The 55724-nt window shown below is 62.5% G+C and carries 54 protein-coding genes (1 of these 54 running past the window's edge); 30 read left to right on the forward strand and 24 right to left on the reverse strand.

Annotated elements, in window-relative coordinates; genetic code table 11:
• Positions 1–10: 10 nt before the first annotated feature.
• Together ACF8MI_RS08390 and aguA are read right to left on the reverse strand one after the other, a co-directional pair.
• Complete coding sequence (locus ACF8MI_RS08390) at positions 11–208, reverse strand: hypothetical protein (protein ID WP_060501227.1); 198 nt, start codon at positions 206–208, stop codon at positions 11–13.
• 183 nt (positions 209–391) lie between these two features.
• The gene (gene aguA, locus ACF8MI_RS08395; RefSeq protein WP_060501229.1) at positions 392–1498 is read right to left on the reverse strand and encodes an agmatine deiminase; all 1107 of its coding nucleotides are present in this window, start codon (positions 1496–1498) and stop codon (positions 392–394) included.
• 278 nt (positions 1499–1776) lie between these two features.
• On the opposite strand from aguA, the gene rfbC reads away from it, so the two are divergent.
• The 4 genes from rfbC to ACF8MI_RS08415 are packed head-to-tail and all read left to right on the forward strand — an operon-like array spanning position 1777 to position 6037.
• Complete coding sequence (rfbC, locus tag ACF8MI_RS08400; protein WP_060501231.1) at positions 1777–2322, forward strand: dTDP-4-dehydrorhamnose 3,5-epimerase; 546 nt, start codon at positions 1777–1779, stop codon at positions 2320–2322.
• Between the two features lie 42 nt (positions 2323–2364).
• Positions 2365–4179, forward strand: coding sequence for an ATP-binding protein (locus ACF8MI_RS08405; protein ID WP_060501232.1), 1815 nt, complete (start codon positions 2365–2367; stop codon positions 4177–4179).
• Positions 4176–5582 carry a sigma-54 dependent transcriptional regulator gene (locus ACF8MI_RS08410; RefSeq protein WP_200928950.1) on the forward strand — a complete coding sequence of 469 codons (1407 nt, stop codon included), beginning with the start codon at positions 4176–4178 and terminating at the stop codon, positions 5580–5582. The genes ACF8MI_RS08405 and ACF8MI_RS08410 overlap by 4 nt, the downstream gene beginning before the upstream one ends.
• On the forward strand, positions 5582–6037 hold the full coding sequence (locus ACF8MI_RS08415; protein ID WP_060501235.1) for a YiiD C-terminal domain-containing protein: 456 nt from the start codon (positions 5582–5584) through the stop codon (positions 6035–6037). Before ACF8MI_RS08410 ends, ACF8MI_RS08415 begins: the two co-directional genes overlap by 1 nt.
• On the opposite strand, the gene cysQ is transcribed toward ACF8MI_RS08415, so the two are convergent.
• Complete coding sequence (cysQ, locus tag ACF8MI_RS08420; RefSeq protein ID WP_104833622.1) at positions 6026–6853, reverse strand: 3'(2'),5'-bisphosphate nucleotidase CysQ; 828 nt, start codon at positions 6851–6853, stop codon at positions 6026–6028. The genes ACF8MI_RS08415 and cysQ overlap by 12 nt on opposite strands.
• Positions 6850–7416, reverse strand: coding sequence for an ADP compounds hydrolase NudE (gene nudE / locus ACF8MI_RS08425; protein ID WP_060501240.1), 567 nt, complete (start codon positions 7414–7416; stop codon positions 6850–6852). The genes cysQ and nudE overlap by 4 nt, the downstream gene beginning before the upstream one ends.
• Positions 7417–7480: 64 nt before the next feature.
• Here nudE and yrfG point away from each other — a divergent pair, with 64 nt between their 5' ends.
• Positions 7481–8143 (forward strand): GMP/IMP nucleotidase, encoded by a 663-nt coding sequence (yrfG, locus tag ACF8MI_RS08430; protein ID WP_200928949.1) that lies wholly within the window; start codon positions 7481–7483, stop codon positions 8141–8143.
• 50 nt (positions 8144–8193) lie between these two features.
• Here yrfG and lysM read toward each other — a convergent pair whose 3' ends face one another.
• On the reverse strand, positions 8194–8634 hold the full coding sequence (lysM, locus tag ACF8MI_RS08435; protein WP_060501244.1) for a peptidoglycan-binding protein LysM: 441 nt from the start codon (positions 8632–8634) through the stop codon (positions 8194–8196).
• A 177-nt stretch (positions 8635–8811) separates the two neighbouring features.
• Between lysM and fdhD the strand changes: the two genes are divergently transcribed.
• The 3 genes from fdhD (at position 8812) to ACF8MI_RS08450 (ending at position 12669) form a co-directional block, all read left to right on the forward strand.
• Positions 8812–9642, forward strand: coding sequence for a formate dehydrogenase accessory sulfurtransferase FdhD (gene fdhD / locus ACF8MI_RS08440; RefSeq protein WP_156867780.1), 831 nt, complete (start codon positions 8812–8814; stop codon positions 9640–9642).
• A gap of 5 nt (positions 9643–9647) precedes the next feature.
• A complete protein-coding gene (locus tag ACF8MI_RS08445) occupies positions 9648–11993 on the forward strand; it encodes an FdhF/YdeP family oxidoreductase (protein ID WP_200928948.1) in 2346 nt (781 codons plus the stop codon).
• Positions 11994–12189: 196 nt separating this feature from the next.
• Positions 12190–12669, forward strand: a complete 480-nt coding sequence (locus tag ACF8MI_RS08450) for a glycine zipper domain-containing protein (RefSeq protein WP_060501250.1) — start codon at positions 12190–12192, stop codon at positions 12667–12669.
• A 55-nt stretch (positions 12670–12724) separates the two neighbouring features.
• On the opposite strand, the gene ACF8MI_RS08455 is transcribed toward ACF8MI_RS08450, so the two are convergent.
• From ACF8MI_RS08455 to hslO, 3 genes are all read right to left on the reverse strand, one after another.
• Positions 12725–13165 (reverse strand): thioesterase family protein, encoded by a 441-nt coding sequence (locus ACF8MI_RS08455; protein WP_060501251.1) that lies wholly within the window; start codon positions 13163–13165, stop codon positions 12725–12727.
• A 232-nt stretch (positions 13166–13397) separates the two neighbouring features.
• On the reverse strand, positions 13398–14939 hold the full coding sequence (locus tag ACF8MI_RS08460) for a phosphoenolpyruvate carboxykinase (protein ID WP_060501253.1): 1542 nt from the start codon (positions 14937–14939) through the stop codon (positions 13398–13400).
• A gap of 179 nt (positions 14940–15118) precedes the next feature.
• Positions 15119–16018, reverse strand: a complete 900-nt coding sequence (gene hslO, locus ACF8MI_RS08465) for an Hsp33 family molecular chaperone HslO (protein WP_060501256.1) — start codon at positions 16016–16018, stop codon at positions 15119–15121.
• Between the two features lie 120 nt (positions 16019–16138).
• Between hslO and ACF8MI_RS08470 the strand changes: the two genes are divergently transcribed.
• Positions 16139–16933, forward strand: coding sequence for a phosphatase PAP2 family protein (locus tag ACF8MI_RS08470; protein ID WP_019096895.1), 795 nt, complete (start codon positions 16139–16141; stop codon positions 16931–16933).
• Between the two features lie 27 nt (positions 16934–16960).
• On the opposite strand, the gene ACF8MI_RS08475 is transcribed toward ACF8MI_RS08470, so the two are convergent.
• Complete coding sequence (locus tag ACF8MI_RS08475) at positions 16961–17362, reverse strand: RNA-binding S4 domain-containing protein (RefSeq protein WP_060501258.1); 402 nt, start codon at positions 17360–17362, stop codon at positions 16961–16963.
• Between the two features lie 174 nt (positions 17363–17536).
• Here ACF8MI_RS08475 and ACF8MI_RS08480 point away from each other — a divergent pair, with 174 nt between their 5' ends.
• Positions 17537–17953, forward strand: coding sequence for an ATP-dependent zinc protease (locus tag ACF8MI_RS08480; RefSeq protein WP_232905545.1), 417 nt, complete (start codon positions 17537–17539; stop codon positions 17951–17953).
• The gene (gene rimK / locus ACF8MI_RS08485; protein ID WP_060501259.1) at positions 17950–18855 is read left to right on the forward strand and encodes a 30S ribosomal protein S6--L-glutamate ligase; all 906 of its coding nucleotides are present in this window, start codon (positions 17950–17952) and stop codon (positions 18853–18855) included. Before ACF8MI_RS08480 ends, rimK begins: the two co-directional genes overlap by 4 nt.
• Before the next feature lie 30 nt (positions 18856–18885).
• On the opposite strand, the gene ACF8MI_RS08490 is transcribed toward rimK, so the two are convergent.
• Both ACF8MI_RS08490 and ompR read right to left on the reverse strand, forming a co-directional pair.
• Positions 18886–20199, reverse strand: coding sequence for an ATP-binding protein (locus ACF8MI_RS08490; protein ID WP_200928947.1), 1314 nt, complete (start codon positions 20197–20199; stop codon positions 18886–18888).
• Positions 20200–20212: 13 nt separating this feature from the next.
• Positions 20213–20953: a two-component system response regulator OmpR gene (ompR, locus tag ACF8MI_RS08495; protein ID WP_016484407.1), complete on the reverse strand. Its 741-nt coding sequence runs from the start codon at positions 20951–20953 to the stop codon at positions 20213–20215.
• A 217-nt stretch (positions 20954–21170) separates the two neighbouring features.
• On the opposite strand from ompR, the gene ACF8MI_RS08500 reads away from it, so the two are divergent.
• The 4 genes from ACF8MI_RS08500 (at position 21171) to ACF8MI_RS08515 (ending at position 26241) form a co-directional block, all read left to right on the forward strand.
• On the forward strand, positions 21171–23495 hold the full coding sequence (locus ACF8MI_RS08500; protein ID WP_200928946.1) for a Tex family protein: 2325 nt from the start codon (positions 21171–21173) through the stop codon (positions 23493–23495).
• Entirely contained in the window at positions 23495–23878 is a 384-nt protein-coding gene (locus tag ACF8MI_RS08505) for a PaaI family thioesterase (protein WP_003257433.1), read from the forward strand. Before ACF8MI_RS08500 ends, ACF8MI_RS08505 begins: the two co-directional genes overlap by 1 nt.
• 153 nt (positions 23879–24031) lie before the next feature.
• Positions 24032–25609 (forward strand): glutamate--cysteine ligase, encoded by a 1578-nt coding sequence (gshA, locus tag ACF8MI_RS08510; protein ID WP_156867783.1) that lies wholly within the window; start codon positions 24032–24034, stop codon positions 25607–25609.
• Positions 25609–26241 (forward strand): TetR/AcrR family transcriptional regulator, encoded by a 633-nt coding sequence (locus tag ACF8MI_RS08515; RefSeq protein WP_060501269.1) that lies wholly within the window; start codon positions 25609–25611, stop codon positions 26239–26241. The genes gshA and ACF8MI_RS08515 overlap by 1 nt, the downstream gene beginning before the upstream one ends.
• 43 nt (positions 26242–26284) lie before the next feature.
• Here ACF8MI_RS08515 and ACF8MI_RS08520 read toward each other — a convergent pair whose 3' ends face one another.
• The 8 genes from ACF8MI_RS08520 to ACF8MI_RS08555 form a co-directional block, all read right to left on the reverse strand.
• Positions 26285–26500 (reverse strand): molybdopterin-binding protein, encoded by a 216-nt coding sequence (locus ACF8MI_RS08520; RefSeq protein WP_008095172.1) that lies wholly within the window; start codon positions 26498–26500, stop codon positions 26285–26287.
• Between the two features lie 44 nt (positions 26501–26544).
• Positions 26545–27357: an aliphatic sulfonates ABC transporter ATP-binding protein gene (gene ssuB / locus ACF8MI_RS08525; protein WP_019096900.1), complete on the reverse strand. Its 813-nt coding sequence runs from the start codon at positions 27355–27357 to the stop codon at positions 26545–26547.
• Positions 27354–28151 (reverse strand): aliphatic sulfonate ABC transporter permease SsuC, encoded by a 798-nt coding sequence (gene ssuC / locus ACF8MI_RS08530; RefSeq protein WP_200928945.1) that lies wholly within the window; start codon positions 28149–28151, stop codon positions 27354–27356. The genes ssuB and ssuC overlap by 4 nt, the downstream gene beginning before the upstream one ends.
• Positions 28152–28161: 10 nt before the next feature.
• Positions 28162–29310 carry an FMNH2-dependent alkanesulfonate monooxygenase gene (gene ssuD / locus ACF8MI_RS08535; protein ID WP_156867786.1) on the reverse strand — a complete coding sequence of 383 codons (1149 nt, stop codon included), beginning with the start codon at positions 29308–29310 and terminating at the stop codon, positions 28162–28164.
• Positions 29311–29370: 60 nt separating this feature from the next.
• Positions 29371–30336 (reverse strand): sulfonate ABC transporter substrate-binding protein, encoded by a 966-nt coding sequence (locus ACF8MI_RS08540; protein WP_060501275.1) that lies wholly within the window; start codon positions 30334–30336, stop codon positions 29371–29373.
• Positions 30337–30420: 84 nt separating this feature from the next.
• Positions 30421–31014 (reverse strand): NADPH-dependent FMN reductase, encoded by a 594-nt coding sequence (ssuE, locus tag ACF8MI_RS08545; RefSeq protein ID WP_200928944.1) that lies wholly within the window; start codon positions 31012–31014, stop codon positions 30421–30423.
• A 436-nt stretch (positions 31015–31450) separates the two neighbouring features.
• Positions 31451–32089, reverse strand: coding sequence for a peroxiredoxin (locus ACF8MI_RS08550; RefSeq protein ID WP_019096904.1), 639 nt, complete (start codon positions 32087–32089; stop codon positions 31451–31453).
• A gap of 165 nt (positions 32090–32254) precedes the next feature.
• The gene (locus ACF8MI_RS08555; RefSeq protein WP_060499427.1) at positions 32255–33589 is read right to left on the reverse strand and encodes an OprD family porin; all 1335 of its coding nucleotides are present in this window, start codon (positions 33587–33589) and stop codon (positions 32255–32257) included.
• 498 nt (positions 33590–34087) lie between these two features.
• Between ACF8MI_RS08555 and tauA the strand changes: the two genes are divergently transcribed.
• Genes tauA through tauD form a run of 4 tightly spaced genes read left to right on the forward strand, consistent with a single transcriptional unit; the run spans position 34088 to position 37579 of the window.
• Positions 34088–35059 (forward strand): taurine ABC transporter substrate-binding protein, encoded by a 972-nt coding sequence (gene tauA / locus ACF8MI_RS08560; protein WP_060499428.1) that lies wholly within the window; start codon positions 34088–34090, stop codon positions 35057–35059.
• Between the two features lie 13 nt (positions 35060–35072).
• Positions 35073–35861, forward strand: a complete 789-nt coding sequence (gene tauB, locus ACF8MI_RS08565) for a taurine ABC transporter ATP-binding subunit (RefSeq protein ID WP_060499429.1) — start codon at positions 35073–35075, stop codon at positions 35859–35861.
• Positions 35858–36697, forward strand: a complete 840-nt coding sequence (gene tauC / locus ACF8MI_RS08570) for a taurine ABC transporter permease TauC (RefSeq protein ID WP_200928943.1) — start codon at positions 35858–35860, stop codon at positions 36695–36697. Before tauB ends, tauC begins: the two co-directional genes overlap by 4 nt.
• 48 nt (positions 36698–36745) lie before the next feature.
• A complete protein-coding gene (gene tauD / locus ACF8MI_RS08575; protein ID WP_060499431.1) occupies positions 36746–37579 on the forward strand; it encodes a taurine dioxygenase in 834 nt (277 codons plus the stop codon).
• 117 nt (positions 37580–37696) lie between these two features.
• On the opposite strand, the gene betT is transcribed toward tauD, so the two are convergent.
• Both betT and epsC read right to left on the reverse strand, forming a co-directional pair.
• On the reverse strand, positions 37697–39658 hold the full coding sequence (gene betT, locus ACF8MI_RS08580) for a choline transporter BetT (RefSeq protein ID WP_200929446.1): 1962 nt from the start codon (positions 39656–39658) through the stop codon (positions 37697–37699).
• Positions 39659–39896: 238 nt separating this feature from the next.
• On the reverse strand, positions 39897–40829 hold the full coding sequence (gene epsC, locus ACF8MI_RS08585; RefSeq protein ID WP_016714447.1) for a serine O-acetyltransferase EpsC: 933 nt from the start codon (positions 40827–40829) through the stop codon (positions 39897–39899).
• Between the two features lie 308 nt (positions 40830–41137).
• Between epsC and tcyJ the strand changes: the two genes are divergently transcribed.
• From tcyJ to ACF8MI_RS08630, 9 genes are all read left to right on the forward strand, one after another.
• Positions 41138–41932 carry a cystine ABC transporter substrate-binding protein gene (tcyJ, locus tag ACF8MI_RS08590; protein ID WP_016714446.1) on the forward strand — a complete coding sequence of 265 codons (795 nt, stop codon included), beginning with the start codon at positions 41138–41140 and terminating at the stop codon, positions 41930–41932.
• Positions 41929–42597, forward strand: coding sequence for a cystine ABC transporter permease (tcyL, locus tag ACF8MI_RS08595; RefSeq protein ID WP_016714445.1), 669 nt, complete (start codon positions 41929–41931; stop codon positions 42595–42597). The genes tcyJ and tcyL overlap by 4 nt, the downstream gene beginning before the upstream one ends.
• A 2-nt stretch (positions 42598–42599) precedes the next feature.
• Entirely contained in the window at positions 42600–43358 is a 759-nt protein-coding gene (gene tcyN, locus ACF8MI_RS08600; RefSeq protein ID WP_060499433.1) for an L-cystine ABC transporter ATP-binding protein TcyN, read from the forward strand.
• Between the two features lie 325 nt (positions 43359–43683).
• On the forward strand, positions 43684–44925 hold the full coding sequence (locus ACF8MI_RS08605; RefSeq protein ID WP_060499434.1) for an SfnB family sulfur acquisition oxidoreductase: 1242 nt from the start codon (positions 43684–43686) through the stop codon (positions 44923–44925).
• 141 nt (positions 44926–45066) lie between these two features.
• Positions 45067–46248, forward strand: coding sequence for an SfnB family sulfur acquisition oxidoreductase (locus ACF8MI_RS08610; protein WP_104833629.1), 1182 nt, complete (start codon positions 45067–45069; stop codon positions 46246–46248).
• Positions 46248–47639 (forward strand): LLM class flavin-dependent oxidoreductase, encoded by a 1392-nt coding sequence (locus ACF8MI_RS08615; protein WP_200928942.1) that lies wholly within the window; start codon positions 46248–46250, stop codon positions 47637–47639. The genes ACF8MI_RS08610 and ACF8MI_RS08615 overlap by 1 nt, the downstream gene beginning before the upstream one ends.
• On the forward strand, positions 47632–48432 hold the full coding sequence (locus ACF8MI_RS08620) for a MetQ/NlpA family ABC transporter substrate-binding protein (protein WP_060499437.1): 801 nt from the start codon (positions 47632–47634) through the stop codon (positions 48430–48432). Before ACF8MI_RS08615 ends, ACF8MI_RS08620 begins: the two co-directional genes overlap by 8 nt.
• Before the next feature lies 1 nt (position 48433).
• Positions 48434–49543 (forward strand): methionine ABC transporter ATP-binding protein, encoded by a 1110-nt coding sequence (locus tag ACF8MI_RS08625; RefSeq protein WP_186723150.1) that lies wholly within the window; start codon positions 48434–48436, stop codon positions 49541–49543.
• Positions 49533–50177 (forward strand): methionine ABC transporter permease, encoded by a 645-nt coding sequence (locus ACF8MI_RS08630; protein ID WP_186723151.1) that lies wholly within the window; start codon positions 49533–49535, stop codon positions 50175–50177. Before ACF8MI_RS08625 ends, ACF8MI_RS08630 begins: the two co-directional genes overlap by 11 nt.
• 31 nt (positions 50178–50208) lie before the next feature.
• Here the strand turns inward: ACF8MI_RS08630 and dibA are convergent, their stop codons facing one another.
• The gene (dibA, locus tag ACF8MI_RS08635; protein ID WP_186723152.1) at positions 50209–52104 is read right to left on the reverse strand and encodes a phosphodiesterase DibA; all 1896 of its coding nucleotides are present in this window, start codon (positions 52102–52104) and stop codon (positions 50209–50211) included.
• Between the two features lie 146 nt (positions 52105–52250).
• Between dibA and desA the strand changes: the two genes are divergently transcribed.
• Together desA and ACF8MI_RS08645 are read left to right on the forward strand one after the other, a co-directional pair.
• On the forward strand, positions 52251–53435 hold the full coding sequence (gene desA / locus ACF8MI_RS08640; RefSeq protein ID WP_019096488.1) for a delta-9 fatty acid desaturase DesA: 1185 nt from the start codon (positions 52251–52253) through the stop codon (positions 53433–53435).
• A 140-nt stretch (positions 53436–53575) separates the two neighbouring features.
• Positions 53576–54562: a sensor domain-containing diguanylate cyclase gene (locus ACF8MI_RS08645; protein ID WP_060499440.1), complete on the forward strand. Its 987-nt coding sequence runs from the start codon at positions 53576–53578 to the stop codon at positions 54560–54562.
• 120 nt (positions 54563–54682) lie between these two features.
• Here ACF8MI_RS08645 and ACF8MI_RS08650 read toward each other — a convergent pair whose 3' ends face one another.
• Both ACF8MI_RS08650 and ACF8MI_RS08655 read right to left on the reverse strand, forming a co-directional pair.
• Entirely contained in the window at positions 54683–55552 is an 870-nt protein-coding gene (locus ACF8MI_RS08650) for a PoNe immunity protein domain-containing protein (protein WP_060499441.1), read from the reverse strand.
• On the reverse strand, positions 55552–55724 hold the end of the coding sequence (locus tag ACF8MI_RS08655) for a hemagglutinin repeat-containing protein (protein ID WP_200928941.1). 8755 nt of this gene lie beyond the right edge of the window; the window shows 173 of its 8928 coding nt (coding positions 8756–8928); its start codon lies off the right edge, out of view — the gene reads right to left on this strand; it ends in the stop codon at positions 55552–55554. Before ACF8MI_RS08655 ends, ACF8MI_RS08650 begins: the two co-directional genes overlap by 1 nt.

Genomic DNA, 55724 nt, shown 5'->3' on the forward strand with positions numbered 1-55724 from the left:
ATCGATTCGATCAGTGCCACACCCCCATCAACGCCTGCATCTCTGCATCGCTGATCAGCCCCTGGGGGTAGCGCCCTGCAAGCAGCCGCTGTGGGTCGGTCGTCCTGACCTTGTTGCTTCCATGGTGCTTCAACCACTTCGCAACCAGCTTGAGCGATTGGTGATTCACTGCCGATGGGCGCAATGCCGACTCACTTGCTGCGTTCATTTCTACACGTACTCCCTGGCCCGTGAGCGGCAAATTTACGTAGGTATTGTTACAGATCCGAGAGCGCGGCCTGGCCGAGCTATCTATCTGAAAAACAATACAAAACGTATGCCACCCAGGCCTCCGGCCATCGCCCGAAAAAAAAGGCCCGTCACATGACGGGCCTCTTCATTCACCACGCGCTCAGCGCTTGACCGGCGCCGGCTGCTGCTGGGTCAGGCAGTGAATGTTGCCACCGCCCAGCAACAGTTCACGGCCAGGGATCATCACCACCTCGTGGTCGGGGAAGATCTTCGCCAGGATCGCTCTGGCTTCGGCATCTGCCGGGTCATCGAAGCTTGGCGCAATGATGCCGCCGTTGACGATCAGGAAGTTCACGTACGAACCGGCCAGGCGCACCGACGGGTCACGCTCCTGGCTACCGGCCACATGATCGACACCGGCACACTCTTCAGCCGTGGCGAACAGCGGGCCCGGAATCGGCATTTTATGCACGATGAACTCACGGCCCTTGGCGTCGCGGGTGTTCTTCAACACCTCCATGGCAGCGTGGCAGCGCACATAATTGGGGTCGTTGGAATCATCGGTCCAGGCCAGTAACACTTCGCCTGGGCGCACGTAACAGCAGAAGTTGTCGACGTGGCCGTCGGTTTCGTCGTTGTAGAGGCCATCCGGCAGCCACACCACAGTGTCGACCGCCAGCTGGTCGCGCAACACCGCTTCGATCTGCTCGCGGTTCAGGTGCGGGTTGCGGTTACGGTTGAGCAGGCATTCCTCGGTGGTGATCACGGTGCCTTCACCGTCCACGTGAATCGAGCCGCCCTCAAGCACGAAGCCTTCGGTGTGGTAGCGCTGGCAGCGCTCCATTTCCAGCACTTTGGCGGCCAGTTCCTCGTCGCGGTTCCAGGGTGCATACAGGCCGCCATCGAAGCCGCCCCAGGCATTGAAGCCCCAGTCCACACCACGCACTTCACCCTGGTCGTTGATGACGAAGGTCGGGCCGGTATCACGCACCCAGGCGTCATCGTTGCTGATTTCGACTACGCGAATGTTCGGCTGGTCGAGCTGGCGGCGGGCATTTTCGTACTGGCCGGCAGAGGCTGCGACGGTCACAGGCTCGAAGCGGGCAATGGCCTTGGCCAAGGTGACGTGGGCTGCCTGGGCAGGCTTACCGCCCAGGCGCCAGTTGTCGGGGCGCTCCGGCCAGACCATCCACACCTGGGTTTGCGGGGCCCACTCGGCGGGCATGTGGAAACCATCGGCACGGGGCGTGGTGTTGAGGGTTTTCATGGGTGACCTCTGTGATGGCCCTGAGCCGGACTGTGCTGGGGCGTTTGTGAATTTATAACCGATATATATCGACATTTAAAGCCCGTCAGTCGGGACTTTTCCGCTAAAACGACAAACTTGTACCGATAACAATCGAGCCTAATCTGCCCTTGTCTGGTGCCGATAACAGTCTGACGTCTACCATAGCCACACCTTATGCATCCTGTTACAGCTCCCTGCGGAAAATTCCAGCGGGGCCGACTAGGGTCAATACTTGGGCAACGGGCCAGCGAGCCACTATGAACATCATTCCTACTGCAATACCTGAAGTACTGATTATCGAGCCGAAGGTTTTCGGTGACAGCCGTGGTTTTTTCTTCGAAGCATTCAACGCGCGTGAGTTCGCACGGCAAACCGGCGTGAATGCCGAATTCGTCCAGGACAACCACTCACGCTCCATCAAGGGTGTACTGCGCGGGCTGCATTACCAGGTGAAAAACACCCAAGGCAAACTGGTGCGCGTGGTGCAGGGGGAAATCCGCGATATCGCCGTGGACGTACGCAAAAGCTCGCCAACGTTCGGCCAATGGGTCGCCGTGCATCTGTCGGCCGACAATCACCGTCAACTGTGGATTCCACCTGGCTTCGCCCATGGCTTTGCAGTCATGAGCGAGTCGGCCGAGTTTCTCTACAAGACCACCGACTACTACAACCCGGACGCCGACCGCTGCATCCGCTGGGACGACCCCCAACTGGCAATCAACTGGGGGCTGCAGCAACCCCCGGTGCTATCAGACAAGGACAAGCTAGGGCTGCCACTCTCAGAGTCGGAACTGCTGCCTTAACTAGCGCATAATTGCGCCAGACTTTTCTGGCGCATTTACGTGATGATTGCAAAACCCACGCCCCCACGCCGTCCCCGCTGGCGCAGCCTGGCCCTGTTGGCCCTTTGCCTGGCCCCGCTCCTGTGGCCTCTGCACCACCTGGCCGAGCGTTACTACCAGGATGAACTGGCCTCGCAGAACCGCCAGACCCTCGACCTGTACGTCGCCAACCTGCTCGGCACCCTGCACCGTTATGAAACCCTGCCACAAATCCTTGGCGACCTGCCGGCGCTGCGGGGTGTACTGGCCGACCCGTTCCGCCTGGAAGCAGTAACCAACGCCAACCGCCTGCTAAAAGACATCGTGCAGCAGACAGGCGCCGAGGTGATGTACCTGATGGACATCAGCGGCAACACCCTGGCCGCGTCCAACTGGGACAAGCACGACAGCTTCGTCGGCCGCAATTTCGCCTTCCGCCCCTACTTCAACGAAGCCATGGCCGGCCACCTGGGCCGCTTTTTCGGCCAGGGCACCACCTCGGCCAAGCGCGGCTACTTCTTTGCCGCCGCCGTGCGCGACCGTGAGCGTGTCGTTGGCGTGCTGGTGGTGAAGGTTGACCTCGACCACACCGAGACCCTCTGGGGCCGTACCCCCGAGCAGCTGTTGCTGACCGACCACAATGGCGTGGTCATCCTCACCTCGCGGCCTGACTGGCGCTTCCGCGCTACCCGTGTGCTGACCGAAGCCGAACGCCAGGCCATCATCGCCATCCAGCCCTACCCAACCCAGGCACCGCAACCCCTGATGCTCAACCCGGATGCCTGGATCACCCAGACCCGCGATATCAAGGAAACCGGTTGGCAAGTGAGCATTCTCGCCCCTCGCCTACTGGTCGACCGTTCGGTACAGACGGTAATGGCCATCGGCGCAGGCACCCTGCTGGTGGTGATGCTGTTGGCCGGGCTGGTGATGCAGCGGCGCCGCCACTACATCGACCGTATCGACTTCGAGGCCCGTGGCCGCCAGCAGCTGGAAAAGCGTGTGGCCGAACGTACGGCCGACCTCGAAGGCCTCAACTCCCGCCTCAAAAGCGCCGTGCTGGAGCGCGAGAACGCTCAGCAGGAAGCGGTACGTGCCCAGGACGAACTGGTGCAGGCCGGCAAGCTGTCGGTTCTCGGCACCATGTCGGCCAGCATCAGCCATGAGCTGAACCAGCCACTGGCGGCCATCCGCAGTTACGCGGAAAACGCCGAGATCCTGCTCGACCACCAACGCACCGAAGACGCCCGCGGCAACCTCAAGCTGATTGGCGAACTGACCGGGCGTATGGCCTCGATCATTGCCCACCTGCGCGCCTTCGCCCGCCGCGACCGGCACGCCCCGGAGAGCGTAGCCCTGCAACCGGCCCTGGACGATGCCCTGGCGCTGCTGGCCAAGCGCCGCCGGGCCATGGCCGTGGAGCTGATCCGCGACCTGCCCGAGGCCACCTTGTGGGTACAAGCCGGCGAGACCCGGCTGCGCCAGGTATTGGGCAACCTGCTGGCCAACGCCCTCGACGCCCTGACCGAAAAAGCCAACCCGCGCCGCTTGTGGCTAAGTGCCGAGCAACGTGATGACTGCGTCTACCTGTACATCCGCGACAACGGCCCCGGCTTCAGCCGCCAGGCCCTGGAGCACGCCAAGGAGCCATTCTTCACCACCAAGACCCGCACCCAGGGCCTGGGCCTGGGTCTGGCCATCTGCGAAAGCCTGATGCGTGCACTGGGCGGTGAACTGCTGCTGGCCAACCACCCGGAAGGGGGCGCGCTGCTGACCTTGCAGCTGCGCGTGGCCGCACCTGGCGCTACTTTGCCTAATTCGGAGGACCCCTCGGCATGACCACCGAGACACTGATCGACAGCCGAGCCCAGGTCATCCTGGTCGACGATGACCCGCACCTGCGCCAGGCACTGAGCCAGACCCTGGACCTGGCCGGCCTCAAGGTGGTCGCCCTGGCCAATGCCCAAGGCCTGGCCGACCGTATCGAGGCCGATTGGCCCGGCGTGGTGGTCAGCGACATTCGCATGCCCGGCATCGATGGCTTGCAACTGCTGGAGCAATTGCATGGCCGCGACAGTGAGCTACCGGTGCTGCTGATTACCGGCCACGGCGATGTGCCGCTGGCGGTGCAGGCAATGCGAGCCGGGGCTTATGACTTTCTGGAAAAACCCTTTGCCACAGATGCCCTGCTCGACAGCGTGCGCCGCGCCCTGGCCCTGCGCCGCCTGGTGCTGGACAACCGCAGCCTGCGCCTGGCGCTGAGCGACCGCCAGCAACTGGCCACCCGACTGGTAGGCCATTCACCGTCCATGCTGCGCCTGCGTGAACAGATCGGCGCCTTGGCCGGTACCCGCGCCGATGTGCTGATTCTGGGTGAAACCGGCGCCGGCAAGGAGGTAGTGGCCCGCGCCCTGCACGATCTGTCCAGCCGCCGCGAGGGGCCGTTCGTGGCAATCAATGCCGGCGCGCTGGCCGAGTCGGTGGTCGAGAGCGAACTGTTCGGCCATGAGCCCGGTGCGTTCACCGGCGCGCAGAAGCGCCGCATCGGCAAGTTCGAGTTTGCCAACGGCGGCACGCTGTTCCTCGACGAAATCGAGAGCATGAGCCTGGATGTGCAGGTAAAGCTGCTGCGCATGCTGCAAGAGCGGGTAGTCGAACGCCTGGGCGGCAACCAGTTGATCCCGCTGGACATCCGCATCATCGCCGCGACCAAGGAAGACCTGCGCCAGTCTGCCGACCAAGGCCGCTTCCGCGCTGACCTGTACTACCGCCTGAACGTGGCACCGCTGCGTATTCCACCGTTGCGCGAACGCGGCGACGACATTCTGGTGCTGTTCCAGCACTTCGCCGACGCTGCCAGCCAGCGTCATGGCCTGCCACCGCACACCCTGCAACCGGCCCAGCGCGCCGTGCTGCTGCGCCACGACTGGCCAGGCAATGTACGCGAGCTGCAGAACGCGGCCGAACGCTTCGCCCTTGGCCTGGAACTGGCCCTGGACGGTCAGGCGCCACCGGCAGCGGTACCTGCAGCGCCCGTGCTGATTGGCAACCTGAGCGAGCAGGTCGAGCAGTTCGAACGCTCGCTGATCGCTGCCGAACTGGCCCAGCCACACAGCTCCATGCGCAGCCTGGCCGAGGCGCTGGGCATCCCCCGCAAGACCCTGCACGACAAGCTGCGCAAGCACGGCTTGAGCTTTGACGGCGGCAGCGGCGGGCATGACGACCATGAGGACAACCGTTGATGAACACCGATAGCCAATACCTGCAATCCGTCCTGCACAGCGACATCCCCCTGACCCGCGAAATGGGGCTTGAAGTACTCGACTGGCAGCAGCACACCCTGCGCCTGCAATTGCCACTGGCGGCCAACGTCAACCACAAGAGCACCATGTTCGGCGGCAGTTTGTACTGCGCAGCAGTGCTGGTGGGTTGGGGCTGGCTGCACCTACGTCTGCGTGAGCTGGGGATCGATGACGGGCATATCGTGATCCAGGAGGGGCAGATCAGTTACCCGCTGCCGGTTACCGGTGCAGCGGTAGCGCGCTGCGCGGCGCCGGATGAGAAAACCTGGGAGCGGTTCGTGAATATGTACCAGCGTCGCGGGCGGGCGCGGTTGACGCTGGAGACCACGGTGAGCAATGTCGGGAGTGACGAGCCCGCAGTCAGGTTCAACGGGCAGTACGTGTTACATCGCTGAGGCAAGCTGAATCAGCGCCTGGCGCCAGCTGGCAGCGCTAGGCAAGGCCAGGAAGAAGGGGTTGAGCAGGGACTCACGCGCCGGGTAGCGAAACGGCTTACCGTCAAGGCCAATCACATCGCCCCCGGCCCCTTCCAGCACGCCTTGTGCCGCAGCAGTATCCCACTGCGAAGTCGGCGCCAGGCGTGGATAACAATCGGCACTACCCTCAGCCAACAGGCAAAACTTCAGCGAACTGCCAATATTGGTCAGCTCCAGCTCGCCCACCGCAGCCCCCAGCCCGGCCAACAGCGCCTCCTGCTCCGGGCTGGAGTGCCGACGGCTGGCAACCACGGTGAAACGCTCGCCCACAGCGGGTGCGTTACGCACCTGGATCGGCTGTGCTGCCTCACCGGCCTCCGCACGCCAAGCCCCAAACCCGCGCCCACCAAAGTAGCAGCGCCCATTGGTCGGCATCGACACCACGCCAAACACCACCTCGCCGTTTTCAACCAGGGCGATGTTGACCGTAAATTCCTCACTGCCCGCAATGAATTCCTTGGTGCCATCCAGCGGGTCGACCAGCCACCAGCGGCTCCAGCCCTGGCGCTCGGCCAGCGGAATATTGCAGTCTTCTTCGGACAACACCGGAATGTGCGGGGCCAGCGCCAACAGGCCATCGGCAATTACCCGGTGCGCTGCCAGATCGGCGGCGGTTACCGGCGAGTCATCAGCCTTGTTGGTAACCGCCACATCGGCACGCCAGAACGGCAGGATCGCCTCGCCCGCCGTCAGCGCCAGCTTGACCACTTCATGCATCAGTTGCAGGTCGTTCATAGCTCCAGCAGCCCCCGCTGGATCAGCAGGTCACGCGCCAGGTACAGCGCCGCCAAGGCGCGTCCTTCGGTGAACTGCGGGTGCATGGCCAATGCCGACAGCTCACGCAGGTTGACCTTGTCGACCCGCATCGGCTCCGGCTCGTCGCCTTCCAGGCGTTCTTCGTACAGGTCGCTGGCCAACACCACCTGGATCTTCTGGCTCATGTAGCCCGGCGACAGCGACAGCTCGGTCAGGTGCTCCAGCTGACGCGCGCCAAAACCGGCTTCTTCCTTGAGCTCCCGGTCGGCGGCCGCCAGCACGTCTTCGCCCGGTTCGATCAGGCCTTTGGGCAACGACAGCTCGTACTCATCGGTGCCACCGCAGTATTCCTCCACCAGCACAGCGTGCTCGGCGTCGAGCATGGCCACGATCATCACCGCACCATAGCCGTTACCCCGACCCACCAAACGCTCGTAGGTACGTTCGTTGCCATTGCTGAAGCGCAATTGCACGGCTTCGACGCGAAACAGGCGGCTGCTGGCGACGATTTCGCGGCTGAGGACGGTGGGTTTCTGGCGCATGGGGCGGCTCCTTGGCGTGAACGGGTTACTATACCGTGGCTTGCCGACTGAACGAGAGTTTCCCATGCCTGTTCTTCCCTGGTCTGCCATCGATACCGTCCTGCTGGACATGGACGGCACCCTGCTCGACCTGCACTACGACAACCGCTTCTGGCTGGAGCATCTGCCCCAACGCTATGCCGAGCTGCACGGGGTAAGCCGGACCATGGCGGAAATGGAGCTGCAGCCGCTGTTCGAACGCAATGCCGGCACGCTGAACTGGTATTGCCTGGACTTCTGGAGCCGCGAGTTGCGCCTGCCGATTCGCGAGCTGAAGCAGGAAATCGCCGACCTGATTGCCCTGCGGCCGGATGCCGATACTTTCCTGGCGGCGATTCGCCAAGCCGGCAAGCGGGTGGTGATGATTACCAATGCGCACCGCGACTCGCTGTCGCTGAAGCTGGAGCGGGTGGAGCTGGCGCCGTATTTCGAGCGGCTGATCAGCTCACACGATTATGGCTACCCGAAGGAAAGCCCACAGTTCTGGAATGCGTTGCAGGCGGATATCGGTTTTGATCCGGAGCGCAGCCTGTTTATCGATGACACGTTGGCGATTTTGCGCAGTGCGCGGCGGTTTGGTGTGGGGCATTTGTTGGCGGTTCGCCAACCGGACAGCAAGGCAGAGCCGCGGGATACCGAGGAGTTTGCCGCGGTCGAGGATTACCGGGAATTGTTGGTCGGCCTGTGAGGGCCTCTTCGCGGGCAAGCCCGCGAAGAGGCCCTCACAGGCTGTGAAGATCAGTCAGGAATACGCAGCACCTGCCCCGGATAGATCTTGTCCGGGTGCGACAGCATCGGCTTGTTGGCCTCGAAGATCTTGTTGTACTGGTTGGCATTACCGTACACCACCACAGAAATGGCCGACAGCGTGTCGCCCTTCTTCACCGTAACAAACCTGGCCGCCGCAACCACCGGCCCGGTCACGGTGATCTGGTCATCCACGCTGGCCACGCCATTGATGTTGCCGGCGGCGAGAATGATCTTCTCCTTCTCCTCCTGGCTGGCCACCTCACCCTTGAGAATAATCTTGTCACCCTCTACCGTGGCACTGATGTTCGGGTTACCCAGGCCGACACTTTCCACGTGTTTCTTCAACTGCTCTTCGGCATTGGCGTTACCGGGGGTCAGCAGGTCGATCAACTTCTCGCCGGCTTCCTTCACGAAACTGAACAGGCTCATTGCGTTCTCCTTGTTGACGAAACCTCGGACACACGAGTCTAGGCCAGCTTTTCCACTCCCGCCCCTGTGCGACCAATCGACGCGGTCTATCACGGCATAGACCCTAGCGATTAGACGCCGCCGGCCCGCAAGCCTAGGCTTGTGCTATCAGAAAGCCGCCGGTATTCAACGCCTCCGATGAACAGCAAACCTCCGGTCTGCACGGCCTCATCGCCCTTGTCCATGCCCGCCGCCAGCAACACCTATGATTACGTTCAGCTCAACGACGCTAAACGTGACAGCACGCCGCTGGCCGAAGAAGTAGCCCTGGCCATCGTCTACAACGGCCTCAACCAGGCAGTGATGCTGGTCAGCCCCACCGACCTGGAAGACTTCGCCGTAGGCTTCAGTTTAGGTAGCGGCATTGTCGAAGGCACGGCCGAAATCTACGACCTCAAGCTCTCCGGCAGCGGCTCGGCCATGTACGCCGACTTGGAAATATCCAGCCGCGCCTTCTGGAACCTGAAAAACCAGCGCCGCCAACTGGCCGGCACCAGTGGTTGTGGCCTCTGCGGGGTCGAAGCACTGGAGCAGGCCCTGCCGGACCTGGCCGTACTGCCCGGTGCACCCTTGCCCCCGGCCCAGTGGCTGGTCGGCCTGCGCGAGCGCATCGATGCCTTCCAGCCGCTGGGCCAGCATTGCGGCGCCGTACATGCTGCGCTGTTCATGGACCGTCATGGCGAATTGCTGCTCGGCCGCGAGGACATCGGCCGGCACAACGCCCTCGACAAGCTGATCGGCGCACTGCTGCGCCAAGGCATCGACAGCCAGGGCGGCCTGGCCATCGTCACCAGCCGCTGCAGCCTGGAGCTGATCCAGAAGGTGCTGCGTGCAGGCATCCAGACCCTGGTCAGCCTGTCGGCGCCCACCGGCCTTGCCCTGCAGTGGGCGCGCAAGCACAACCTCAACCTCATCCATTTGCCCAAGCACAGCGCACCGCGGGTCTACAGCCCAGCGGCGGAGTCGTAACAGCCGTGACCTCGTACCAGCACCTTCCGGAAAACGCCCCAGCCTCCCCCCCTCGCTACAAGCCCTACCCCGGCCCCGCCGGTGGCTGGGGCGCATTGCGCAGCGTGGCCAAGGCCTGGGTCGGCAGCGACAACGCGCTGAAGAACATTCGCGCCCTGCTCAAGACCAACCAGAACGGCGGCTTCGACTGCCCGGGCTGCGCCTGGGGCGACTCGCCGGAAAGCGGCATGGTCAAGTTCTGCGAGAACGGCGCCAAGGCGGTGAACTGGGAGGCGACCAAGCGCCGCGTGGATGCCGCCTTCTTTGCCCGTTACAGCGTCACCTCGCTGCTGCAGCAGAGCGACTACTGGCTGGAGTACCAAGGCCGGTTGACCGAGCCAATGGTCTACGACGCCCCCAGCGATCGCTACCAACCCATCAGCTGGGATGCTGCCTTCGCCCTGATCGCCCGCGAGCTGAACAAACTGGCCAACCCTGACCAGGCCGAGTTCTATACCTCGGGGCGCGCCAGCAACGAAGCGGCCTACCTGTACCAGCTTTTCGTCCGTGCTTACGGCACCAACAACTTCCCCGACTGCTCGAACATGTGCCACGAAGCCAGTGGCGTTGCCCTGGGGCAGAGCATCGGGGTCGGCAAGGGCACCGTCACCTTTGACGACTTCGAGCATGCCGATGCGATTTTCGTCTGGGGCCAGAACCCGGGCACCAACCACCCACGCATGCTCGACCCGCTGCGCGATGCGGTGAAACGTGGCGCCCAGGTGGTGTGCATCAACCCGCTCAAGGAACGTGGCCTGGAGCGCTTCCAGCACCCGCAAAACCCGCTGGAGATGCTCACCAACAGCGACCGGCCGACCAACACCGCTTTCTTCCGCCCGGCGCTGGGCGGCGACATGGCGATGCTGCGTGGCATGGCCAAGTTCGTCCTGCAGTGGGAACGCGAGGCCCAGGCCAAAGGCGAGCCGGCCGTGTTCGACCATGCCTTTATCGCCGAACATGGCCACGGCGTCGACGAGTACCTGGCAGTGGTGGATGCCACACCCTGGGAACACATCCAGGCACAATCCGGCCTGACACTGGCGGATATCGAACTGGCCGCGCGCATGTACTGCCGTGGCAAACGGGTGATCATGTGCTGGGCGATGGGCATCACCCAGCACCGCCACTCGGTGCCGACCATCCAGGAAATCGTCAACCTGCAGATGCTGCGCGGCAACATTGGCGTACCAGGCGCAGGCTTGTGTCCGGTACGCGGGCACAGCAACGTGCAGGGTGACCGCACCATGGGCATCAACGAACGCCCACCGGTCGCGCTGCTGGATGCCATCGAAAAACGCTTCGGCTTCCCCGTACCGCGGCACAACGGCAACAACACCGTCGAAGCGATCCACGCCATGCTGGAGGGCCGATCCAAGGTCTTCATCGGCCTGGGCGGCAACTTCGCCCAGGCCACGCCGGATACCGAACGTACCGCCCAGGCGCTGCGCAACTGCGAACTGACCGTGCACATCAGCACCAAGCTCAACCGCAGCCACCTGGTGCATGGCAAGCAGGCGCTGATCCTGCCGTGCCTGGGCCGCACCGACATCGACCTGCAAGCCGACGGGCCGCAGGCGGTAACGGTGGAAGACTCGTTCAGCATGGTCCATGCCTCCAACGGCCAACTGAAACCCCTGTCGACGCACATGCGCTCGGAACCGGCAGTGGTAGCCGGCATTGCCGCCGCCACCCTGGGCAAGCAACCGGTGGACTGGCACTGGCTGGTGGCCGACTACGACCGTATTCGCGACCTGATCGGCGATACCATCGCGGGCTTCAGTCATTTCAACCAGCGCCTGCAACACCCCGGCGGCTTCTACCTGGGTAACAGCGCCGCCAGCCGCGAATGGAAGACCGGTACCGGCCGCGCCAACTTCAAGGCCAACCTGTTGCCAGATACGTTGCTCGACGAACGCGTGCGCGCCAGCGGCCAACTGCCAGATCTGATCATGCAGTCGATGCGTTCGCACGATCAGTACAACACCACCATCTACGGCCTGGACGACCGCTATCGTGGTGTGCGCGGCCAGCGCGAGGCGCTGTTCGCCAACGAAGCCGACATCATCCGCCTGGGCTTCCAGCCGGGGCAGAAAGTGGACATCGTCTCGTTGTGGGGGGATGAGCATGTGCGCCGGGTGCAGGGCTTCACGCTGCTGGCCTTCGACATCCCGGCCGGGCAGGCGGCGGCGTACTACCCCGAGGTGAACCCGCTGGTGCCGCTGGAGAGCATTGGCGATGGCAGCCATACGCCAACCTCGAAGTTCATCGCCATCAAACTGGAGCGGGCGCAGGACGACAGGCGTATCCTGTAAAAACGAAAAAAGCCCTGTTCCGTAACGGTTCAGGGCTTTGTCATAAAGGTCTCAGACAGCCATAAATCGATAAAGTTTCACAGCAAATACAGTAACTTAGAGAATTGTGTACAACTCGTGTTACTCGTCGGATTTCGTTTGCCAGCCACGCCGCTTAGCCTCAAATTCGCCTCGTCATCCTTATGAAGCTCTCTTGATGAAGAAGTACTCCTCGATTCTGTTGTTGTCTTTTAGCTTGCTCAGCGGCGTGGCCATGGCAGGCGGCACCACCGAGGCCGGCATTGGCGGCGCATTGGGTGGGGTACTGGGCTCAGTGGTGGGCAACTCCATCGGTGGTAGCACCGGTGGCGCCATTGGTGCCGGTCTTGGCGGCGCAGCCGGCGGTGCCTTGGGCGCCGACAAGCGCCAGCGCGGTGAGGCCGCTATCGGCGGCGCACTGGGCGCCGCAGGCGGTAACGTGGTCGGTCGCTCGGTGGGCGGCACCACCGGTAGCTACATTGGCGCGGCAGCCGGCGGTGGTGCCGGTGGCGCACTGGGTAACTACATGGGCAACAAGGCCGACGAAGACGAGCGCCACGAGAACCGCCGCTACCGTCGCGACTATGACGACCGTCGTCACTACGACCGTGGCCACCACTACGGCCACCGCAAGCACAAGCGCCACTGGCGCGACTAATGCCTGAGGGCCTCGCCCCGGCAACAAAAGCCCCGTCCCTGCCAGCGGGGCTTTTTTATGCCTGTGGTTCCAGCACCAGGCCGGACAGGATCACCTGCAGCGCCTCTGGCAGCGTCACAGGCCGGCCACTGGCCCGTTCGATGAACACCTGCACCACCGTGCCTGCCGCGCACGCCTCTGGTTCGCCCGGGCGGAACAGCGCCAGACGGTACTCCACCGTACTGCCCGCCAGGCGCGTTACACCCAAGCCCACCTCCAGCACATCCGGGAAGCCCGGCAGCGCGTAGAAGTCCGCCGCCGAACTGACCACGAAGGCCGCCAGTTCACCGTCACGCAGGTCCAGCTCGGCCTGCTCTACAAGAAACGCTTGAATGGCCGTCTCGAAGAAACCGTGCACGGTGGCGCCAGCGATATGGCCGTTCAGGTCGTTGTCCTGAGGGCGGGTAAGGATGGGGTGGAAGTGAGAGAAGGCAGTGCGCTGAGGGGATTCGGTCATCTGTCTGGCTCTTGTCTTCGCAATGGATGCTGACAGTGAAACAGAATTTCCGCACTTTGGCTGCCTGTGCGGGCCTCTTCGCGGGTAAACCTGCTCCCACAGGATTACCACTGCATTCAAGATATGCGCTGTACCTGTGGGAGCGGGTTTACCCGCGAAGAGGCCCGCGCAGGCAGTAGAAAACAAAAAGGCCACCCCAAGGGGCGGCCTTCTTGTTGCGGCTGGTTTCAGCTTACAGCTGTGGACCAGCAGCCTTGATGGCGTCAGAAACTTCGAACTTCTTGAAGTTTTCGATGAACAGCTTGGCCAGGCCTTTGGCGGCCTCGTCGTAGGCCGCTTTGTCAGCCCAGTTGGTGCGCGGGTTGAGCAGCTCGGTTTCAACGCCCGGAACGGCCTTCGGCACGTCCAGGTTGATGATGTCCAGGTGCTCGGTTTCAGCACCGACCAGCGCGCCGCTCTGGATCGCAGCGATCACGGCACGGGTAGTCGGGATGCTGAAGCGCTTGCCAACGCCGTAGCCACCGCCGGTCCAGCCGGTGTTGACCAGGTAGACCTTGGAGTTGAAGCCGTTGATACGCTTGATCAGCAGCTCAGCATACTCGCCAGCCGGGCGCGGGAAGAACGGTGCGCCGAAGCAGGTGGAGAAGGTCGACTTGATGCCGCCGCCCGAGCCCATTTCGGTCGAACCGACCAGCGCGGTGTAGCCGGACAGGAAGTGGTAGGCCGCCTGCTCGTTGTTCAGGATCGAAACGGGTGGCAGAACACCGGTCAGGTCGCAGGTCAGGAAGATGACTGCGTTAGGCTCGCCGCCCAGGTTCGCTTCGGAACGCTTGGCAACGTGCTCCAGCGGGTAGGCCGCACGGCTGTTCTGGGTCAGGCTGACATCGGTGTAGTCGGCGTGCTTGTTGGCGTCGAGCACGACGTTTTCCAGCACCGCACCGTGCTTGATGGCTTTCCAGATGACCGGCTCGTTCTTCTCGGACAGGTCGATGCACTTGGCGTAGCAGCCGCCTTCCATGTTGAAGACAACGCCTTCGCCCCAGCCGTGCTCGTCGTCACCGATCAGGTAACGGCTTTCGTCGGCCGACAGGGTGGTCTTGCCGGTGCCGGACAGGCCGAAGAACAGGGTCACATCGCCTGCTTCGCCGATGTTGGCGGCGCAGTGCATTGGCAGTACGTCGGCAGCCGGCAGCAGGAAGTTCTGCACCGAGAACATGGCTTTTTTCATTTCGCCGGCGTAGCGCATGCCTGCGATCAGCACTTTCTTCTGGGCAAAGTTGATGATCACGCAACCATCGGAGTTGGTGCCGTCACGCTCAGGCTCGCACACGAAGTTGGCGACGTTGAGGACCTGCCACTCGCCACGGCCAGCCGGGTTGTACTGCTCCGGGTTGATGAACAGGCAACGACCGAACAGGTTCTGCCAGGCAGTCTGGGTGGTCATCTTCACCGGTAGGTAGTGCTCGGCGGCCGCCCCTACGTGAACGTAGGAAACGAAGTGATCCTGGGCGTTGTTGAACGCCTCGACGCGGTCCCACAGGGCATCGAACTTGTCGGCCGGGAACTTGCGGTTGATCGGGCCCCAGGAAATGGCGTCCTGGGTGGAAGGTTCTTCGACGATGAAACGGTCAGCCGGCGAACGGCCAGTACGGTGACCAGTCTCCACGACCAGTGCACCAGTATCGGCTAGTACGCCTTCACCGCGTTGCAGCGCTTCTTTTACCAGCTCATCGACGCTCAGGTCGGTGTACACGGTGTTGTTGGCTTGCGTCATGAGATACCCCATCCGGCCCGAGGCCGAGTGCTCCAAACGTTTTGTAGTTGTCTTGAAAAAACTACTACAGCGAAAAAAGTGGCCGGATTATGCCAGAAACGCCCAAAAAAAGTAGGCCCCTCCTGTCGTAACCGCGCTTTTGCGCAATTCGACAGGAGATTTCCCTGCAATTAAACGTTTCAGTGACGAGTTTCTGAGGCTACGTCCGTGCCGCCACCGGCAAACAGTTGCGCCACATCGCTGGCATCGAAGAAATAGCGCTCGTTGCAGAACTGGCAATCGATCTCCACCGTCCCGCCGCATTCTTCCACCAACGCCTTGGCGTCGTGCTCACCCAGACTGACCAGCGCATTACCGGAGCGCTCGCGCGAGCAGCTGCAATTGAACCGCAGTGGCTGGATATCGAACAGGCGCACGGCGTCTTCGTGGTACAGGCGGTGCAGCAGGGTTTCGTTGTCTTCAACCCACTCTTCAGGTTTGAGGGTCTTGGCCAGAGCCACCACGTGCTGCCAGCTTTCTTCACGCTCTTCGTCGTCCGGCTGACGATCACGCGGCAGTTGCTGCAGCAGCAGGCCACGAGCCTTGCCGGCTTCGGCATTGAGCCAGAAGCGGGTATTGAGCTGTTGCGACTGAACGAAGTAGTTGGTGAAGCACTCCGACAGGTTGGCACCATCGAGGTCCACGGTGCCCTGGTAGCGCTGACCCTTGACCGGATCGATGGTCAGGGTCAGGTGGCCGTCGGGCATCAACTGCGACAGGGTGGCGTCTGCCGGAATCTGGTCTGCCTCGTAACGGGCCATGCCGCGGATGTCGCGGTCACCGGAGCATTCCACCATCAGCAGCGGAATCGGCCCTGCGGAACGCGCCTGCAGAATCAGCAAGCCATCGAACTTCAATGCCCCCACCAGCAAGGCAGTGGCGGCCATCAGTTCGCCGAGCAGCGCCTTGACCGGTTGAGGGTACTCATGACGCGCCAGCACCGCAGCGTAGCTGTCGTCGAGAGACACCCACTCGCCGCGCACATCGCGCTCGTCGAAGATGAAACGTTGGGTGAAATCGGTATCAGGCAAATCGCTCATAGGTTTTGGCTATCTAAAAATGATGACAAAATGGTTACAAGGGTTATCGAAGAACCTGCGAGAACCCGTGACAGAGCGCTCAGAAGGCGCTCCGATTCCTGTTTGCAATAGAGGTATTTTATGGACAATCGACCACTGTTCCAAGCAAGGTGGTCCTTGGGGCCATTGGCAGCCTGCACGCTGCTACCCATCGCTCTACTGTGTTTCTGGTTATGGCCCATTGGCCAGATCTTGTGCCTGACTTTCGACGAGTGGCTGTTCCACAGCCTGAATGCGCCGCTGGCCGACAGCACCACCTGGCGCTACATCTGGACCGTCGGCAGCCTGCGCCCGTTCGACATCGTTGTCGGCCTGATCCTTCTGGCGGTGCTTATCCGGGGCGACTGGGTGTTCAAGGCCGCTCAAGTTCGTCAGGCCTTTTTCGGCTTTCTGGTCACGCTACTCCTCTTAGTGGTGATTCGCGCGCTGTTTTCCAAGTGGGTGGATGCAGCCGGGTGGCAACACAAGAGCCCGTCGATGATGTTTGACGACGTCGTCCACCTCAGTGACTACTACCCGAACCTGGAGGCGGCCTGGGAGCTGAAAGACCGCTCCAGCAAGAGTTTCCCGGGGGATCACGCCTCGGTGTTGCTGATCTGGGCGCTGTTCATGAGCGTGTTCAGCCGCCGGCTGGTGCAGTACCTGGTGATCTGGGGGCTGGCGGTGCTGTTCATGTTGCCGCGCCTGGTGGCCGGCGCTCACTGGGGGCAGGATGACTACATCGGCGGGTTGCTGATGGCGGTGCTGGCGCTGGGCTGGAGCTATTACACGCCGCTGGCGGCCAAGGGTAGCGCAGCGTTGATGCGCTGGACCGCGCCGTTGTTCAACATCGCGGCCAAGCTACCGTTGGTCAGGCGATTGGCGGTTATCCGCTAAATCGTTGGGGCCGCATAGCGGCCCCATTCAATCAAAGCTCCCATGCAGCTGGTGAATCTGCCGGCGCTGCTTCTTGGTCGGTCGGCCATCGGTGGTCACGCCCATGGCCCCCGCCTTGCGCAACTCGGCCGCCTGCTCGCGCCGGCGCACACTTTCTTCGGTTTCCTCGTATAACGTCTGCGCCTCCGGCGCCCCACGCCGCACCACCGACAACGCCTTCACCACCACGGTGCGCTCGTCAAACCCGGTGCGCAGCACAAATTCGTCCCCCACACGCGGCTCCTTGCCCGGCTTGCAACGCTCGCCCCGGCAATGCACCTTGCCACTCTCGATCGCCGCCTTGGCCAGCGCCCGCGTCTTGTAGAAACGCGCCGCCCACAGCCACTTGTCCAGGCGAACCTTGTCGTCGTCTTCGGCTTTTTGTGCCATCCCGTTACCTCGAACACTGTGTTTCATCGAACTGTACTACCGTAACCAGCGGATGCAAAAAATCCCCGCCATGCTTACAGTTCACACCTCATTCGCTGGGTGCGCTTCGTGAAGACATTTGACCATTTGACTGTGATCGGCCTGCGCGAGTGGGTCGCCCTGCCTGACCTCGGCGTGGCTGGGTTGCGCGCCAAGATCGACACCGGCGCCAGCACCTCCAGCCTGCACGCCACCGAGGTGGAGCCCTTCGAGCGCGACGGCAAGCCCTGGGTTCGCTTCACTGCGCACCTGGGCTCGGTGGTACAACTGCGCCACCGCCGTTGCGAAGCACCGCTGGTGACCATGAAAACCATCAAGAGCTCCAACGGCCAGGCCCAGACCCGTTATGTCATCCGCACGTCACTGGCCCTGGGCGATGGTGTCTGGGAAGTGGAGTTCACTCTGGCCTGCCGCAAGAGCATGCGCTACCGCCTGTTGCTGGGTTCCAAGGCCCTGATTCACGGCCAGTTGGTGGTCAACCCTGGCCTGAAATACGTACAAGACAAACCGGCCTTTCCGGCCACTCTTTCTCCTGCCACAGGTGCTGCATGAAGATCGCTGTGCTGTCGCGCAATCCGCGTCTGTATTCCACCCGCCGCCTGGTCGAAGCCGGTACCCAGCGCGGTCACGAAATGGTGGTGATCGATACCCTGCGGGCCTACATGAACATTGCCAGCCACAAGCCGCAGATCCACTACCGCGGCAAGCCGCTGGAAGGTTTCGACGCGGTCATCCCGCGTATCGGCGCCTCGGTCACCTTCTACGGCTGCGCAGTCCTGCGCCAGTTCGAGATGATGGGGGTGTATCCGCTCAACGAGTCGGTGGCCATTGCCCGCTCGCGCGACAAACTGCGCTCGTTGCAGCTGTTGTCACGACGCGGCATTGGCCTGCCGATCACCGGTTTCGCTCATTCGCCAGACGATATCCCCGACCTGATCCAGATGGTCAATGGTGCCCCGCTGGTAATCAAAGTGCTGGAGGGTACCCAAGGCATTGGTGTGGTGCTGTGTGAAACCACCCAGGCGGCCGAGTCGGTGATCGAGGCGTTCATGGGCCTAAAGCAGAACATCATGGTTCAGGAGTACATCAAGGAGGCCGGTGGCGCCGACATTCGCTGCTTCGTGGTGGGCGACAAAGTGATTGCCTCGATGAAGCGCCAGGCCAAGCCGGGTGAGTTCCGCTCCAACCTGCACCGGGGGGGCGTCGCCAGCCTGATCAAGATAACGCCTGAGGAGCGGATTACCGCGATTCGTGCAGCCAAGGTCATGGGGCTGAGCGTGGCGGGTGTGGATATCCTGCGTTCCAACCATGGGCCGCTGGTGATGGAGGTGAACTCGTCGCCGGGGCTGGAAGGGATTGAGGTGACCACCGGCAAGGACGTGGCCGGGATGATCATCGAGCATCTGGAGAAGAACGGCGGGCCTAATCAGACCCGGACCAAGGGTAAGGGCTGAGTTTGTGGGGCTGCGCTGCAGCCCCAGCAATTACACAGCATTGCGCGGTAACAACAACCCTAGCGGCAACCGCACCCGCGCTTCGATCCCACCACCGGACCGGTTGCGCAGCTCTACATTCCCGCCATGCTGCGCCGCGATCCTTTTGACGATCGCCAGCCCCAGCCCGGTGCCCTTGCCACCCCGCGCCCGGTCACCACGAATGAACGGGTTGAAGATGGTTTCCAGCTCCGATTCGTCGATCCCTGTACCACGGTCCAGCACGCTCAGCACCACATACGGCGCACTCTCGTCACCCGACACATAAGCCGCCACCTCGACCCCTTTGCCAGCGTGGTGCAGGGCGTTGCCGATCAGGTTGCCCAGCATGCGCTTGAGCGAAACCCGGCGCAGCGGAAATGGCGGAATAGGCTCCAGGCAAAGTCGCACACGTTCTTCCGGCTGGTTGTACGGCGCCACCACTTCGCGCACCAGGTCCGCCAGGTCGACCTCTTCTACCGGCTCGTCACGGCCATCGCGGATAAAGGCCAGGAACTGATCGAGGATCGCGTCCATGTCTTCGATATCGCGGACCATGTCGTCACTCAAATCGCTGTCGCTGTTCAGCAGTGACAGCGACAGGCGCAAACGGGTCAGCGGTGTGCGCAGGTCATGGGACACCCCGGCCAGCATCAGCTCACGCTCGCGCCCGGCCTGCTCGACGTCCTCGGCCATCTGGTTGAAGGCCTTGTACACCTCGGTCATTTCGCTGGGCGTGTCGCTGATCGGCAGGCGCACGCTGCGCCCCTGGCCCAGCTGACGAGCGGCGAACACCAGGCGCTTGAGCGGCTGGTTCAGCTGGCGAACGAAGATCCAGGCCGAGGCGGTGGACAAAAGGCCAATGGCCAGGAACCAGCCCAACACGTTCCAGATCTTCTGCCCGCGCAGCGGGTGTGGGTACAGCGGCACCTTCAGCCACCCGGGGCCCAGGCTGGGCGCATTGACCCACAACGCCGGTGGCGCATGAATGCGCAGCCGCACCTCGGTGTCCTCACCCAGTTCGGCCTGCATCTGCCGCTGGTAGATCTCGCTGTAGGGCCAGTGCTGTTCGCCCTCGGGCACACCCGAGCCGGTCACGCGCATAAGGCCAGCCGCCTCGGCAATCTTGTCGCGGTTTTCTTCATCGGCAGCCCAATAGGCACGCAAGGTCAGCGCCACACCGTGGCTGTACTGACGGTCGACCAGCACGTCCTCGTTCATCAGCAGGTAGACCAGGGTCAAGGCCTTGCTGAACAGGACCACGATCAACACCAGCCACAGGGTGCGGGCGAAGAAGCTTTGCGGAAACCAGAGCGGTGTTTTCATCGACGGCCAGGCATCATTTACCGGCGTTTCCGTCTGGCACGAACACGTAGCCCACGCCCCAGACGGTCTGGATGTAACGCGGCTTGGACGGGTCCGGCTCGATCATGCGGCGCAGACGCGAGATCTGCACGTCGATGGAGCGCTCCAGTGCATCCCACTCGCGGCCACGGGCCAGGTTCATCAGCTTGTCGCGGGTCAGCGGTTCGCGGGCGTGCATCACCAAGGCCTTGAGCACGGCGAACTCACCGGTGGTGAGCATGTGCACTTCATCGCCACGCTTGAGTTCGCGGGTAGCCAGCGACAGCTCGTAATCACCGAAAGTGACCGATTCGTCTTCGCTACCCGGTGCCCCCGGTACAGCGGGTGCCTGGCGGCGCAGCACGGCCTTGACGCGGGCCATCAGCTCGTCCGGGTTGAACGGCTTGCCCAGGTAGTCGTCGGCGCCCAGTTCCAGGCCTTTGATACGGCTCAACTCATCGCCTTTTGCGGTGAGCATGATGATCGGGATCTGGTTGTTCTGCTGGCGCAGGCGCTTGCACGCGGACAGGCCATCTTCGCCTGGCAGCATCAGGTCGAGCACCACCAGGTTGAACACCTCGCGTTGCAGCAGGCGGTCCATCTGTTCGGTGTTGGGCACCGCGCGGGCACGGTAGCCCTTGCTGGTGAAGAAACGTTCCAGCAGGCTGCTAAGCCCCGGGTCGTCGTCGACGATGAGAATCTTGTCACCTTCAGCGGTGTTTGCGGTGCCGGTCATGAATAACTCCTCTGATATCGCCGCGCATTATGGCGTAGCCATTGCTGCACGTTGCGTGAGCATTGTTAGCAGATTTTTCCCCGGGCGCCAGTTCCGGCTGGCCGGGCGCCATCACCGCAAGCCGTTTGCGATGGGTATAATGCGCGGCTTTCATCCAGCGCCACCGGGCGAAAAGCCCACAGGCGACCCCCGTATTCACAAATGTCAGGTGGTTTACATGGACAGCATCAACAGCCGTATCGCCGAGGAACTGGGCGTACGCCCCCAGCAGGTCGAGGCGGCCGTGGGCCTGTTGGACGAAGGCTCGACCGTGCCTTTCATCGCCCGTTATCGCAAGGAAGTGACCGGTAGCCTGGACGACACCCAACTGCGCCATCTGGAAGAGCGCCTGCGTTACCTGCGCGAACTCGACGAGCGCCGCGCCAGCATCCTGTCCAGCATCGAGGAACAAGGCAAGCTCACCCCGGAGCTGGCCCGCGAGATCAAGCTGGCCGACACCAAGACCCGCCTCGAAGACCTGTACCTGCCGTACAAGCAAAAACGCCGCACCAAGGGCCAGATCGCCCTGGAAGCCGGCCTGGGCGAGCTGGCCGACGGCCTGTTCAACGACCCGACCCTGGCACCGGAAAGCGAAGCCGCACGCTTCGTCAACGCCGAAAAAGGCGTGGCCGACGTCAAGGCTGCGCTGGAAGGCGCCAAGTACATCCTCATGGAGCGTTTCGCCGAAGACGCCTCGCTGCTCGAAAAACTGCGCAACTTCCTCAAGCAGGAGTCGGTGCTCAGCGCTCGCGTGGTAGCGGGCAAGGAAGAAGAAGGCGCCAAGTTCCGCGACTACTTCGCCCACGACGAACTGCTGCGCACCGCCCCGTCGCACCGCGCCCTGGCGATCTTCCGCGGGAGAAACGAAGGCGTGCTGAGTGCCTCGCTGAAAGTCGGCGAAGAGCTGCCTGGCACCCTGCACCCGTGCGAAGTGATGATCGGCAACCACGTCGGCATCGAAAACCGCAGCCGCCCGGCCGACAAGTGGCTGGGTGAAGTGGTGCGCTGGACCTGGAAGGTCAAGCTGTACACCCACCTGGAAACCGACCTGTTCGGCGAGTTGCGCGACAACGCCGAAGGCGAGGCGATCAACGTGTTCGCCCACAACCTGCACGACCTGCTGTTGGCCGCCCCGGCCGGCCCGCGCGCCACCCTGGGCTTCGACCCGGGCCTGCGCACCGGCTGCAAGATCGCCGTGGTCGATGCCACCGGCAAGCTGCTGGACCACACCACGGTCTACCCGCACGCGCCGAAAAACGACTGGGACCGCACCCTTTCCATCATGGCCGCGCTGTGCGCCAAGCACTCGGTGGAGCTGGTCGCCATCGGCAACGGCACCGCCAGCCGCGAAAGCGACAAGCTGGTGGCCGAACTGGTCAAAAAATACCCAGCGCTGAAAATTACCAAAATCATGGTCTCCGAAGCCGGCGCTTCGGTGTACTCGGCATCGGAACTGGCCGCCCGCGAGTTCCCTGACCTGGATGTGTCGATCCGTGGCGCCGTGTCGATCGCCCGCCGCCTGCAGGACCCACTGGCAGAGCTGGTGAAGATCGACCCGAAATCCATCGGTGTCGGCCAGTACCAGCACGACGTGTCCCAGTTGAAACTGGCGCGTGGCCTGGATGCCGTGGTCGAGGACTGCGTGAACGCCGTGGGCGTGAACGTGAACACCGCTTCGGTGGCGCTGCTGACCCGTATCTCTGGCCTCAACGCCACGCTGGCACAGAACATCGTCGCCCATCGCGATGCCAACGGCCCGTTCGCCACGCGTGCAGCGCTGAAAAAGGTCAGCCGCCTCGGTGAGAAAACCTTCGAACAAGCCGCTGGCTTCCTGCGTGTGATGAACGGCGACAACCCGCTGGACGCCTCCGCAGTGCACCCCGAGGCCTACCCGCTGGTGCAACGCATTGCCGCCGACACCGACCGCGACATCCGTTCGCTGATCGGCGACAGCAGCTTCCTCAAGCGCCTGGACCCAAAAAAGTTCACCGACGAAACCTTCGGCCTGCCGACCGTCACCGACATCCTGCAGGAGCTGGACAAACCGGGCCGCGACCCACGCCCCGAGTTCAAGACCGCCACCTTCCAGGACGGCGTAGAAGACCTCAAGGACCTGGAGCCGGGCATGATCCTCGAAGGCGTGGTCACCAACGTCACCAACTTTGGCGCCTTCGTCGACATCGGCGTGCACCAGGACGGCCTGGTGCACATCTCGGCGCTGTCGGAAAAGTTCGTCAAGGACCCGCGTGAAGCGGTCAAGGCCGGCGACGTGGTCAAGGTCAAGGTCATGGAAGTGGACATCCCGCGTAAACGCGTCGGCCTGTCCATGCGCATGAGCGACACACCGGGCGAAAAGGTCGAAGGCAACCGCGGCGGCAACCGTGGCAATAGCGGCAACCGTCAGCAGCAGGCGCCGCGCCAGCGTGAGACCGCCACTGCCGCTCCGGCCAACAACGCCATGGCCGCCCTGTTCGCCAACGCCAAGCAGTTGAAGAAGAAGTGATGGACGTACCACGCGAATACGTCGAAAGCGCCTTCAGCCAACTGCTGGGCTGCCGCCTGCAACGCCTGGAAACAGGCGTTGCAGAGGTGGCCCTGGCGCTTGAGCCGCACTTGCGCAACCGTGGCCAGAAGCTCCACGGCGGGGCAATCTTCAGCCTGGTGGACATCGCGATGGGCCTGGCCTGCTCGGCCAGCCATGGCTTTGACCAGCAAAGCGTCACCATCGAGTGCAAGATCAACTACATGCGCGCCGTCAGTGATGGCGAAGTGCTGTGCACCGCCCGTGTGCTGCACGCCGGGCGGCGTACCCTGGTGGTCGACGCCGACGTAGTCCAGGGCGACAAGCTGGTGGCAAAAGCGCAAGGAACCTTCGCGGTTCTCTAGCTCACCAAGCTGTATCTGCGGTATTTTCAGCAGTGCGCTGGCACTGCTGGAACCGCGTAAACCAGGCGACAACGCCAGTTCCTTTCTTCCTACCCTTGTAGACCGTTATCTCTACCCCCATATTGGGGCGACTGACGCGTGAAGGAATACATCTTGAGCGACCTCCTCAACCGCCGCCTGAGCCTGCTCGGCGCCAATCTCCCCCTGCTCAAGCAGTGCCTGCACGGTATTGAGCGCGAATGCCTGCGCGTGACCGACGAAGGTCGCCTGGCCCAGACCCCGCACCCGGAAGCTTTGGGGTCGGCGCTGACCAACGAGCAGATCACTACCGACTATTCCGAGTCGCTGCTGGAGTTCATCACGCCAGCCCTGCCCGACCCGGCCAAGGTACTCGAAAGCCTCGAGCAGACCCACCGCTTCGTCTACAGCAAGCTGGGCGACGAATACCTGTGGAGCCCGTCGATGCCGTGCACGCTGCCGGCCGAGGAGGACATCCCGATTGCCGAGTACGGCACCTCGAACATCGGCAAGCTCAAGCACGTCTACCGCAAGGGCCTGGCCCTGCGCTACGGCCGCACCATGCAGTGCATCGCCGGTATCCATTACAACTTCTCGCTGCCCGAGGCCCTGTGGCCGCTGCTGCGCGAAGCCGAAGGCAGCACTGAAGACAACCGCGACTACCAGTCGTCGGCCTATATCGCCCTGATCCGCAACTTCCGCCGCTACAGCTGGCTGCTGATGTACCTGTTCGGCGCTTCGCCGGCCCTGGACAAAGGCTTCCTGCGTGGCCGCCCGCACCAGCTCGAAGAGCTGGATGCCGAAACCCTGTTCCTGCCCTATGCCACCAGCCTGCGCATGAGCGACCTGGGCTACCAGAGCAACGCCCAGGCCGGCCTCACGCCGTGCTACAACAACCTGGCCAGCTACACCGATAGCCTGCGCAAGGCCGTGGGCACGCCCTACCCGCCGTACGTAGAAGTCGGTACCCACGTGGACGGCGAGTGGGTGCAGCTGAACACCAACATCCTGCAGATCGAGAACGAGTACTACTCGAACATCCGCCCCAAGCGGGTTACCTACACCGGCGAACGGCCGATCCAGGCCCTGACCTCGCGTGGCGTGCAGTACGTGGAAGTGCGTTGCCTGGACATCAACCCGTTCCTGCCCGTGGGCATCGACCTGACCGAGGCGCGCTTCCTTGATGCGTTCCTGCTGTTCTGCGCACTGGAAGACAGCCCGCAGCTGGACAACGGCGAATGCGGCCAGTGCACCAGCAACTTCCTGACCGTGGTCAAGGAAGGCCGTCGCCCGGGCCTGGCGCTGCATCGCGATGGCCAGCCAATCAGCTTGAAAGATTGGGCCAGCGAGCTTATCGGGCGTATCCGGCCACTGGCCGACCTGCTCGACCAGGCGCAAGGCGTTGACGAGCACGCCAAAGCCCTGGATGCCCAGCAAGCCAAGGTTGACGACGCTTCGCTGACACCGTCGGCCCAGGTGCTGGCACGCATGACCGAACACGACGAAACCTTCGTCCAGTTCTCCCTGCGCCAAAGCCGGATCCACGCCGAAACGTTCCGCGAACAGCCCCTGAACAACGAGCAGCAACAGGCGTTCGAAACACTGGCCCGTGAATCGCTCGCCAAGCAATCGGAGCTGGAACAGGAAGAAGTCGGTGACTTCGACCTGTTCGTCGGTGCCTACCAGGCCAGCATCCTGGCGATCAGCAACTGATGACCCGTACCGCCACCCCGCGCAAGCCGCGCGCCAGCAGCCAGGCCAGGATCGAAGCGATCCTGACGGCTGCACGCGAGTTGCTGGCAGAGCAAGGGGTGGCGGCACTGTCCATCTACAGCGTGGCCGAACGGGCACAGATTCCGCCGTCGTCGGTGTATCACTTCTTCGCCAGTGTGCCAGCGTTGCTGGAAGCACTGACTGCCGACGTACACCGGGCCTTTCGCGAAGCACTGAGTGCACCGATCGACAGCAGCGCGTTCAGCACTTGGCACGAACTCTCACGGCTCATCGAAGAACGCATGCTTTGTATCTATAACGAAGATGCGGCGGCGCGGCAGCTGATCCTGGCCCAGCATGGGCTGAGCGAAGTGGTGCAGGCCGATCGGCAGCACGACATGGAACTGGGCGACTTGATGCACAAGTTGTTCGACCAGCATTTTCACCTGCCGGTGATGCCACTGGATGTGGATGTGTTTGCGTTGGCCATGGAACTGAGCGACCGGGTGTATGCGCGATCGGTGCAGTTGCACGAAGCGATCACCCCGCGCATGGCCGAAGAAGGCAAGCGGGTGTTCGAGGCGTATCTGGGGTTGTACCTGCCGCCGTTTCTGGCCAAGCGTTCAGGCTGAAATTGTTAGGGCTGCGAAGCAGCCCCGATATCGAGCAGCAGCATCACAGCTTGGCGATAGACACTTCAGTCGACTTCACGAAGGCAATCACTTCGCTGCCAACCTGCAACTCCAGCTCCTTCACAGAACGGGTGGTGATGACCGAAGTCACGATACCCGAGGCGGTCTGTACGTCGATTTCCGACAGTACCGGGCCTTCGAGGATTTCTTTCACGGTGCCTTTGAACTGGTTGCGGACGTTGATGGCTTTGATAGTCATGATTTGATTCCTTCTGTATGGCTTCAGTCTGGTAAGTGAGTGAGTCAGTGCGCCCAACGCAACTGCGTGGGCAGAGGGGCTACAGGGTCCGGCTCGGGCGCAGTGCCCGGGGCCGACAGAACACGGTTGAGCACTTCGCTTTCCAGCGCGGCCAGGCGGTGCGAACCACGCGCCCGGGGCCGTGCCAGGTCGACAGTAAGGTCGAGCCCGACCTCGCCGTCCTCGATTAAAATCACCCGGTCAGCGACGGCAACGGCTTCGCTGACATCGTGGGTGACCAACAGCACGGTGAAGCCATGCTGACGCCACAGGCGCTCGATCAATTGCTGCATCTCGATACGGGTCAATGCATCCAGCGCACCCAGCGGCTCATCCAGCAGCAGCAGGCGTGGCTGGTGAATCAAGGCGCGGGCCAAGGCCACGCGCTGCTTCTGGCCACCCGAGAGGGCTGCCGGCCATTCATTGGCGCGATCAGCCAGGCCCACCGCCTCCAGCGCTTCCAGCGCACGTGGGCGCCAGTCACCAGACAGGCCCAGGCCAACGTTGTCGATCACCTTCTTCCAAGGCAGCAGGCGTGCGTCCTGGAACATCAGGCGGGTTTCCTCACGGGCCTCTTCCAGCGGCGCAGCACCGGCCAGCAGTTGGCCGGCGGTGGGTTGATCGAGCCCGGCCAGCAGGCGCAGCAAGGTGCTCTTGCCGCAGCCGCTGCGGCCAACGATGGCAACGAACTGGCCGGCCGGAATGTGCAGGTCGATACCTTTCAGCACTTCGCGCTGGCCAAAGGTCTTGCGCAGGCCATTGGAGGCCAGCGGGATGCCACGCAACAGGCGAGGTGGCTGTTCCTTGAGCACGGTCATGCACCCTCCTTCCTGGCTACTTGATAGGCCGGGTGCCAGCGCAGCCACACACGTTCCAGGCCGCGAGCGGCGAGGTCGGCGAGCTTGCCAAGCACGGCGTACAGGACGATGGCCAGTACCACCACGTCGGTCTGCAGGAACTCACGGGCATTCATTGCCAGGTAACCGATGCCGGCGTTGGCCGAGATGGTTTCCGCCACGATCAAGGTCAGCCACATGAAGCCCAGCGCAAAGCGCACACCCACCAGAATCGATGGCAGCGCCCCGGGCAGGATCACCTGGCGGAACAGGCTGAAGCCGGACAAGCCATAGCTGCGCGCCATTTCCACCAATGCCGGGTCGACATTACGAATGCCGTGGTAGGTGTTCAGGTAAATCGGGAACAACGTGCCCAGCGCGACCAGGAAAATCTTTGCCGACTCGTCGATACCGAACCACAGGATCACCAGCGGGATCAGTGCCAGGTGCGGCACGTTGCGGATCATCTGCACCGAGCTGTCGAGCAGGCGTTCGCCCCAGTTCGACAAGCCGGTGATGAACCCCAGCACCAGGCCGATGCTGCCGCCGATGACGAAGCCCAGGCCGGCACGCCAACCGCTGATGGCCAGGTGGGTCCAGATTTCGCCGCTGCGCACCAGCTCGACACCCGCGCTGGCCACAGCGCTGGGTGCCGGCAGAATGCGCGTCGACAGCCAGCCAGCGCTGACCGCTAACTGCCAGGCTGCCAACAGCAGCACCGGCAGCGCCCACGGCGCCAGGCGCTGGGCCAGGTTGGAGGAAGTTGCACGACTCATGGCCCGGCCCTCAGCTCTGCGACACGGACTTGGGCAGGATGTCGTTGGCTACCATCTCGCCGAACGGGCTTACGTAGCCGCCGGTTTTCGGTTGCTCCGGGCGTTGTACATCGAGGTACGGGAACAGCAGCTCAGCAACCCGGTACGACTCTTCCAGGTGTGGGTAACCCGAGAAGATGAAGGTATCGATACCCAGATCGGCGTATTCCTTCACCCGTGCTGCCACAGTCGGGCCATCGCCCACCAGTGCGGTACCGGCGCCGCCACGCACCAGGCCAACACCCGCCCACAGGTTGGGGCTGACTTCCAGGTTGTCGCGGTTGCCGCCATGCAAGGCAGCCATGCGCTGCTGGCCCACCGAGTCAAAGCGCGCCAGCGAGGCCTGGGCGCGGGCGATGGTGTCATCGTCCAGATGCGAAATCAGCTTGTCGGCAGCGGCCCAGGCCTCTTCGTTGGTTTCCCGCACGATCACATGCAGGCGGATACCGAAGCGTACTTCTCGGCCTTGAGCGGCCGCTTTTTCGCGCACCTGGGCAATTTTTTCGGCAACGGCTGCCGGTGGCTCACCCCAGGTCAGGTACAGCTCGACCTGCTCGGCGGCCAGGTCCTGTGCTGCCTCGGACGAGCCGCCGAAATACAGCGGCGGACGTGGTTGCTGAATCGGTGGGTAGAGCAGCTTGGCGCCCTTCACCTGAATGTGTTTGCCGTCGTAATCGACGTTTTCGCCTTCCAGCACCTTGCGCCAGATACGGGTGAATTCGACCGAGGCTTCGTAGCGCTCTTCATGGCTCAGGTGCAGGCCATCACCGGCCAGTTCGTCCGGGTCGCCACCGGTTACCAGGTTGAACAGGGCACGGCCATTGGACAGGCGATCCAGCGTTGCCGCCTGGCGTGCTGCCACGGTTGGCGAAATGATGCCTGGGCGCAGGGCCACCAGGAATTTCAGTCGCTGGGTCACAGGGATCAGCGACGCGGCCACCAGCCAGGAGTCCTCGCAGGAGCGCCCGGTGGGGATCAGCACCCCGCCAAAACCCAGACGGTCAGCGGCTTGGGCGATCTGCTGCAAGTAACCGTGGTCGACCGCACGGGCGCCGTCGGAAGTGCCCAGGTACTTGCCGTCACCGTGGGTTGGGAGGAACCAGAAAATGTTAAGGCTCATTGGAGTTGTCTCCTCAAGGGTGGCTCAGGCCAGGGCGACGCCCCGGCACAGGCGAATCAATCAAGGCGCGCTAGCGACCTTGGCCGGGGGTGTCCAGATCACGTCCTTGATGCTCAGTGGCTTGGGTATCAGCTTGAGCGCCTGGAAGGTGTCGGCGATTTTCTGTTGTGCGGCCACGACCTCGGGGGTGAGCGGCGCTGCACCGTAGCCTTGGCGTTTGACCGAGGTCAGGGTGATGTCGGCGGGCAGGCCGAGCAGCGGTGCGACCTGGTCGGTCACTTCTTGCGGGTTGGCCTGGGACCACTCGCCCACGGCGCGCACTTCCTCGATCACGGTGTTGATCACCGCCGGGTGCCGGGTGGCGTAGTTGCGGGTGGCCAGGTAGAACTGGTGGTTGTCGACCAGGCCCTTGCCATCACGCAGGGTGCGGGCCTGCAACTGTTGCTCGGCGGCGGCCTGGTACGGGTCCCAGATGACCCAGGCATCCACACTGCCCCGCTCGAAGGCGGCGCGGGCATCGGCGGGTGGCAGGTAGACGGGCTGGATGTCGCTGTACTTCAGGCCGGCATCTTCCAGCGCGCGCACCAACAGGTAGTGAACGTTCGAGCCTTTGTTGAGGACGACTTTCTTGCCCTTGAGGTCTTTCACCGACTGGATAGCTGAGCCTTTCGGCACCAGGATCGCCTCGCTGTGGGGTGCTGGCGGCTCGTAAGCCACATACAGCAGGTCGGCACCGGCAGCCTGGGCGAATACAGGCGGGGTCTCGCCGGTTACGCCAAAATCGATGGAGCCGACATTCAGCCCTTCAAGCAGCTGCGGTCCACCGGGGAACTCGGTCCACTGCACCTGCACGCCCTGCTCTGCCAGGCGCTTTTCCAGCGTGCCCTTGGCCTTGAGCAGCACCAGGGTGCCGTATTTCTGGTAACCGATACGCAGGCTTTCGGCCTGGGCTTGGGTAATGGCGCCGAAGGACACAGCCGCCGCAAACAGGGCGACCAGACCGCGACGCAAGAAGACTGTGCGCATGGCGCTCTCCTGTACGTTTGGGTTCGGGTTGCACCTGCTTGCCTCGTTGTCGGGCGAGTAAGGTGGTGAAGCGGGTTGGGCCGGTCAGATGCTCCAGCGAGCGCTGATCAGGCGTTCATTCAGTACGCCGGGGGCCACGGGGCGTGGCCGACGGGCCAGGGCAACGTGGAAGGTTTCCAGCGAGTCCAGCAGGCGTTCTTCCAGTGCCGGTACCAACTGCGCGGGCTTCGTGCCGTCTGCGTAAGACACCTGGCTGTCGTCGGCGAAGATCCCTTGCAGGGTCTCTTGTGCCTTGAGTGCCGACAGCACGGGTTTCAATGCGTAATCCACCGCCAGCATGTGGGCGATGCTGCCACCGGTGGCGATTGGCAATACGATCTTGTGCGCCAGGGCGCGTTCGGGCAGCAGGTCGAGCAGTGTTTTCAGTGCACCGGCAAACGACGCCTTGTACACCGGAGTGGAAACGATCAGGCCATCGGCCTGGGCTACCAGCTGTTGGAAGTGCTGCACATGCGGGCTGTCGAAACGGGCATGCAGCAGGTCTTCGGCGGGGAAGTCACGTACCTGGAACGTCACCACTTCAACGCCACGGCCCTGCAGCCACTGGCGCGAACGCTCAAGCAGCGCGCCGGAGCGTGAACGAGGACTTGGGCTACCACCGATTGAGACGACCAGCATTGCAGCGCTTCCTTGTGTTCTGTTGAGGGAGACATTAACAGCTGCTACATATATCTAGAAATCATATTTTTTCATTTGTTTATTCTTTTTAGATACAAGACTTGACGGTTGTAGGAGGGCGTACATCGAGCGCCGCCCGCGCGGCGCATCGCGAGCTGTGCTCGCTCCTACGTTTGTTTCGGGCCAATTATTCCTGTGGAATTTGAGCGCAAACGCTTTGGTGTACTCGATATCGCGTCGTATGAACTAGGTGGTCGCGCGCGCCTGTCACAGGCGTTACTGGCCCGAAACAAACGTAGGAGCGAGCACAGCTCGCGATGCGCCGCGCGGGCGGCGCTCGATCTCACAGGCACCAAAAATCTATAGGCATAAAAAAGGGCCGTCGAAACGGCCCGAAAATCCCTGCTTGGCTAAGAGCAATGCAACGAGGAATCCTTTAACGATTAGGCTGCGGGGTCAGACGCAGGTAGGGTTTGACCGCCCGGTATCCTTTCGGGAAGCGCTGCTTGATCTCTTCCTCGTCCTTGAGCGAAGGCACGATCACCACCTCGTCACCGTCCTGCCAGTTACCTGGTGTGGCGACCTTGTGGTTGTCGGTCAGTTGCAGCGAGTCGATCACCCGCAGAATTTCATTGAAATTGCGCCCGGTACTGGCCGGATAGGTAATGGTCAGGCGCACCTTCTTGTTCGGGTCGATCACGAACAGCGAACGCACGGTGAGGGTGTCACTGGCGTTCGGGTGGATCAGGTCGTACAGGTCGGACACCTTGCGGTCGGCGTCGGCGATGATCGGGAAATTGACCACGGTGTTCTGGGTTTCGTTGATGTCATCGATCCAGCGGTGGTGCGAGTCGACCGGGTCTACCGACAAGGCGATGGCCTTGACCCCACGCTTGGCGAAATCATCTTTCAGCTTGGCGGTCAGGCCCAGCTCGGTGGTGCACACCGGGGTGAAGTCGGCCGGGTGGGAGAACAATACCCCCCAGCTGTTGCCCAGCCACTCGTGGAAGCGGATTTTGCCTTCGCTGGAATCCTGTTCGAAATCGGGGGCGATATCGCCGAGTTTGAGGCTCATGGGCTGCGGCTCCTTGGCTGGGTTCTGTACCGTATGGGTTCAATGTGCCTGCATTCGGTTAAAAACAAAAAGAATAAATAACGATTTATTTATAACCATAATGCATACGAATTCGTAGGCACAAAAAAGCCTCGCACTAGGCGAGGCTTCTGGTTCAGCTACGGCTTACAGGAAGTTGTAAGTGTAGTTGAAGATCAAACGGGTCTGATCTTGGTCAGCCAGCGAGCTGGTGCCAGTACCACGGTATACGCCGTGACGCAGGCTGGCGCCCAGGCCCTTGAAGGTGCCTTCCTGGATGACGTAGTCAACGCGGGCGTCACGTTCCCATTCGCTGAAGGTGCCGTTGCCATTGGCGTTCTTGCCATCTTCACCTTTCAGGTAAGAAACCGAAGCTTTCAGGCCAGGCACGCCCAGACGTGCGAAGTCATAGGCGTACTGACCGAACGTGGTGTTTTCACCGGCCTTGGCGAACTGGTTGATCATGCTGTCGGTGAACAGGTAGAAGCTCGAACCACCAGCACCTTCGTTGCGGCCATTGCCATCAACCACGTTGCCTTGGTTCAGCCAGACGAAACCACCGTCGTCATTGACGCGCTGGTGGCCGAGCAGGAACGAGTGGCCACCCAGGGTGTAGGTGAAGATCGCGGACCAGGTCTTGTTGTCGACCTCGCCAGTGTTCTTGGCATAACCGCCATTGTTGCTGAAGCGGTAACCGGCCTCACCGTTCTTGCCGTCGCTGCTGCTGTCGAAGTAGCGCAGGTCAGTCTTGAACGACTGGTCGTCAGCGATCTTGAACACGTGGGTCGCGCCCAGGAAGTGCTGCTTGTAGAAGTCTTCCAGGTTCGAGTAGTAGTACTGCAGGGTCAGGTCTGGCGTGAGCTTGTAGTCCAGGCCGCCGTAGCGGAACTTGTTGCTGTCCTGGGTAGCACCGGCTACCGACAGGCCGGTACGGTTGCTCGATGCACGGCCCATGGCGTGGGTCAGCTGACCGGCGTTGATGGTCAGGTTGTCGATTTCCTTCGACTGGATGGTGCCACCCTCGAAGGTTTGCGGCAGCAGACGGCCATCGTTGGAGACCAGGATCGGCAGGTTTGGCGCCAAGGCGCTACCGAAGTGAGCTTCAGTCTTGGAGAAGCGAGCTTTGGCGTTGGCGCCGAAACGGCCCCACTGGCTTACCGCAGAGCCATCGCTATCGTCCGGCATGAAACCACTTTTGTGGTAGCCGCGACCGCCGTCCAGCTGGATACCCCACAACGCCTGAGCATCGACACCGAACCCGACAGTGCCTTCAGTGAAGCCGGAAATGTAATCGAGCTTGAAACCCTGACCAGACTCACGCTGATCCGGGCGTGGATCGCTGTGGGTTTCACGATTGTCGTTGTTGAAGTACATGGTGCGCGAGCTGAGCGACAGTTTGCTGTCTTCAACGAAACCGGCAGCGCCTGCTTGTTGGGCGAGAACCCCCAGTGCCACGGCCAGAGCCAGGCTGGACTTGTACATAATTTGCTCCTCTACGTTCTAATTCTTGTGTATCTCTGGCGGCGAGGTCTGCTGCCCCGCTCACCGTGGATTGGCGATTTAGTCCCAAAGCGTGACTCATAAGTCAATCGTTTCTAAACGTTTCGAGACTTTGGTCTAAGACGCCACCTGCGCTACAGGATAATGACAATCCTATAAATCCAAAATGACCGTTTTATGAATTTGTAAGATTTTTACGGAATATGCTCGGAACCTTTACTGCCATTCGTTGTAGCAGCAACGCCATTCATAACATTTGGTTATTTGCAAACGTTTGCTCATAACCTAATTCCGTATCGTTCTATAGGGACGAAAAAGCCTAGCAGGTGCCTCAGCATTCGCCATTGAAGGTAATCAACGATCTTGGGCTTAAAGCATTTGGCTCCTAAGCTAATGCAAAAAAGTTATTTATTTTCAGATTATTAGATCATTTAGTCTTCTCGTCACCCATCACATCGATTGCCTGACGAGAGGTCCACCATGATCCCGCACGCTCCGCTGCGCCTGTTCGCCGCCCTGACCCTCGCCAGCACCAGCTGGTTTGCCCAGGCTGCCGACCTGACGGTGGCCTATCAGACCACCGTCGACCCAGCCAAAGTGGCGCAGGTAGACGGCGACTACGAAAAAGCCAGCAAGGCCAGCATCGACTGGCGCAAATTCGATAATGGCGCCGACGTAATCACCGCCGTGGCCAGCGGTGATGTTCAGATCGGCTATCTGGGTTCCAGCCCGCTGGCGGCTGCCGCCACCCGCAAGCTACCCGTCGAGACCTTCCTCATCGCCACCCAGATCGGTGCCGGTGAAGCGCTGGTCGCCCGCGACAGCATCAAGACGCCGCAAGACCTGATCGGCAAGAAAGTCGCTGTACCGTTCGTGTCTACCGGCCACTACAGCCTGCTGGCAGCACTTAAAAGCTGGAATATCGACCCGTCCAAGGTACAGATCCTCAACCTGGCACCACCGGCCATCATTGCCGCCTGGAAACGCGGTGACATCGACGCCACCTACGTGTGGGACCCGGCCCTGGGCGTAGCCAAGGAAAACGGCAAGGTGCTGATCACCTCGGGCGAACTGGCTCAGAAAGGCGCCCCCACCTTCGATGCCTGGATCGTGCGCAAGGACTTCGCTGAGAAGCACCCGGATGTGGTCAAGGCCTTTGCCAAAGTCACCCTCGATGCCTACGCCGACTACCGCAAGGACCCGAAAGCCTGGCTGGCCGACAAGGGCAACGTAGACAAGCTGGTGAAGCTGTCCGGCGCCAAGGCCAGCGACATCCCGGTCCTGCTGGAGGGCAATGTCTACCCACTGGCCGCAGACCAGGCCAATGCCCTGGGCGCGCCGACCACCCAGGCACTGACCGACACGGCCAATTTCCTCAAGCAGCAGGGCAAGGTCGACGCCGTGCTGCCGGACTACTCGCCGTACGTCAGCGCCAAGTTCCTCCCAAACTGATCCGGAGCCCGTCATGGCCTTGCTTGAACTGGAGCGCATCAGCGCACAGTACCCTGGCGCCAGCACCCCGGTGCTGGCCGACATCAACCTGAGCCTGGGCCCGCGCCAGCTGCTGGTGGCCCTGGGGCCGTCCGGCAGCGGCAAGACCTCGCTGCTCAACCTGATCGCCGGCTTCGTCGCCCCCAGTGGCGGGCGAATCACCCTCGATGGCGTACCGGTGCACGGCCCGGGTGCCGAGCGCGGCGTGGTGTTCCAGGACGATGCCCTGCTGCCATGGCAGAACGTGCTGGGCAATGTCGCCTTCGGCCTCGAACTGGCTGGCGTGCCCCGCGCCCAGCGTGAAGCCAAGGCCCGTGAAATGCTCGCACTCGTCGACCTGGATGGCTTTGGCGACCGACGCATCTGGGAATTGTCCGGTGGCCAGAAGCAGCGCGTAGGCCTGGCCCGCGCACTGGCGGCCGATCCAAGGGTGTTGCTGATGGATGAACCGTTCGGCGCCCTCGACGCCTTCACCCGCGAACAGATGCAGGAACTGCTGCTGCAGGTCTGGCAACGCACCGCCAAACCGGTGTTCCTGATTACCCACGACATTGAAGAAGCGGTGTTCCTCGCCAGCGAGCTGGTGCTACTGGCACCCAACCCGGGCCGCGTGGTGGAGCGCCTGCAACTGGACTTCGGCCAGCGCTATGCCGCTGGCGAATCGGCCCGGGCGATCAAATCCGACCCACGCTTCATCGAAACCCGCGAGCATGTGCTGGCGCGGGTGTTCTCCCAACGCCAAAGCCTGCAGGAGCGCGCATGAGCAGCCTGGACCTGCCGGTTGCCGGCAAGCACGACACCCAAAGCCGGCCTGTTGCAACAGCGCGCCGCCAACTCTCTACCCGCTGGATCAGTACCCTGACCCTGGCCAGCCTGCTGCTGGTCTGGTGGCTGGTGACGGCCGCCGGCTGGATCGAGCCCCTGTTCCTGCCTTCGCCCGGTGACATCCTGGCCAGGGCCTGGACCTTGCTGACCCAAGGCTACATGGACGCCAGCCTGTGGCAGCACCTGGGCGCAAGCCTGGGCCGCATCGGCCTGGCACTGGTGGCCGCGACCCTGACCGCGATCCCGGTGGGCATCGCCATCGGCTACAACCGCGTGGCCCGTGGCATCCTCGACCCGCTGATCGAGTTCTACCGGCCGATACCGCCGCTTGCATACCTGCCGCTGATCGTCATCTGGTGCGGCATCGGCGAGCTGTCGAAGGTGCTCCTGATTTACCTGGCGATCTTCGCCCCCATCGCCATTGCCACCGCCACCGGCGTGCGCACGGTCGACCCCGCCAAGCTGCGTGCGGCGCAGTCGCTGGGCGCCACCAAGGCCCAGCTGATCCGCCATGTGATCCTGCCCAGTGCATTGCCCGACATCCTTACCGGCATCCGCATCGGCCTGGGGGTCGGCTGGTCGACTCTGGTGGCCGCCGAACTGATTGCGGCCACCAGCGGCCTGGGCTTCATGGTGCAGTCGGCGGCGCAGTTTTTGGTCACCGATGTGGTGGTGCTGGGCATCCTGCTGATCGCCCTGATCGCCTTCGCCCTGGAAATGGGCCTGCGTGCCCTGCAACGCAAACTGGTGCCCTGGCACGGACAGAGCCACTGATTGCCGACTGACCATGCCGGCAACCCGGCGCCTAGAACGAGAAAAGACATGAGCCTGACCGTTACCCCCCTCAGCCCGGCCCTCGGCGCTCAGATCAGCGGCGTGGATATCAGCCGCGAGATCTCGGCCGAACAGCGCGATGCCATCGAGCAGGCGCTGCTCAAGCATCAGGTGCTTTTCTTCCGCGACCAGCCGATCAACCCGGAACAGCAAGCGCGCTTTGCCGCCCGCTTCGGCGACCTGCACATTCACCCGATCTACCCCAACGTGCCGGAAACCCCGCAGGTGCTGGTGCTCGACACGGCGGTGACCGATGTACGCGACAACGCCGTGTGGCACACCGACGTGACGTTCTTGCCAACCCCAGCACTGGGCGCGGTGCTCAGCGCCAAGCAGTTGCCGGCTTACGGTGGCGATACCCTGTGGGCCAGCGGCATTGCGGCGTTCGAAGCCTTGTCGGCACCGTTGCGCGCAATGCTCGACGGGCTGACCGCCACCCACGACTTCACCAAGTCGTTTCCGCTGGAGCGCTTCGGCACCACGCCGCAAGACCTGGCGCGCTGGGAGGCGACACGGCGCAACAACCCGCCGCTGTCACACCCGGTGGTGCGCACGCATCCGGTGAGCGGGCGCAAGGCGCTGTTCGTCAATGAAGGGTTCACTACACGCATCAATGAGCTGAGCGAGCTGGAAAGCGAAGCGCTGTTGAAGCTGCTGTTCGCCCATGCGACGCGGCCGGAGTTCAGCATTCGCTGGCGTTGGCAGGAGAATGACGTGGCGTTCTGGGACAACCGCGTGACCCAGCATTTTGCGGTGGATGACTACCGGCCGAACCGGCGGGTGATGCACCGGGCGACCATCCTGGGGGATGCACCCTTCTGACAGATTTTGGGAGGCCTTCGGCCTCCTTTCGCGACACAAGGCCGCTCCTACAGGAGATGGCGTACCTCTGTAGGAGCGGCCTTGTGTCGCGATGGGCCGCAAAGCGGCCCCGGCGATCTAACGGACCAGATGCAGGTACTGCATGTGCCGCTCGTACTGGTCCAGGATGTCGTTGATGATCTGCTCCTTGCTGTAGCCCACCAGGTCATAGTTCTGGCTGCCTTCGCTCAGGTGCACCTCCGCCCGGTAATAACGGCGGTTCTTCAACTCCTGCGTGCCCAGCCCACCCAAGGCGAATGACGGTGTGAAATACCCACGCATCTGCACCTGGTAGATGAACGGCTGCTCCTCGCCATGGCCAATCTTCAGGCTGACGTTGTCGTGGCTCGGGTCATCCTGGGTGATCAGCACCAGCCCCTTCTGCTCGAACACCTCACGGACCTCGGCAATCGCCGGGCGCACTACGTCGTCCATGAAGCGGTACACCTCATCACGCGACGGGAAATGCACGGCATGGCTCAGGCGCTGGCGCCAGCCACCTCGACCGCGACGTGACTGGGCGAACGGGGCCAGTGAGTGCATCTGCGCGATCTGCCGCTGCGACTCCAGGTAGAACGCCTTGTGCAGCCCCCACATCATGCACAACAGAATCAGCGAGAACGGCAGCGAGGTCAGTACCACCGCCGACTTCAGCGAGTCGATGCTGCCCGCGAACAACAGCGCACTGGTGATCAGCGCGGTCATCGCGCCCCAGAAGATGCGCAGCCAGTTCGGCCCGTCCTCATCGGCTTCACCCCCCTTGGCCGACAAGGTCGACAGCACCACGGTGCCCGAGTCGGCCGACGTGACAAAGAACACGAAGCTGATGAACACCGTGGTGGCGATCACCGCCTTGCTCCAGGGGTAAGTCTCCAGCAGCAGGTACAGGCTCATCGACGGGTTATCCAGTGCCGACTGGCCCAGTGCGGTCATGCCATGGTTGATCACCTGGTCCAGCGCGCTGTTGCCGAAGATCGACATCCACGCCAGGGTGAACCCCAACGGGATCAGCAGCACGCCAAAGACGAACTCGCGGATGGTACGGCCACGGGAGATACGGGCGATGAACAGGCCCACAAACGGTGCCCAGGCAATCCACCAGGCCCAGTAGAACACCGTCCAGCCACCCAGCCAGTCACGGTTTTCGCCGTAGGCATACACATCGAAACTCTTGCGTGGCAAAGCGCCCAGATAGTCGCCAAGGTTCTGGATCAGCGTATTGAACAGGTGCTGGGTCGGCCCGGCGAACAGCACGAACAGCAGCAGTGCGCAGGCCAGGAACAGGTTGATGTCGCTCATCACCCGTACGCCCTTCTCCACCCCGGCAACGGCCACGGCGACCGCCGCGCCCATCATCAGGGTGATGAGGATCACCTGCACCCACTGGCTGTGGCTGATGCCGAACAGGTAGTCCAGGCCCGCATTCAGGTGCAGCACGCCAAAGCCCATGTCGGCCCCCAGGCCGAACACCGTGGCGATGATGCCGAAGCCATCCACTGCGTAGCCGATCGGCCCGTTGATGCGCTTTCCGATCAGCGGGTACAGCGCCGAACGCAACGCCAGCGGCAGGTTGTGCCGGTAGGCGAAATAGGCCAGGGCCATGCCGACGAAGGCGAACACCCCCCAGCCATGCAGGCCCCAGTGCAGGAACAGAATCTGCATCGCCTGGCGCCCGGCCTCTGCCGTGCCCGCTTCGCCCTGGGGCGGCTGCAGCATGTGGGTGAGCGGTTCGGAAACACAGAAGAAGAACAACGTGATGCTGATACCAGCGGCAAACAGCATGCCGGCCCACGACAGATAACTGAACTCGGGTTCGTCGTGGTCGGCACCGAGCTTGATCTTGCCGTAGCCGGACAAGGCGGTGACCACCACGAAGACCAGGTACAGCGTCATGGCCAGCATGTAGTACCAGCCGACCGTGTTGGCCGCCCAGTTCTGCGCTGCCAGCAACCAGTCACCTGCGGCTTGCGGGTTGGAAATGACTACCAGGCCAAAAATGAGGATGAAACTTGCCGCGAAATAGAACACCGGAGGGTTCATGCGGATAGTGCTGTTGGAAGGGATCGGCGCACTCATGAGGTATGCACCTCGTCGAATGACGTGAGGTTCGGAATGAACGGGTTCAGCAAAGGAATCCTCCTGTTGAACACCGGCAGCGGACCAGCGTTTTTCATTGAACAAGCGTTCAAGTTAAACATGGATCGAATTTCATTGCGAACCGGGGCGCCGATTGGCGCCCTCTCGTTCCAGCCTCGTCGCGGCCTACCGCAAGGTTAGATCAGTTCTTGTCCTGGCAATCCAGCTGCAGGTTGGCCTGGGTAATGTTGCTTTCAGCCGGCACACTGCGGGTCAGCCACACATTGCCGCCAATGGTCGAACCTTTGCCGATGGTAATGCGCCCCAACACCGTGGCCCCGGCATAGATCACCACATCGTCCTCGACAATCGGGTGCCGTGGCAGGCCTTTGTGCAGGGTCCCCGACTCATCGCTCGGGAAGCGCTTGGCGCCCAGGGTCACGGCCTGGTAGATGCGCACGCGCTCGCCGATGATCGCGGTTTCGCCAATCACCACACCGGTCCCGTGGTCGATGAAGAAGCTCGGGCCAATCTGCGCGCCGGGGTGAATGTCGATACCGGTGGCCGAATGCGCCAGCTCCGAGCTGATCCGCGCCAGCAGCGGCAAGCCGGCCTGGTACAGGTGGTGCGCCAGGCGGTGGTGGATGATCGCCAGGATACCCGGGTAGCACAGCAGCACTTCATCCACGCTGCGCGCTGCCGGGTCACCGTGGTAGGCGGCCAGCACGTCGGTGTCGAGCAGTACGCGCAGTTCCGGTAGCGCAGCTGCAAAACCCTGGATCAGGCTCAGCGCATGGGCATCGACGCCAGCCAGCTCAGCCTTGCTTTGCCGTGCCGCATAGCGCAGTTCAAGGCGAGCCTGGGCAAGCAAGGCGGTCAGCGCGGCATCCAGGGTATGGCCGACGTAGAAATCTTCGCTCTCTTCGCGCAAATCGACCGGGCCAAGGCGCATGGGGAACAGCGCGCCGCACAGTTGCTCCAGAATCTGCCGCATCGCCTCGCGCGACGGCAACTCGCGCCCGCCCTGCTCGCCAATGCTGCGGCCATTACGGGTGCGCCATTGCTCACGGGCGCCGCGCAGGCCACTGACGATGCTCTGCAACTGCCAGTGCGCGGATGAAGGTTGTTCGCTCACGGTTTTCTCCTGCCGTATAGGCCATCTAATGGTGTCGCCAGGCCCGCGAAGAGGCCGGGCCTGACTACATGCGATCCACTCTACGGCAAATCAGCCCCTTGGAAAAAACAACGCTTTATTCCATCCTGCGCTAAGTCAGGCATAAGCCGCGATGACGGCACAGGCATCCTCGCCTACCCTCAAAGCAGCCAGCTCCTGGCACCAATCAAAATGGAAATAACAAAATAATTTTTTAGTATTTCCTGGCCTAAGCAGCCAACCCTATAGTCGCCACCTCACTACTTACACAACAAGCGCGGGGCTCTGACATGTCGAAATTCGCCAAACCGCTACTCAATGCTACCCTGGCTGTTCTGCTGGGTACCGGCCTGCTCAGCCAGGCCTTCGCGGGCGAGCAGCTGAAGACCATCCAGGAAAAAGGCGTGATCAACGTCGGCCTGGAAGGCACCTACCCACCGTTCAGCTTCCAGGACGAAAACGGCAAGCTGACTGGCTTCGAAGTGGAGCTGTCCGAGCTGCTGGCCAAGGAGCTGGGGGTCAAGGCCAAGGTCCAACCGACCAAGTGGGACGGCATCCTCGCTGCGCTGGAGTCCAAGCGCCTGGACGTAGTCATCAACCAGGTGACCATTTCCGAAGAGCGCAAGAAGAAGTACGACTTCTCCGAGCCCTACACCATCTCCGGCATCCAGGCGCTGATCCTGAAGAAGAAGGCCGAGCAGTTGAACATCCACAAGGCCGCCGACCTGGCCGGCAAGAAAGTGGGCGTGGGCCTGGGCACCAACTACGAACAGTGGGTGAAAAAAGACGTGCCGCAAGCCGATGTGCGCACCTATGAAGACGACCCGAGCAAGTTCGCCGACCTGCGTAACGGCCGCATCGACGCCATCCTGATCGACCGCCTGGCCGCGCTGGAATACGCGCAAAAAGCCAAGGACACGGAGCTGGCCGGCGATGCCTTCTCGCGCCTGGAAAGCGGCGTGGCCCTGCGCAAGGGCGAGCCTGAGCTGCTCGATGCCATCAACAAGGCCATCGACAAGCTCAAGGCTGACGGCACGCTGGCCAAGCTGTCCGAGAAATACTTCGGTGCTGATGTCACCAAATGATCGCTGAAAGCCTGCAACTCGTTGTCGACTCCACGCCCTTCCTGCTGAAGGGCGCGGGTTATACGGTGCTGCTCAGCGTTGGCGGCATGTTCTTCGGCCTGGTGCTGGGCTTTGCCCTGGCGCTGATGCGCCTGTCGAAGATCTTGCCGCTGAACTGGCTGGCGCGGATCTACGTATCGTTTTTCCGCGGCACGCCGCTGCTGGTGCAGCTGTTCGTGATCTATTTCGGCATGCCGCAGATCGGCATCGAACTCGACCCCATCCCCGCCTCGCTGATCGGCTTGTCGTTGAACATGGCGGCCTACATCTGCGAGATCCTGCGCGCAGCCATCTCCTCGATCGACCGTGGCCAGTGGGAAGCGGCCGCCAGCATCGGCATGACCCGCGTCCAGGCCATGCGCCGGGCGATCCTGCCACAAGCCTTGCGCACTGCGCTGCCACCGCTGGGCAACAGCTTCATTTCGCTGGTCAAGGACACCGCCCTGGCCGCCACCATCCAGGTGCCCGAACTGTTCCGCCAGGCGCAGCTGATTACCGCACGCACCTTCGAAGTGTTCACCATGTACGTGGCGGTCGCGGTCATCTACTGGGTGCTGTGCAGCATCCTCGCGCACTTCCAGAACCGCATGGAAGCGCGGGTCAACCAGCATGACCAGGAGCACTGAGCATGATTGAAGTCAAAGGCCTGACCAAGCGGTTCAAGGGCCAGACCGTGCTCAACGGTATCGACCTGACCGTACAGCCCGGCGAAGTGGTGGCCATCATCGGCCCCAGCGGCTCGGGCAAGACCACCTTCCTGCGCTGCCTCAACCTGCTGGAAACCCCGGATGCCGGGCAGATCCAGATCGGCGCTATCAGCATCGATGCCAACCGCCCGCTGGGCGGGCAGCAAAGTGCAATTCGCCGTTTGCGCCAGCAAGCAGGGTTCGTGTTCCAGAACTTCAACCTGTTCCCGCACCGCACCGCCCTGGAGAACGTGATCGAGGGGCCGGTGATCGTCAAGAAGACGCCCCGCGAGCAGGCCATCGACCTTGGCCGGCGCCTGCTGGCCAAGGTTGGCCTGGCAGGCAAGGAAGACGCCTACCCCCGGCGCTTGTCCGGTGGTCAGCAGCAACGGGTGGCTATCGCCCGTGCCCTGGCCATGGAGCCGGAGGTGATCCTGTTCGACGAACCCACCTCGGCACTGGATCCGGAGCTGGTAGGTGAAGTGCTGGCGACCATCCGCGGCCTGGCCGAGGAGAAGCGCACCATGATCATCGTCACGCACGAAATGAGCTTTGCCCGGGATGTGGCGAACCGGGTGATCTTCTTCGACAAGGGCGTGATCGTGGAACAGGGTGAGGCCAAGGCGCTGTTTGCGGCGCCGAAGGAAGAGCGCACACGGCAGTTCTTGCGCAAGTTCCTGGGTACTGCCGCCTCCGAGTAAACCTGCTACGGCCTCTTCGCGGGCAAGCCCGCTCCCACACGAACCTCAGCGCTTCCAAGGCTGGTGGGGATCCTGTGGGAGCGGGCTTGCCCGCGAAAGGGCCGGTACATCCCCAGCAAATCCCTCTTCTATAGATATTCCAAATAGTTAGTTCATAAACTTTTTATAAAGCATTAGGGTATATAAACCGGACCACCGGACCAGCACATATCTGTCGCGATCAGCTGTAGCGGCACAACTTTTTTGTGAGGTCAGGAATGGTCAGGATCACAATCACCCCAGTGCGTAACGCCAGGGCATTGAGTGCAGCCAAGGAGCGGTACTGATGTCCAGCCAGCCAAACACCCAATTCAACAGCGATCTCGACAGCTCGCCCCTGCTGCTGCCGGCCAAGGTGCTGCGCAACGACGCCGAAGCCTTGCAAGCGGCCCGCGAACTGGCTGAGGTCGCCCGCGAGCAGGCCGCACGCCGCGACCAGCAACGCAAACTGCCTTGGGCCGAGATCGAACTGTTCACCCGCAGCGGCCTGGGCAGCATCAGCGTACCCAAGGCCCACGGCGGCCCCGACGTGTCGTTCGAAACCGTTGCCGAAGTGTTCCGCCTGATCAGCACCGCCGACCCGGCCCTGGGGCAGATCCCGCAGAACCAGTTCGGCATGCTGCAACTGATTCGCCTGACAGCCACCGAGGCGCAACAGGCGCTGATCTTCCGCAGCGTGCTCGACGGTTGGCGCATCGGCAATGCCGGCCCCGAGCGCGGCACCAAAGACACCCTCACCCTCAAGGCCCGAATCACTCGCACTGGTGACAGCTATCGCATCAGCGGCGAGAAGTTCTATTCCACCGGCGCCCTGTTCGCCCACTGGGTGGCCGTCAAGGCACTGGACGACGAAGGCCGTCAGCGCCTGGCGTTCGTGCGCCGTGGCAGCCCGGGGCTGCGCATCGTCGATGACTGGTCCGGGTTCGGCCAACGCACCACTGCCAGCGGCACCGTGCTGCTGGACCAGGTGCCGGTCGACGCGGAGCTGGTGATCGACAACTGGCGCCAGCGTGATATCCCCAACATCCAGGGTGCGGCTTCACAGCTGATCCAGGCGGCAATTGATGCCGGCATAGCCGAAGCAGCAATTGATGATGCGATCACCTTCGTGCGCGAAAAGTCTCGCCCGTGGATCGAAGCCAACGTGGACCGCGCCAGCGACGACCCGTATGTCATCGCCGACATCGGGCGCCTGAAGCTTGAGCTACACGCCGCCGAAGCGCTGCTGCGCAAGGCTGCGCGGGTACTGGACGAAGTCAATGCCGCGCCAATCGACGCAGCCAGTGCGGCGCGAGCCTCGATTGCCGTGGCCGAGGCCAAGGTGCTGACCACCGAGATTTCCCTGCAAGCCAGCGAGAAGCTGTTCGAGCTGGCTGGCAGCCGCGCCACCCTTGCCGAGTTCAACCTCGACCGCCACTGGCGCAATGCCCGGGTGCACACCCTGCATGACCCGGTGCGCTGGAAGTACCACGCGGTGGGCGCTTACCACCTCAACGGCACCCTGCCTGCGCGGCATTCCTGGATCTGATTTGCTGCCTTTGGGGCTGCTGCGCAGCCCTTCGCGGGCTTGCCCGCTCCCACAGGATTACCACTGCCTGAACAGGCATCACTTTACCTGTGGGAGCGGGCAAGCCCGCGAAGGGCCGCGCAGCGGCCCCCGGAGAACACCATGACTACAAATATCATCACCAGCGATACCGAAGCCCTGAATGTCGCCGAAGACATCGCCCAGCAACTGCGCCGCGACAGCGCCCTGCGCGACCGCGAGCGCCGCCTGCCCCACGCCGAACTGGAGCTGTTTACCCGCTCCGGCCTGTGGGCCATCAGCGTACCCAAGGCCTTCGGCGGCGCTGGCGTGTCCAACGTCACCCTGGCCAAGATCATTGCCCGTATCGCCCAGGCCGACGGCTCGCTCGGGCAGATCCCGCAAAACCACTTCTACGGCCTGGAAGTGCTGCGGGTAAATGGCACTCCCGAGCAGCAGCAGCGCCTGTACGCCGAAGTGCTGGCAGGCAAGCGTTTCGGCAACGCCCTGGCCGAACTGGGCACCAAGACCGCCAACGAGCGCACTACTCGCCTGAGCCGTGATGGTGACGGTTTCCGCATCAATGGCCGCAAGTTCTACTCTACGGGCGCGATCTACGCCCAGCGTATTCCCACCTCGGTCATTGATGAACAGGGCGTGCAGCAGCTGGCCTTTGTCCCGGCCGACAGCCAGGGCCTGCAAGTGATCGACGACTGGAGCGGTTTCGGCCAGCGCACCACCGGCAGTGGCTCGGTGGTGTTCGACAACGTGTACGTCAGCGCTGCCGACGTCGTGCCGTTCCAGAGCGCCTTCGAGCGCCCTACCCCGGTCGGCCCGCTGGCGCAGATCCTTCATGCCGCCATCGACACCGGCATCGCCCGTGCCGCGTACGAAGATGCCCTGCACTTCGTGCGCACCCGCAGCCGCCCGTGGGTCGACTCCGGCCTGGACAAAGCCACGGACGACCCGCTGACCCTCAAAAGCTTCGGTCACCTGGCAATCCGCCTGCACGCCGCCGAGGCCCTGCTGGAACGCGCCGGTGAATACCTCGACCGCGCCCGCGACGACAGCACCGCCGACAATGTGGCCGCCGCCTCCATCGCCGTGGCCGAAGCACGGGCCATCAGCACCGAGATTTCCCTTGCCGCCGGTACCGCCCTGTTCGAGCTGGGCGGCAGCCAGGCCACCCTGGCCGAACACAACCTCGACCGCCACTGGCGCAACGCCCGCGTGCACACCCTGCACGACCCGGTGCGCTGGAAGTACCACGCCATCGGCAACTACTACCTCAACGATGCCAACCCGCCACGCCGGGGGACCATCTGATGGCCAAGCAGCTCCTGCTCAATGCCTTCAACATGAACTGCATCGGGCACATCAACCATGGGTTGTGGACCCACCCACGGGACACTTCGACCCAGTACAAGACCCTGGACTACTGGACCAACCTGGCACGCCTGCTGGAACGCGGCCTGTTCGATGGGCTGTTCATTGCCGACATCGTGGGCACCTACGACATCTACGGTCAGTCGCTGGACGTCACCCTCAAGGAGTCGATCCAGCTGCCGGTCAACGACCCGCTGCTGCTGGTTTCGGCCATGGCTGCAGTTACCCGCCACCTGGGTTTCGGCCTTACCGCTAACCTCACCTACGAGGCGCCGTACCTGTTCGCCCGGCGCCTTTCCACCCTCGACCACCTGAGCAATGGCCGGGTGGGCTGGAACATCGTCACCGGCTACCTCGACAGCGCCGCCCGGGCCATGGGCCTGGCGCAACAACCGGAGCATGACCGCCGCTACGACCAGGCCGACGAATACCTGCAGGTGCTGTACAAGCTGCTGGAAGGCAGCTGGGCAGACGATGCCGTAGTCGCCGACCGCCAGCAGCGCGTGTACGCCCAACCCGACAAGGTGCGCAAAGTCAGCCACCACGGCGAGTTCTACAACGTCGAGGGCTATCACCTGAGCGAACCCTCGCCACAGCGCACGCCGGTGCTGTTCCAGGCCGGCAGCTCGCAGCGCGGCCTGGCCTTTGCCGGCAACCATGCCGAATGCGTGTTCATCAGTGGCCAGGACAAAGCCGCCACCCGCGCCCAGGTCGACAAGGTGCGCGCCGCTGCACAGGCCGCCGGCCGCGACCCGCAGGCAATCAAGGTGTTCATGGGTATCACGGTGATCGTGGCAGCCACCGAGCAAGAGGCCCAGGCCAAGCATGCCGAGTACTTGCGCCATGCAAGCCCTGAAGCCGGCGTCGCGCACTTCGCGGCATCCACCGGCATCGACTTTGCGGCGTATGAACTGGACGAGCCAATCGGCTTCAGCCAGGGCAACGCCATTCAGTCCGCCACGCGCCAGTTACAAGACAACGCCTGGACCCGCCGACGTCTGATTGAGCAGCACGCCCTCGGTGGCCGCTACGTAACCTTGGTCGGCTCACCTGACCAGGTGGCCGAGCAGTTGATCGCGTGGATTGATGAAACCGGCCTGGACGGTTTCAACCTGACCCGCACCGTCACCCCGGAAAGCTTCGAAGACTTCATCGACCTGGTCATCCCGCAACTGCAGCAGCGTGGCCGCTACAAGACGGCCTACGCCGAAGGCACCCTGCGCGAGAAGCTGTTCCAGGCCGACCACCCGCACTTGCCCGCCGACCACCCTGGTTTGGCCTATCGCTTTGTCCCTTCCCCTGCCTCGACTGGAGTCCCGCACCATGCTTGAGAAACTGTTCCGGCCCGTCGCGGCCATTGCCCTCACCCTTGGCCTGTCCGCCCACGCCCTGGCAGCCGACCCACTGAAGATCGGCACCACCTCGGCCTTTGCGATCCCGCTGGAAGCCGCCGTGGAAGAAGCGCACAAGCAAGGCCTGGAAGTGAAGCTCATCGAGTTCAGCGACTGGATCGCACCCAACGTCAGCCTCAACAGCGGCGACATCGACGTGAACTACTTCCAGCACATCCCGTTCCTGGAAAACGCCAAGGCAGCTGCCGGCTTCAACCTGGTGCCTTACGCACCGGGCATCATCAACAACGTTGGCCTGTACTCGAAAGCGTACAAAAGCTTTGCCGAGCTGCCTGAAGGCGCCAGCGTGGCCATTGCCAACGACCCGATCAACAGCGGCCGGGGCCTGCAACTGCTGGCCAAGGCCGGGTTGATCAGCCTGAAGCCAGGCGTTGGTTACAAGGCCACCGAGGACGACATCGTCGCCAACCCGAAAAAGCTGAAAATCCTTCAGGTCGAGGCGGTTCAGCTGGTCCGCGCTTACGATGACGCCGACCTGGTGCAGGGTTACCCGGCCTACATCCGCTTGGCCAACACCTTCGATGCCACCTCGGCATTGCTGTTCGACGGCCTGGAAAACAAGGAATACGTGATCCAGTTCGTCATTCGCCCACAGAGCAAGGACGACCCGCGCCTGGCCAAGTTTGTTGACATCTACCAGCACTCGCCAGCCGTGCGTGCAGCGCTGGACAAAGCCCACGGCAAGCTCTACCAAGCCGGCTGGGAAGGCTGACATGAGCCAGGCCAGCGCGCTCAGGGCGCCTACCCCCCAACCATTGCCGCCAACGGTCAAGGAACAGGCCCTGCGCCCGGAGGTCAATGAAGCCCATGTGCGCTTCATCGGCCTGGGCAAGACCTACCCTGGCCAGGCACAACCGGCCTTGCAAGGCATCGACCTGAACATCCGCCATGGCGAGATCTTCGGCATCATCGGCCGCAGCGGGGCCGGCAAGTCATCGCTGTTGCGCACCATCAACCGGCTGGAGCAACCCAGCCAGGGCCGGGTGCTGATTGATCAGGTGGACATTGCCCCCTTCGACGAAGACCACCTGGTGGCGCTGCGTCGGCGCATAGGCATGATCTTCCAGCACTTCAACCTGATGTCGGCCAAAACCGTGTGGCAGAACGTCGAGTTGCCATTGAAAGTGGCCGGCGTGGCCAAGGCCGAGCGCCAGCGCAAGGTGCGTGAACTGCTGGAGCTGGTTGGCCTGCAGGAAAAACACCACGTCTACCCGGCGCAGCTGTCCGGCGGGCAAAAGCAGCGCGTCGGTATTGCCCGGGCGCTGGTACACGACCCCGAAATTCTGCTGTGCGACGAAGCCACCTCCGCGCTGGACCCGGAAACCACGGCCTCGATCCTTGAGCTGCTGCGCGACATCAACCAGCGCCTGGGGCTGACCATTGTGCTGATCACCCACGAAATGGCCGTGATCCGCGATATCTGCCACCGGGTGGTGGTGCTCGAACGTGGTGAAGTGGTCGAACAGGGCGAAGTCTGGCGGGTGTTCGGTTCGCCTCGCCACGAGGTCACCCGCACCTTGCTTGCGCCACTGCAGGCCAGGCTGCCTGCCGCGCTCCAAGCCAGCCTGCAAGCCAGCCCGGCGAGCCGCGACAGCGCCGTGGTGTTGAAACTGACGGTGCTGGACGAGCCTGAACTGTCTGCCCTGTTCAACGAACTGGGCGGGCGTGTGCGCCTGCTGCAGGGCGGCGTGGAGACCATTGGCGAACATGCCTTGGGCCAGCTGATCCTGTCGGTGCGGCACTCGCCGCATGACACGCATCAATTACTGGAGCGCGCCCGCCGCTGGGCCGAGGACGTGGAGGTACTGGGCCATGTGGTTTGATCGCCTGCTGGAAGGTTTGCTCGATACCCTGCTGATGGTCGGCGTGTCATCGCTGATCGCCCTGTTGGTAGGGGTGCCGATGGCGGTGCTGCTGGTCACCAGTGACAAGGGTGGCATCTTCGAAGCACCGCTGCTTAATCGCGTGCTGGGCGCCTTCGTCAACCTGTTCCGCTCGATCCCGTTCCTGATCCTGATGGTCGCGCTGATCCCCTTTACCCGCCTGGTGGTAGGCACTACTTACGGCGTATGGGCGGCGGTGGTGCCGCTGACCATTGCCGCCACACCGTTCTTCGCGCGGATTGCCGAGGTCAGCCTGCGCGAAGTGGACCATGGCCTGGTGGAAGCTGCGCAGGCCATGGGCTGCCGACGCTGGCACATCGTCTGGCATGTGCTCTTGCCTGAGGCGCTGCCCGGTATTGTCGGTGGCTTCACCATTACCCTGGTAACCCTGATCAACTCTTCGGCCATGGCCGGCGCGATTGGTGCGGGGGGGTTGGGGGATATTGCCTATCGGTATGGCTACCAGCGCTTCGACAGCCAGATCATGCTGACCGTGATCGCCATGCTGGTGGCGTTGGTGGCGTTGATCCAGCTGGGCGGGGACTGCTTGGCGAAAGGCTTGAACAAGCGTTGAATCCTTCGCGGGTAAACCCGCGAAGAGGCCTTCAATCCCAGCGAAGATCCCCAGCCGGCACCGGCCGCCCGAACCAATAGCCCTGCCCCAGCTGACACTGCTCCTGCAACAGGAAGCTGGCCTGCTCTGCCTGCTCGATGCCCTCGGCATGCACCTGCATACCCATGCTGTGGGCCAGGGCGATGATCACCCGCACGATCGCGATGTCGTCTTCATCATGCGGCAAACCGGCCACGAAGCCCTGGTCGATTTTCAGCTTCTGCACCGGCAAACGCTTGAGCCGCAGCAGCGATGAATACCCGGTGCCAAAGTCATCGATGGCCAAGGTCACCCCCAGCTCACGCAACCGGTGCAACTGCTCCAGTGCCACTTCCGGGTCTTCCATCACCGCGCTTTCGGTTACTTCGAGCTCCAGCAGGGCCGGGGCCAGGCCCGTCTCGTGCAGCACTTCGGCCACCTGCCGGTACAACTCGTGCTGGCCAAACAGGCGGCTGGAGATGTTTACCGCCACGAACGCCAGCTGCCGGCCTTCGGCCTGCCATTGCACCATTTGCTGGCAGGCCTGGCGCAGCACCCAGGTGTCGATCTCGGCAATCAGCCCCGTGCGCTCGGCAATCGGGATGAACTCGCCCGGCGGCACCAGGCCGCGCTGGGGGTGCTGCCAGCGCACCAGCGCTTCGACCCCGACTTGTCGGCCAGAAGCCAGGTCATGTACCGGCTGGAAGTACACCCGCAGCTCATCCTGCTCCAGGGCCCGGCGCAGCTCACCGGCGGTCTCTACCCGGTGCTGGGCATGGGCGGTCAGCTCTTCGGTATACAGCGCATAGCACGCCCGCCCGTTGCTCTTGGCTTTGAACAGCGCCGAATCGGCATTGCGCAGCAGTTGTTCGGCACTCAACGCATCGCTGGGGAACAGGCTGATGCCCGCACTGACACTGATGAACAGGCGATGGCCATCGAACTGGAACGGCTCGCGCATACGCTCGATGATGCACTGCGCCAGCTTGCCCGCCTGGCCGACCTGCTGACAGTTCTCCGCCAGCACGCCAAATTCGTCGCCGCCCAGGCGCGCCAAGGTCACGCCTGCACCCAGTACCTCACCCAGGCGCTCGCCCACCAGCTTCAGCAACTGGTCACCGATGGTGTGGCCCAGGCCGTCGTTGATGCTCTGAAAGTGGTCCAGGTCCAGCAACAACAGGGCACAACCGCGCTTGTTGGCCTGGGCCGACGCCAAAGCCTGCTCGACGCGGTCGGTGAACAGCAGCCGGTTGGGCAGGCCGGTCAGCGGGTCGTGGTGGGCCAGGTAGGCCAGTTCCTGCTCCGAATGCTTGATTGCACTGATATCACTGAATACCGCCACATAATGGCTCAGTTCACCATCGTCGTCGTGAATGGCGCAAATGGTCTGCCATTGCGGGTAGATTTCGCCGCTTTTGCGCCGGTTCCAGATTTCCCCGCTCCACTCGCCCTTATCGGCCAGCGTGGCGAAGATCTGCTCGTAGAACGGCACCCCATGGCGGCCTGACTTGAACTTGTTCGGGCGCTGCCCGATGACCTCATCCTGCTGGTAGCCGGTGATGCGCATGAACGCGCGGTTGACGTGCACGATCAGGCCCTGGCGGTCGGTGACCAACACCCCTTCGAGTGTGCTGTCGAACACCGCAGCCGCCATGCGCAGCCGCTCACGGTCTTCGCAACGCAAGCGGGCACCACGGCCGATGAAATTGAGCAGGCGCACCCGCGACACGTAAATCAGCAAGGCACTGAACAGCACCCACAGCACCACATTGATCTGCCGCCCCACGGTCACTGCGAGGGGATCGTCAGTCATGCCGTGCAGCACCACCTCGGCCAGCACCAGCCAGAGGATCGAGAGCACCACATACAGCGCAGCCATGCGCAAGGCGTCGCGAACGGAAACAGACATGTCGGGTGGAATAGCCCATCAGAAATAATGGGGCATTATAAAGGCTGAAACATGTCGTGACCTCCTATCTGAACAGGTGACTGGTTTTATTTCCCTCCCGGGGGATAATCAGCCCCTCCTCCTGCATTCCGAGGGTTTTTACACCTATGTGGTACAACGGCCTGCTCGACTTGTCGGCCTGGCAACTGGTCGGCATCACTCTGTTGATGACCCATGTGACCATCGTCAGCGTCACGGTCTACCTGCATCGCTACTCCGCGCACCGGGCCCTGGAGCTCAACGGCGCGCTCAAGCACTTCTTCCGCTTCTGGCTGTGGCTGACCACGGCGCAGAACACACGCGAGTGGACCGCCGTCCATCGCAAACACCACGCCAAATGCGAAACCCCCGACGACCCGCACAGCCCGGTGCACAAGGGCCTGAGCACGGTGTTGCGCAAGGGCGCCGAGCTGTACCGGGAAGAGGCGCGCAACCCCGAAACCCTGCGCATTTATGGCAAGAACTGCCCGGAGGACTGGATCGAGCGCAACCTCTATTCGCGCTACAAGCTGGGCGGTATTGCATTGATGGCCGTCATCGACCTGCTGCTGTTCGGCACCATCGGTATCACCATCTGGGCCGTGCAGATGATGTGGATTCCGTTCTGGGCAGCCGGCGTGGTCAACGGCCTGGGCCACGCACTGGGCTATCGCAACTTCGAATGCCGCGATGCAGCCACCAACCTGGTGCCGTGGGGCATCGTTATCGGGGGTGAAGAACTGCACAACAACCACCACACCTACCCCAACTCGGCCAAGCTGTCGGTCAAGCGCTGGGAGTTCGACATGGGCTGGGCCTGGATACGCCTGTTCTGCCTGTTGCGCCTGGCCAAGGTGCAGCGTGTGGCGCCGATCGCTCACCGGGTGGCGGGCAAGGCCAGCCTGGACATGGACACCGCCATGGCCATCCTCAACAACCGCTTCCAGATCATGGCGCAGTACCGCAAGCTGGTGATCGGCCCGCTGGTCAAGCAGGAGCTGGCCCGAGTAGACGCCTCGGTGAGTCACCACTTCCGCCGCGCCAAGCGCCTGCTCTCGCGTGAAACCAGCCTGCTGGAAGACCGCCACCACATGCGCATCGAGTCCATGCTTGCGCACAGCCAGGCGTTGAAGACCATTTACGAAAAACGCCTGGCCCTGCAGCAGATCTGGGCGCGTACCAGCGCCAACGGACACGACATGCTAGCGGCCATGAAGGACTGGGTACACGAGGCCGAAACCAGCGGCATTCATGCCCTGCGCGACTTCGCAGCGCAGCTGAAAACCTATTCCCTACGCCCCTCCGGCGCCTGACCGCCGTTAGTCGGCATGCCCCCTTTCGGGGCATGCCGTTCGGAACTTCGCCCCCTCGCCACCACTCCAACCCGCACATCGCCCGCGTGGCGGGCAGGATGCTGGCCGCACGCTTTCAAGTCGAGACCTGATTCGTGCACATGGCCAAGAACATTCCCACGATCCTGCCCGGTACCCCGCCTCCTGAAGCCGCCCAGACCCTGCTGGCCTTGCTCCACGCCCAAGGCGAAGTCGCCCGCCTGAGCGAACGCGAGCAACTGTTCAGTTCACTGCTCGACAGCGTCAATGCGGTGCTCTGGGCCTTCGACTGGGAAGCCCGCCAGGTGCTGTACGTAAGTCCCGCCTACGAGCGAATCTTCGGCCGCCCGGTCAGCCTGGTGCTGGCCGACTACAACGAATGGCGCGACAGCATCTACCCCGACGACCTGGAGTACGCCGAGCGCAGCCTGGCCCAGGTGCTGCTCAAGGGCTCGGTGGAGGACCGCGAATACCGCATTCTCAATGCCGACGGCCAGCTGCGTTGGCTGAGCGACAAGTGCTACATCAACCAGCAGCACGACGGCGACCGGGTGATCATTGTCGGCATCGCCGAAGACATCACCGAAAAGAAGCAGCTTGAAGGCGAGTTGCAACGCCTGGCCACCACTGACGTGCTGACCCAGAGCAGCAACCGCAGGCACTTTTTCGAGTGCGCCCAGCAAGCCTTCGACAGCGCCCGCGAAGCCGGTACGCCGCTGGCCTTCCTGCTGCTGGATATCGATGATTTCAAGCGCATCAACGACAGCTACGGCCACCAGGAAGGCGACCAGGTGCTGCAACGCATCGCCGACAGCGGCAAGGCCGTGCTACGCCGTGGCGACTTGTTCGGACGCATTGGTGGTGAGGAATTTGCGGCGGTGTTCCCGGGTTGCAATGCCCAGGCGGCGGAGCAGATTGCCGAGCGTTTGCAGCGGGCGATCCAGCGTTTGAGCTTCAATCATGAGGAGCAGACGTACAGCGTGACGGTGAGCCAAGGGCTGACCGAGCTGACGGATGAAGATATGACACTGGACAGCCTGTACGCACGGGCCGACGCGGCAATGTACCAGGCTAAACGGCAGGGCAAGAACCAGATAGTCTGCGGCTGACCGCAGCGCAGGCATGCGAGTCATCCCGAACCGGTCGTTGCAGCGCCGATCAACGGGTGCCTGATGACAAGTGAAGGCAATCCAAGCGCCTGCCTAATCTCAAGTCATCAGGGGTTCCAGTCACTTGCCTAGCAATCTGGCCCAGAACCCACGTTTTTCGCGCTCGGTTACTGGTGGAGATGGCAAATCTGCCTGCTCATGCAAAAGCGCCTGTGGATAATGCTCATGGCCGAGACAAAGCTGATCATCCAGTCCAAATACCTTGACCGCGACCGCAGCCTCGACGCACCAGCGACCAAAATACGCACCGCCAGCAAAGTTCTCATCGCCATAGCGATACCAGTAGGGGTGCTTGAACGCTGCAGCCTGTTTGTACTTGCCAGACCGCGCACCATTGCCGAGCTCGAGATACCAATGGTCAACAAAATCACGCAGCAGACTGGCTTGCTGGGGGCGCTCGGCATCGATCGCAGTTTGCAACCGCCCGTAGGGTTTAGGGTATAGCAACTCGCCGCCAATACACCGCTGTGGCGAACGGGTCGCTATTACGCGATCCAGCAGACTATCTTCACCTTCGTTGCCCACCAACCGGATCAACCGCTGCCACTGCTCGTCGGGAATTTCCAATACCAGCGCCAACGCCACCACCCAGAAGCAGGTAATGTAATGGTCATAGTTAACTCGCCAAGCATTACGGGTGTATACCTGATCTTCGGTCCACTGCTGCGCACCTAATGCCTGAGAGCGCTCCCAGGCATCGAGCAGCCCAGGAAAGTAGCTTGCCAGCGACGGGGTAGGCAGACCCGCCGAATAGCGACGCAACATCTGATGCCAATGATCCTGCGCCAATTCGAACAGATATTGCGGTGCATAGGATGGGTCGCCGAAAGGTTTGCTGGCTGTTTCCCAGCCAAGGGCGATGGATTCCTCACCGAAAGCGACCCACTCCGCCCAGTAGGCAGGATCGCCAAGAGGTGCACGCATTTTCATCACTTGATCCCCAGTAACTTGGAGGTAGCCGTCGGGTCGGCCACGTACTTGCCCGCCTTGTCCAACACCCCGACGGTCACATTGCCAAACGGGTCGGTATGAACCAACCACTTCTCAACGCGCCCGGCAGCCAGCGCTTGCCGGATATTTCTCGCTTCGCGCGCATCACCGC

Origin of the sequence: Pseudomonas sp. yb_9, assembly GCF_043103635.1 — a bacterium.
GTDB classification, from domain to species: domain Bacteria; phylum Pseudomonadota; class Gammaproteobacteria; order Pseudomonadales; family Pseudomonadaceae; genus Aquipseudomonas; species Aquipseudomonas monteilii.

What these genes read in the sequence shown, in the direction of transcription:
- ACF8MI_RS08390 (WP_060501227.1), bottom strand. Translation starts at nt 208, where the DNA reads ATGAACGCAGCAAGTGAGTCGGCATTGCGCCCATCGGCAGTGAATCAC.
- aguA (WP_060501229.1), bottom strand. Translation starts at nt 1,498, where the DNA reads ATGAAAACCCTCAACACCACGCCCCGTGCCGATGGTTTCCACATGCCC.
- rfbC (WP_060501231.1), top strand. Translation starts at nt 1,777, where the DNA reads ATGAACATCATTCCTACTGCAATACCTGAAGTACTGATTATCGAGCCG.
- ACF8MI_RS08405 (WP_060501232.1), top strand. Translation starts at nt 2,365, where the DNA reads ATGATTGCAAAACCCACGCCCCCACGCCGTCCCCGCTGGCGCAGCCTG.
- ACF8MI_RS08410 (WP_200928950.1), top strand. Translation starts at nt 4,176, where the DNA reads ATGACCACCGAGACACTGATCGACAGCCGAGCCCAGGTCATCCTGGTC.
- ACF8MI_RS08415 (WP_060501235.1), top strand. Translation starts at nt 5,582, where the DNA reads ATGAACACCGATAGCCAATACCTGCAATCCGTCCTGCACAGCGACATC.
- cysQ (WP_104833622.1), bottom strand. Translation starts at nt 6,853, where the DNA reads ATGAACGACCTGCAACTGATGCATGAAGTGGTCAAGCTGGCGCTGACG.
- nudE (WP_060501240.1), bottom strand. Translation starts at nt 7,416, where the DNA reads ATGCGCCAGAAACCCACCGTCCTCAGCCGCGAAATCGTCGCCAGCAGC.
- yrfG (WP_200928949.1), top strand. Translation starts at nt 7,481, where the DNA reads ATGCCTGTTCTTCCCTGGTCTGCCATCGATACCGTCCTGCTGGACATG.
- lysM (WP_060501244.1), bottom strand. Translation starts at nt 8,634, where the DNA reads ATGAGCCTGTTCAGTTTCGTGAAGGAAGCCGGCGAGAAGTTGATCGAC.
- fdhD (WP_156867780.1), top strand. Translation starts at nt 8,812, where the DNA reads ATGAACAGCAAACCTCCGGTCTGCACGGCCTCATCGCCCTTGTCCATG.
- ACF8MI_RS08450 (WP_060501250.1), top strand. Translation starts at nt 12,190, where the DNA reads ATGAAGAAGTACTCCTCGATTCTGTTGTTGTCTTTTAGCTTGCTCAGC.
- ACF8MI_RS08455 (WP_060501251.1), bottom strand. Translation starts at nt 13,165, where the DNA reads ATGACCGAATCCCCTCAGCGCACTGCCTTCTCTCACTTCCACCCCATC.
- ACF8MI_RS08460 (WP_060501253.1), bottom strand. Translation starts at nt 14,939, where the DNA reads ATGACGCAAGCCAACAACACCGTGTACACCGACCTGAGCGTCGATGAG.
- hslO (WP_060501256.1), bottom strand. Translation starts at nt 16,018, where the DNA reads ATGAGCGATTTGCCTGATACCGATTTCACCCAACGTTTCATCTTCGAC.
- ACF8MI_RS08470 (WP_019096895.1), top strand. Translation starts at nt 16,139, where the DNA reads ATGGACAATCGACCACTGTTCCAAGCAAGGTGGTCCTTGGGGCCATTG.
- ACF8MI_RS08475 (WP_060501258.1), bottom strand. Translation starts at nt 17,362, where the DNA reads ATGGCACAAAAAGCCGAAGACGACGACAAGGTTCGCCTGGACAAGTGG.
- rimK (WP_060501259.1), top strand. Translation starts at nt 17,950, where the DNA reads ATGAAGATCGCTGTGCTGTCGCGCAATCCGCGTCTGTATTCCACCCGC.
- ACF8MI_RS08490 (WP_200928947.1), bottom strand. Translation starts at nt 20,199, where the DNA reads ATGAAAACACCGCTCTGGTTTCCGCAAAGCTTCTTCGCCCGCACCCTG.
- ompR (WP_016484407.1), bottom strand. Translation starts at nt 20,953, where the DNA reads ATGACCGGCACCGCAAACACCGCTGAAGGTGACAAGATTCTCATCGTC.
- ACF8MI_RS08500 (WP_200928946.1), top strand. Translation starts at nt 21,171, where the DNA reads ATGGACAGCATCAACAGCCGTATCGCCGAGGAACTGGGCGTACGCCCC.
- ACF8MI_RS08505 (WP_003257433.1), top strand. Translation starts at nt 23,495, where the DNA reads ATGGACGTACCACGCGAATACGTCGAAAGCGCCTTCAGCCAACTGCTG.
- ACF8MI_RS08515 (WP_060501269.1), top strand. Translation starts at nt 25,609, where the DNA reads ATGACCCGTACCGCCACCCCGCGCAAGCCGCGCGCCAGCAGCCAGGCC.
- ACF8MI_RS08520 (WP_008095172.1), bottom strand. Translation starts at nt 26,500, where the DNA reads ATGACTATCAAAGCCATCAACGTCCGCAACCAGTTCAAAGGCACCGTG.
- ssuB (WP_019096900.1), bottom strand. Translation starts at nt 27,357, where the DNA reads ATGACCGTGCTCAAGGAACAGCCACCTCGCCTGTTGCGTGGCATCCCG.
- ssuC (WP_200928945.1), bottom strand. Translation starts at nt 28,151, where the DNA reads ATGAGTCGTGCAACTTCCTCCAACCTGGCCCAGCGCCTGGCGCCGTGG.
- ssuD (WP_156867786.1), bottom strand. Translation starts at nt 29,310, where the DNA reads ATGAGCCTTAACATTTTCTGGTTCCTCCCAACCCACGGTGACGGCAAG.
- ACF8MI_RS08540 (WP_060501275.1), bottom strand. Translation starts at nt 30,336, where the DNA reads ATGCGCACAGTCTTCTTGCGTCGCGGTCTGGTCGCCCTGTTTGCGGCG.
- ssuE (WP_200928944.1), bottom strand. Translation starts at nt 31,014, where the DNA reads ATGCTGGTCGTCTCAATCGGTGGTAGCCCAAGTCCTCGTTCACGCTCC.
- ACF8MI_RS08550 (WP_019096904.1), bottom strand. Translation starts at nt 32,089, where the DNA reads ATGAGCCTCAAACTCGGCGATATCGCCCCCGATTTCGAACAGGATTCC.
- ACF8MI_RS08555 (WP_060499427.1), bottom strand. Translation starts at nt 33,589, where the DNA reads ATGTACAAGTCCAGCCTGGCTCTGGCCGTGGCACTGGGGGTTCTCGCC.
- tauA (WP_060499428.1), top strand. Translation starts at nt 34,088, where the DNA reads ATGATCCCGCACGCTCCGCTGCGCCTGTTCGCCGCCCTGACCCTCGCC.
- tauB (WP_060499429.1), top strand. Translation starts at nt 35,073, where the DNA reads ATGGCCTTGCTTGAACTGGAGCGCATCAGCGCACAGTACCCTGGCGCC.
- tauC (WP_200928943.1), top strand. Translation starts at nt 35,858, where the DNA reads ATGAGCAGCCTGGACCTGCCGGTTGCCGGCAAGCACGACACCCAAAGC.
- tauD (WP_060499431.1), top strand. Translation starts at nt 36,746, where the DNA reads ATGAGCCTGACCGTTACCCCCCTCAGCCCGGCCCTCGGCGCTCAGATC.
- betT (WP_200929446.1), bottom strand. Translation starts at nt 39,658, where the DNA reads ATGAACCCTCCGGTGTTCTATTTCGCGGCAAGTTTCATCCTCATTTTT.
- tcyJ (WP_016714446.1), top strand. Translation starts at nt 41,138, where the DNA reads ATGTCGAAATTCGCCAAACCGCTACTCAATGCTACCCTGGCTGTTCTG.
- tcyL (WP_016714445.1), top strand. Translation starts at nt 41,929, where the DNA reads ATGATCGCTGAAAGCCTGCAACTCGTTGTCGACTCCACGCCCTTCCTG.
- tcyN (WP_060499433.1), top strand. Translation starts at nt 42,600, where the DNA reads ATGATTGAAGTCAAAGGCCTGACCAAGCGGTTCAAGGGCCAGACCGTG.
- ACF8MI_RS08605 (WP_060499434.1), top strand. Translation starts at nt 43,684, where the DNA reads ATGTCCAGCCAGCCAAACACCCAATTCAACAGCGATCTCGACAGCTCG.
- ACF8MI_RS08610 (WP_104833629.1), top strand. Translation starts at nt 45,067, where the DNA reads ATGACTACAAATATCATCACCAGCGATACCGAAGCCCTGAATGTCGCC.
- ACF8MI_RS08615 (WP_200928942.1), top strand. Translation starts at nt 46,248, where the DNA reads ATGGCCAAGCAGCTCCTGCTCAATGCCTTCAACATGAACTGCATCGGG.
- ACF8MI_RS08620 (WP_060499437.1), top strand. Translation starts at nt 47,632, where the DNA reads ATGCTTGAGAAACTGTTCCGGCCCGTCGCGGCCATTGCCCTCACCCTT.
- ACF8MI_RS08625 (WP_186723150.1), top strand. Translation starts at nt 48,434, where the DNA reads ATGAGCCAGGCCAGCGCGCTCAGGGCGCCTACCCCCCAACCATTGCCG.
- ACF8MI_RS08630 (WP_186723151.1), top strand. Translation starts at nt 49,533, where the DNA reads ATGTGGTTTGATCGCCTGCTGGAAGGTTTGCTCGATACCCTGCTGATG.
- dibA (WP_186723152.1), bottom strand. Translation starts at nt 52,104, where the DNA reads ATGTCTGTTTCCGTTCGCGACGCCTTGCGCATGGCTGCGCTGTATGTG.
- desA (WP_019096488.1), top strand. Translation starts at nt 52,251, where the DNA reads ATGTGGTACAACGGCCTGCTCGACTTGTCGGCCTGGCAACTGGTCGGC.
- ACF8MI_RS08645 (WP_060499440.1), top strand. Translation starts at nt 53,576, where the DNA reads ATGGCCAAGAACATTCCCACGATCCTGCCCGGTACCCCGCCTCCTGAA.
- ACF8MI_RS08650 (WP_060499441.1), bottom strand. Translation starts at nt 55,552, where the DNA reads ATGAAAATGCGTGCACCTCTTGGCGATCCTGCCTACTGGGCGGAGTGG.